Origin of the sequence: Mycolicibacterium hodleri (genome assembly GCF_025822245.1) — a bacterium.
In the GTDB taxonomy this organism is placed as follows: domain Bacteria; phylum Actinomycetota; class Actinomycetes; order Mycobacteriales; family Mycobacteriaceae; genus Mycobacterium; species Mycobacterium hodleri.
This window is the reverse complement of the sequence record NZ_JACKTL010000013.1, coordinates 1-55078: the sequence shown is the minus strand read 5'-3', so window position 1 is coordinate 55078 and position 55078 is coordinate 1. Positions and strand designations below refer to the sequence as shown.

The following is a 55078-nucleotide window of genomic DNA, read 5'->3' as shown; positions in this document are numbered from 1 at the left end:
TCGTGCGGATCGCCGCCGAGGTCGACGGCGACGGGGCCGTGCGGACGTGGCGCCACGACGTCTGGGGCAACGGTCACGTCACCCGGCCGGGCTTCGTCCGGGCCGTCGGTCTGCTCGCGGCGAGTCACCGCGAGGGTGGTGAGCCGATCGGACCGGCCGGCGAGCCGCCGCTGGAGAACGGCGGTGGTGCTGCGCGAAACGCCGTGCCTGGCTACGCCTTTCCTCATCATCGGGTGGTGAATCATTTGCTGTCGGTGATGCCGTTGCGCACCTCGGCGCTGCGCTCGCTGGGGGCGTTCGTCAACGTCTTCGCGATTGAGTCGTTCATGGACGAACTCGCCGTCGCCGCGGGGCGCGATCCGGTCGAGTACCGCCTCGCCCACCTGGCCGACCCACGCGGGCGTGCAGTGGTCGAGGCGGTCGTCCGACGGTCTGGCTGGGCCGAGTGGACGCCCGCGGAATCCCTCGGTCGCGGGATCGCCTATGCCCGGTACAAGAACACCAGCGCCTACTGCGCGGTGGTCGCCGAGGTGGAGGCCACCAGCGAGGTGCGGGTCCGTCGGCTGACTCTCGCGGTGGATGCCGGGCTGGTGGTCAACCCCGACGGGGCGGAGAACCAGATCGAGGGCGGCGCCATCCAGGCGACCAGTTGGGCGCTGCGGGAGCAGGTCCGCTTCGACGACCGGTCCGTCACCAGTGACACGTGGGAGACCTACCCGATCCTGACGTTCTCCGAGGTTCCCGCCGTCGACGTGGAGTTGTTGCCCGACAACGGGAATCCGTCGTTGGGGGTCGGCGAGACCGCGCAGGGTCCCACCGGGGCCGCCATCGCCAACGCCGTCTACGACGCGATCGGCGTGCGGGTGCGCAGCATGCCGTTCACCGCGGAGCACATCGTCGCGGCCATGCCGGACTGACGGCGGTTCACTCGCGGTTTCGCAATCGGTCCAGAAGCTCGCGGGCGTCGTCGACCCGGGGCCGGTCGGCGCCGAGTGCGGCGGCGAGCAACGCGGCCCGCCGGGACCGGATGACGTCGATGTTGCGCTTGGCGAGGGCGGTGACGGCGAGGTTGGCGGTACGGCCGTCGGACGGGTCGTCGCTCCGCTCGACGAACCCCTGCTTCTCCAGGACCCGCAGCGCCGCGCTGAAGTTGCTGCTGCGCATCCGGAGTTCACGAGCCACGTCGCTGGGCCGGCAGCCGGGGTGGCGGTCGACGTACTCGAGCACCGCCGCCTCGACGGTCGACAGCGGCACGACGGTCTCGGCGGACTGATCCCAGGACCGGATCAGTCGGGCCGCGTGCATGACCGCGTCGGCCAGATCGGCCAGGGCCGACTCGTCCTCGGTGACGGGAGCTGGGGCGACGGCGCGGCTCATGCCGTCGACCTTACGCCGAGGAAGTTATGTATGTATAGTTACCTCAACATAGCTACTTCGAGGACGTGACATGACGACGACGGCAGGCAACGCCGAACAGATGGAACGACTGCTCACACCCGAGGAGTCCCGACCGGCGATCACCGGGCCATTGCTGCTCGTGCTGGCGCTGCTGTCCGCGGTGGCGCCCTTCGCGACCGACCTGTATCTCTCGGCGTTCCCGACGATGACGACCGACCTGGGCACCACGGCCACGTCGGTCCAGTTGACCCTGACCGCGTTTCTCGTCGGAATCGCGTTGGGGCAGTTGCTCTTCGGTCCGCTTTCGGACCGGTTCGGCCGGATGACTCCGCTCGTGGTGGGGTCTCTGCTGTGCCTGGTCGCCAGCGCCGCAACGGCGCTCGCGCCCACGGTGGAGGTGTTGGTCGCGGCCAGGTTCGCTCAAGGCGTCACCGGTGCCGCGGGCATGGTGATCGGCCGGGCGATCATCTCCGATCTGGCCGTCGGGGCCGCCGCCGCGCGGGCCTTCAGCCTGATGATGCTCGTCGGCGGCATCGCGCCCGTGGTGGCGCCCGTGCTGGGCAGCGTGCTCGTCGGTCCCCTGGGGTGGCGGGGTGTGCTGTGGGTGGTCTTCGCCATCGTCGCCGCCATGTTCGTCGGCGTCGTCGCCGTGGTCCGCGAAACCCACACCGCCGGACGGCGGGCGAAGGCCCGAGCCGACCGCGACGGGTCGCCGTCGGCACTGCGCGCCCTGGGCTCGCGCGTGTACCTGGGCAATGCACTGGCCTTCGCATTCGCCTTCGCCACCATGATGGCCTACATCTCCGCGTCGCCCTTCGTCTACCAGGTGATGATCGGTTTCAGCGAAGTGCAGTACGGAATCGCGTTCGGAGTCAACGCCCTTGGGCTCGCCGCGGTCAGCGCCGTCTCGGCCCGACTGGCCGGCAGCCGCTCCATCCGAGGGCTGGCCGGAACCGGGCTCGCGGTGTGTCTGGCCGCCGTGGTCGCGATCGTCGTCATCGTGGCGGTCGGGGCGCCCGCGTGGCTGTTGGCGGTCCCGCTGTGGGTCGCCGTGTCGAGTCTCGGGCTGGTGTTCGGCAACGCCACCGCGCTCGCCCTCGGCGGCGTAGCCGGGGTCGCCGGGTCGGCGTCGGCCGTGCTGGGCGCCCTGCAGTTCGGTCTCGGTGCGCTGGTGTCTCCGGTGGTCGGCATGGGCGGCGAGCACACGGCCGTGCCCTTGGCCGTGGTGATGTTCGTGGCCATCTCGATCGCCTGCGCGTCATTCCTGCTGGGACGCGAACGCCGGAGTTAGCTGGCAACGGCCCACGGCCGTAGCGGGCGACGCGTGTCGGTCGATCCGGCGGCGAAGCACTTCCGCGGTGACTAGATTGGGGTGGCGCTACTCACTACCGAGGGAGTTCCCATCATGACCGCGACCGTTTCGACTCAGCCCACCTACCGGGTGGTCAATCCCGCCACCGGCGACGTCGGTGAGTCGTTCGACTTCGCCACCGAGGCCGAGATCGAGTCCGCCCTGGCGGCGTCCGACGCGGCGTTCCGCTCCTGGCGCGACCTGCCGATCGCCGAGCGGGCCCGCATCGTCACCCGGGTGGCCGAACTGTTCAAGGAGAACTCGGCACGCCTCGGCGCCATCGCCACCGAGGAGATGGGCAAGCCACTGCAGGAATCGGTCGACGAGGCCGACTTCTGCGGCGACATCTTCGAGTACTTCGCCTCGGAGGGCCCGAGCCTGGCCGCCGACCAGGAGATCAAGACCTTCGCCAAGGGCAAGGCGTACGTGCAGCGGCTACCCATCGGGCCGCTGCTGGGCATCATGCCCTGGAACTACCCGTTCTATCAGATCGCCCGTTTCGCAGCCCCAAACCTGGTGCTGGGCAACACGATCATCCTCAAGCACGCCGAGTCAGTGCCCAAGTCGGCGCTGGCCGTGCAGGAGCTCATGGATGAAGCAGGCATCCCGAAGGGGGTGTACACCAACATCTTCGCGTCCTACGGCCAGATCGAGAAGATCATCGGCGACCGTCGCGTCGTCGGGGTCTCGCTCACCGGGTCGGAGCGCGCCGGCTCGGTGGTAGCGTCGATCGCCGGCCGCAACCTGAAGAAGTGCGTGCTCGAGCTCGGTGGCTCCGACCCCTACGTCGTGCTCGACTCCGACGACGTCAAGGCGTCGGCAGACCTCGCGTGGGACACCCGGATTGGCAACACCGGTCAGGCCTGCAACTCCAACAAGCGAATGATCGTCACCGAGGACATCTTCGAACCCTTCGTCGAGCGACTCGTCGAGCGGGCGAAGGACCTCAAGCCCGGCGACCCGGCCGAGTCGGCAGACGGCACCTTCGCCCCGCTGTCGTCGCGCAAGGCCGCCGAGATCCTGGACGAGCAGGTGCAGGACGCCGTCTCCAAGGGGGCGACGCTGCATGCCGGCGGCGTGCTCGGCGAGGGCCCCGCGGCCTACTACTCCCCGGCGGTGCTCACCGGCATCACCCCGGAGATGCGCGCCTACCGCGAGGAACTGTTCGGACCCGTCGCGGTGGTGTACGCGGTGTCCAGCGACGACGAGGCCCTGAAGCTGGCCAACGACACCGACTACGGGCTCGGTGGTGCGGTGTTCAGCACCGACACCGAGCGCGCGGAGAAGATCGCCCAGCGCCTCGAGTCGGGCATGGCCAACGTCAACACTCCGGCCAACGAGGGCCAGGAGGTCCCGTTCGGCGGGGTGAAGCGCAGCGGTTTCGGCCGCGAGCTCGGTCCGCTGGGCATGGACGAATTCGTCAACAAGCGGATGTACTTCGTCGCGGAGTGACCTAGGACGGACCGTCCCCTAGTCGTCCGCGGTGCGGCGGGCACGAGCCCGGCGCTTGCCCTCGTGCATCGCCGCCACCCGGGCGACGGGGATGGTCCGACCCTGCTCGACGAGATCGTTCGGCAACCGTTGCGGCGCGGGCATCGAGTCCTGCCACGGGTCACGTCCGTCGAGGACGCCCAGCGCGGTGTGAACGGTGAAGTCGGCGGGGGAGACTCGGTCGAGGTCGGACCAGGCCAGGGGAAACGAGACCGGCGTCCCCGGCCGCAGTCGCGGGCTGTATGCCGCCGCGACGGTCGCCCCGCCGGCGCGCGTCGAGTCCACGAACACCTTCCCCGCGCGGTCCTCCACGATGAACGCCGTGGTCGCCAGGTCGGGGTCGAGTGCCTCGGTGCGCGCGGCCAGTGCGCGCGTCGCGGCGGCGACGTCTTCGACCGGGGCGGCGTCGTCGACCGGCACGAAGACGTGAACGCCCTTGGCGCCGCTGGTCTTCACCGCACCGGCGAGCCCACTGTCGGCGAGCGCCTGGCGTACCAGATGTGCCACCGCGACCACGGCGGCGAAGTCGTCGTCACCGGGCGGGTCGAGGTCGAGGATCAAATGCGTTGGGCGATAGATGTTCTCGGCCAGTCCCAGCGTGGGGTGATACTCCACGGCGCGTTGATTGGCCAGCCACAGCAGCGTTCGGCGGTCGTTGCACAGCGCGTAGTGCACCTCCCGGTGGGATGCCTCCGCCCAGATCGTCGTGGTGCGAACCCAGTCCGGGGTGTACTTGGGCACGTTCTTCTGCATGAACGGCGCCCGGCCGCGTAGTACCCGCAACACCGTGAGCGGCCGGTCGGTCAGCCCGGGCAGCAGCCGGTCGGCGACGGCGTCGAGGTAGTCGACCAGGTCGCGCTTGGTGGCGTCGGCCTCGGGGGTCAACGGCTCGTCGAGGTTGGTCAGGTCCACGCCGTCGCGCTGTTCGCTGGTTGCCACCCCCGCCATGCTGCCCGACGGCTAGCGTCGGTGTCGTGGGGTTCATCGAGAGCGTCGAACTGGTCGGCAAGGTGATCGACGGCGTCGGGGTGGCGATCATCGCGGTCGGCGCCGTCGTGGCGGGAGGCATCGCCGTCGGCCGGCTCGTGCGCAAGTCGCCGGACACCTACCGCTTCTTTCGGGAGACGCTCGGCCGCACGATCCTGCTGGGGCTGGAGTTCCTGGTCGCCGCCGACATCATCCGCACGGTGGCGGTGACGCCGAACGCGCAGAGCGTCGCCGTGCTGGCCGGCATCGTGGCCATCCGGACGTTCCTGAGCTTCTCCCTCGAACTGGAGATCACCGGCCGGTGGCCGTGGCAGAAGAAGCCGCGGCAGACGGGCGCCTAACCAGACGCGGTCGTGGCGATCCCGCCGTCGACGGGGATGACCGTCCCGGTCAGGTAGGACCCGGCCCGGCTGGCCAGGAACACGGCGACGCCGGCCATGTCGTCGGCCCGGCCGATGCGGCGCAACGGGGCCGACGCGGCGATGGCGTCGCCGAACGCGTCGAGCGTTGCCGCCATCATCTTGGACGGAAACGGTCCCGGCGCCACCGCGTTGACGGTGATGTGTTGCGGCCCCAGTTCGCGGGCGAGCACGCGCGTCAACTGGTGCAGCGCGGCCTTGCTGCTGGCGTAGGAGTAGACGGGCAGTTGGCTGACGCGGATGCCGTCGATGCTGCCCACGTTGACGATGCGGGCCGGATCGTCGGCGGTCCCCGCGGCTCGCAGCGCGGGCAGCAGCGCCTGGACGAGCCAGAAGGGGGACTTGAGGTTGAGGTCGAGCACCTTGTCCCAGGCCGAATCCGGGAACGTCTCCAGCGGCTCGCCCCACGTCGCACCCGCGTTGTTGACCAGGATGTCGAGGCCGTCGGACTCCGCGGTGACCAGGCCGGCCAGCCGCCGACATTCGTCGTGCGTGGAGAGGTCGGCGGCAATGGCCGTCACGTCCCCGAACTCCGAGAGCTCCTCGCGCGCCCGCTCGCACGCGTCGGCCTTGCGTGAGCTGACGACGACGCGGGCGCCCGCCTGCAGCAGACCCCGGGCGATCATCAGGCCGATGCCCCTGGTGCCTCCGGTCACCAGCGCACGCTTGCCGGTGAGGTCGAAAAGCTGTGCATGCGTGGTGCTTTGACCGTCGGTCATGGTTCACCTTCCATAGCGGGTGGGCGGAGCGTCGACGCCGTTGACACCGCCGCGAGATCGGTCCAGGCTAAACCAATGGCTGATGCGTTCATCCTCGGTGGCGTGCGGACGCCCTTCGCTCGCTACGGCAGCTCCCTGTCCCACTTTCGCACCGACGACTTGCTCGGAATGACCATGAAGGGCGCCTGCGAGCGGGTGGGGGTCGAACTCGGTGCGGTCGAGGACATCGTCGCCGGCTGCGTGAACCCGGCACACGAGGGGATGGGCGACGTCGGCCGATGGGCGGCGCTGGCGGCCGGCTTTCCCGACAGCGTGGCCGGGGCGACGATCAACCGCTTCTGCGGGTCGTCGCTGAGCGCCACGGTCAACGTCAGCCACGCCATCAAGGCGGGCGATCTCGGCGTCGGCATCGCGTGCGGCGTCGAGTCGATGTCGCGCTCCGGATGGGCGTTGATGAAGGGGGACGCCGCGTTCAGTCCCCGGGGCCCGGTCTTCATGCTGGACACCATGTGGGCCGGTGCGGGTGGGCCACCCAACCCCGCGCTGCTGGCCCGCAACGCCTACATCGCGATGATCGAGACCGCGCAGAACGTCGCCGACCGGTACGGGTTGACCCGCGAGGAGATCGACGCGTTCGCGTTGCGCTCGCAACGAAATGCCAAGGCGGCCCGCGATTCCGGTCGGCTGGCCAAGGAGATCATGCCGGTGACCATCCCGGCGACGCGCAAGACTCCGGAGGTCGTGTTCTCCCACGACGAGTTCATCCGCGACGACACCACCGCCGAGTCGTTGGCCAAGCTCCCGGCTCAGCCGGGCACCACCCAGATGACCGCGGCCAACTCGACGCCGCTGACCGACGGCGCCAGCGCGATCGTCATCGCCTCGGGGGAACGCGCCGCGGAGCTCGGCGTGGAACCCCTTGCGCGCGTGGTGTCCTCAGCCGTGTACGGCATCGATCCGCTCGTCATGGGGCTCGCGCCCGCCTGGGCGATTCCGCTCGCGATCAAGCGGGCCGGGCTGACGCCGGATCAGGTCGACGTGTGGGAGGTGCACGAGGCGTTCAGCGCCCAGGCGCTGGGCGTGGTGCGTGAACTGCCAAATCAATTGGACGGCTTCGTCGTCCCCGACGAGAAGCTGACGCCCAACGGGGGAGCGGTCGCCATCGGGCATCCGTTCGGCGCGACCGGGACGCGTTACGTCCTGACGTTGGCCACCGAACTGCGCGAGCGCAATGCGCGCTACGGGGTCGTCGGCGTCTGCATCGGGTCCGGCCAAGGCGTCGCACTGGTCCTGGAGAACCCGAACGCCACCTAGAGGAAGTCGATCTTCGCGGAGTTCTCGCCCTGCTGGCCCATCAGGGTGGTGTAGGCCTCCATCACGATGTCACCGTCGTCGTGAATACAGGTGTTCTTGCTGACGACGATGTCTGCGCCGAACCGCTCCTGCACGGACACGATGTCGAAGTGGCACCACAGCCGGTCACCCGCCACCACCGGCCGCTTGTAGACGAACTTCTGGTCGACCTGAACGATCTGCATCGATTCGAGGCCGACGTCGACGGTTCTGAAGAAGTCCTTCTGGGCGAGGATCGCGAACAACGTCATGAACGTGGCCGGTGCGACCAGTCCGGGGTAGCCCAGTTCGGCGGCGGCCTTCTCGTCGAGGCTGGCGGGATCGTCGCACTTGATGGCGGCGGCGAACTCGCGGATCTTCTCGCGTCCCACCTCGAAGTAGTCGGGGTATTCGTGATGCATCCCGCGGATGTCGGTCTTCAATGCCATGGGCTGCGAATACGCCTCTCGCGACGGGGTTCTGGGTCGTCCGGGGTGGTCAGTACCTTCCGAAGGCGAGCGCGACGTTGTGTCCGCCGAAACCGAACGAGTTGCTGATGGCGTACTGGTAGTTGCCGGTACGGGGTTCACCCGCGACCACGTCCAGGTCGACCTCGGGATCGAGGTTGGTCAGGTTGAGCGTCGGCGGGACGACGCCGTCGCGCAACGCCAGCACGGTCAGGACCGACTCGACGGCGCCCGCGGCGCCCACCGAGTGACCCAACGCCGACTTGGGTGCGTAGACCGCCGCGGAGTTGCCGATGGCGCGGTTGATGGCCGCAGCCTCGGCCACGTCGCCGACCTTGGTACCGGTGGCGTGGGCGTTGACGTGGTCGATGTCGCCCGGCGTCAGCCCGGCCAGTTGGACCGCGCGGGTCATCGCGTGCCCGGCGCGTTCACCGTTGGGGTCCGGCGCCACGATGTGGAAGCCGTCGGAGGTGATGCTGGCGCCCATCAACCGGCCAATGATGTTCGCGCCGCGGGCCTTCGCGTGCTCCTCGGTCTCGATCACCATCAGGGCCCCGCCCTCGCCGAAGACGAAGCCGTTGCGGTCGACGTCGAATGGGCGGCAGGCGCCCTCCGGGTCGTCGTTGGTGTTGGACAGCACGATGCGCATCTGCGCGAACGCGGCGATCGGCACCGCCTCGATCCGGTTCTCCACGCCACCGCAGACCGCGATGTCGGCCTCGCCGAGGACGATCTGTCGCCACGCCTGGGCGATGCCCTCGGATCCGGACGCGCACGCCGACACCGGCGTGATGACGCCGGCCTTGGCGTGCCGGTCGAGGCCGACGGCGGCCGCTGGCCCGTTGGGCATGTACATCTGGACCGCGAGCGGCGACACCGCGGCCATGCCGCGCTCGCGCATGTCGTCCCATGCGAAGACGAGCGCCTCGGTGGCGCCCATGCCGGTGCCGATGGACACCGCCAGACGGTTGGTGTCCACCTCGGGGTTGCCGGCGTTCTCCCACACCCGTCGGCCCAGCACGGTGGACATCCTCTGCACGTAGCCCAGGCGCCGCTTCTCGATGCGGGTCAGATCGGCCTCGAAGTCCTCGTGCAGGTGACCGCCGATGCGGACCGGCAGGTTGAACTCCTCGACGTACGGATCGTCGAGCAGGCGGATGCCGCTCTGCCCGTCGAGCAAGGCCTTCCAGGTGTCGTCGGCGCCGGCGGCGACCGACGTCGTCATGGCGACGCCGGTGATGACGACGTTCGGAAGACCGTTTCCGGTGCTCAGACCGGCGACCTGGGACGAGTTGACTGATGTCGGCACGAGAGAGACCCCCACGATGAAGTGCACGAGTGGTTGGCCCTCTGCTGGACCTGCGGAGTGCTCCGCGGCACGCGGGACTGGCGTCGAACTGGCAGCGCCACGCGGCTCTTAGGAATCTTATACAACTCGCCTTGTCAGCGCACCTGGGCTGTGTGACCTGGGCGAACCTACGCACCCGGCGTACTCTCGAAGTGTGCTCGGTGCGTTGCGGTACGGCGTGTGGACGGCCTTTGCTGTGGCCGGTGCGCTCGTCTGTGCGCCGGCCGCAGCGGCCGATCCGTCGTCGCTCGCGGGCCAGTCCGCGGATGCCGCCGTCGCCGACTTGCAGGCTCAGGGATACAACGTCCAAATCAACTGGGTCACCGGTTACGACACCAAGCCGCTGTCGGACTGCTGGGTGACGAGTGTCAACGACCCCGGCCACCTCGCGCCGACCGACGGCACGTTCACGACCGTCTACGTCGACGTCGCCTGCCCGAACGGGGACGACGGCGGATTCCGTTTCGGGGGCGGGATCGGGATCGGTTAGCCGCTAGCGCGGGAGCTTGGCCACGATCGCGTCGGCCACGGCCGAGGCGGCGGTGACGGTGCCCAGATCACGCTTGCACGCCTGGACGTCGACGATCACGTTGTCGTCGACGGCAAGTACGCGTTGGCAGGAGGCGACCCCGTTGGCGTCACCCCGGGTGAACGGGATGGCCAGTTTGTCGTCAGTCGTGGAGAGCGCGCCGCTGCGCCACTTGGGCAGTGGTTGGTCGTTGAGGGTGATGTTGACGTTGTGGTTGGTGCACTTCGACCAGCGGTCCGCCGACTGGGTGAAGAAGGCGCGGGCGGCGTCGGTCGACGGGTAGTTGACGACGGATTGCACGACCAGGGTGTTCCAGGCGTCGGTGTCCGGCGATCGCAACAGCTCCTGGCGCAGGGCGATCCAGCCGTCCTTGCCGTAGACGCCGGCCTCGTTGACCTGCCAGATGCCAAGGCAATTCAGGTTGGGCAGCAGATTGCGGTGATCGCTCATCACCTCGACGCGCGGGTGCGCGGTCATCCCGGTGGTGCCCACCGCGGAGTTCACCTGATCGGCGCTCAGTAGAACCCCGTCAAGGGCGTTGGCGGGGACCAGTTCCGGCGGCCCGGGCGGTGGCGTGGCCTCGGTCGAACACGAGGAGAGCACCAGCATCGACGCGGCCGCAATGGCGAAAAGGCTTGCAGTAAAACGCATTACCGGTCGTCAGGCATGCGTGCCCGCCGCAGCGCAGGCCTGCTGCGCGTTGGTGGCGTCGTTGTTCATCTCGGTCGCCGTCGAGTTCAGGCTGTCGCCGGGGATGCGCAGTGCCATCTTCAGGAGGAGCTTGGTGGCGTCGGCCGACCACGCCCTCATCGGATCGGCCACGCTCGGGTCGAGTCCCGGGGTGTTCGCCGAGTCCATCGCCACGCCCGCGGCTTGGCGCAGGGCGGTCCGGCCGACCTGGTTGCTGCTCTGCACGGCAGGGTCGTTGTAGTCCGAGCCCTCGAACGAGTCGGAGAACTCTCCGTAGTAGGTCGCCGCACCGTCGAGTGCTTGAGCGAAGTTGCCGCACGCCACGACGGCGGCGGGGGCGGCGCCGTCGGACATCGGCACGGCGTCGACGGCCACCCCGGGATCCTGAGGGGGGTCTTCGTCGGCGAAGGCCGTTGGCACGAAGGCCAATCCCATGCCCAGAGAGATCGCGGACACCGCTGCTGCTCGCTTCCACACGCCGGATGACGTCAAGACTTCCTCCATGGTGTTCGATTAGCGGCCCACAACCGCGCCGACGGTCCCGTCTCCCGGGTGTCGTCGGTCATCACGGTCGGACAGGCACGTGTCCAAATGGTGAACGGACGGCCAATTGCCGGCATCCAACACCGATCCATCGGACGAACCGACCCTGTGAGCTCGTTGGCAGGGCAATTCTCCTGCAATTCAACGCCTTCCGTGCTCGTCAACCAACGCACGCTGGACGGAAATGGAATGGCAACCGTTGGCCTTCCGTTCACCGCACGGCAACCCGGCCATTGGATGCTTCGCCGCGACAGATCCGTTATGTGCTTGAGATTTCGACCACGAGAGGCGCCGATTCACTCATGTTGAACCGTTTTGCGACGCTGGCAGCTGTTTGCATTGCCATCCCGGTCGGGACGGCGCCCATTGCGCTAGCCGATCCGCCGGCACCGGACCCGGCCGTGCAGCCCGTCGGCGCGCCCGTTCCCCCGCCGGACACCGGAGCCGTTCCCTCGGCCGCCCCCGGCATCCTGAACACCCCCGACGGATGGACGCTTACGGTCGTCGGTAGCAACGAGACTCAGCTGCCGGTGGCACCGCTGACCACGGCCATCTCGTCACGCGAGTACCTCATCTCGGGCACGTTCACCGGCACGATCACCGGCGGCGGCAAGACGAAGCTGGCCGGCGGAAGCATGGAGGCCGGTGAGCAGATCGGCTGCGGCATCATCTCCGACGAGACGGAGATCAACCCCGGTGCGAGCATCACGCCCGGATTGGGAGCATTGGGCGCCCCCTCGTTCAGCGCGGGAATCAGCCTCCAGGGCAAGGTGTACCTGAAGCCGGGCACGGTCACCACCGTCGCGCTCGACAAGAAGTCCTTCAAGGGAACCTCGACCCGCATCACCCTCACCGGGGTGCGCGTCAAGACCGACCAGTGCGCGGGACAGTCGTTCATTCGCTCCTACGCCACGTTGACCAGCTCGACTGACAACACCGACGACGTCATCACCTACCTCGGCGTCACCAAGTCCGTCTAGTAGCCGGCCGCCCACTCCGAAACTCGAAAGGCTTATCCATGTTCAATCGTGTTCCCCTGCTGGCTACGGCTTGCATGCTGTTCTCGATGGGCGCCGCGCCGGTCGCGCTGGCCGACCCGCCGCCGCCGGACCCAGCCGTCGCACCGATCGGTGACCCCGGCCCGCCGCCGGACAACGGAATCGTCGGCTCGTCCGAACCGGGCGTCGTCACCACCCCGGACGGGTGGACGCTGACCGTCGCGGCATCCAACGAGACCGAACTTCCCATCGCACCGCTGACCACGGCGCTGTCGTCCCGCGAATACCTGGTGGGTGGCACCTTCACGGGCACGGTGACGGGCAAGGGCAAGACCACGCTGAACGGTGGCACGCTCGAGGCCGGCTACCAGATCGGCTGCGGCATCGAGCTCGGCCAGGTCCGCCTCATCGGACAGGCCGGCGTCACCGTCAACGCGGGAATCGGTGTCACCGGCGGCAGCCTCACCGGTCTCGGCATCGGCGGCGTCTCGTTCCCGCTGTCCGGCACCATCGAGATTCACCCCAAGCCGGGCACGGTCTCCACGGTCACCGTGGACAAGAAGAGCTTCAAGGCCGCCCCGGTGCGCGTGACGCTCAAGGACACCCACGTCAAGGTCGACGGCTGCGTCGGACAGTCCTTCCTGCGGTCCTACGCCACGCTGACCAGCTCGACGACGGACACCGACGACGTGGTGGCCTACTACGGCATCACGAAGTCCGTCTGACGCAACACCTTCCGGGCCACACATCGAAGAACGAGGCACATGGCAATGATTGACCGACATCGCATCATCGCCGCCGCGTGTGGCCTGGCTGCCGTCGGAGCGGCGGTCGCCTTCCCGGCGACCGCCGTGGCCGACGACCTTCCCCCCGGCCCGCTGCCGGTCCCGGCCGACCCGGCGCTGCCGCCGCCTCCTCCGGCCCCTCCGGTCGGACCCGCGGTGCCGATGCTGGGGAACCTGGGCCCGGCCGGTCTCGACGTGCTCGCGCAGAACAACGCGCCCGCGGTGCCCGGTGCGCTAGGGGCACCGGCGGTGGTGGGTCTCGACCAGAACAGCCTGCTGGGCCAGAACCCGGTTCCCGAGGCACCCAACGGCGGCACCGGTACCGTTCCCAATCTCAACGTGTTCAACAACGCTTACGGCGCTCAGCAGCTCAACGACGTGCCGTCGGCGCCTGGGCAGGGGACGCAGTTCGGCGTTGCCCCCGGTGACGAGAACGCCGACGTTCGCAAGGGCATCTGGTTCGGGCGCTGGATCGACCTGCAGCGCGACGGCAGGACCTACGGCGGCCTCGGTCAGGCGCCTCAGCAGCAACTCGGTGAGCCGTTGCCGGGCACCGCGCCGCCGCCCGGGACCGTCATCCCGCCGGGATTGGTGCAGTTCCTGCCGGATCCCGCCGACGGCCCGACGCCGCCGCCCGGTCTCATCCTGCCGCCGCCTCCTCCGCCGCCCGCAGGCTAGGGCAGCGGCTCGGGGACGGGCAGGTCGATCAGACCGTTGAGGTCGGCGTCGGCTTGCTCGTCGGGGAGGGCGCGTGCCGGGAGCACGATCAGCGGCCGCTCGTCGGGGTCGGCGTCGGCCCGCATCGGTGCGGCGCAACCCATTCCGAACTTGGTGGGTGCGGGTACGCCCGCGTTCTGGACGCAACACGCGCTGATCACGGCGTCGGCGTCCTGATCGGGAGCGGGCACGGTGGTCGAGGTGCACTGGGTGTAGGCGTCGACGTCGAAGACCGGCGCGGCCCGTGCGACGCCGATCGGGCCGAGCGCGCACGTTGCGGCAGCGGCGAACACGGGCAGGACGAGCCGACGACGTGCGACTCTGCTGCCCGTGACCATCTCTGCTTTCTATCAGAGGGCGGCGTGGTCCGGTGCCGGAACCTCTCACGACCATCGCGTCCACAGGGGTGTCAGGGCGTCGACGAGTGGCCGGGCGTAGTCGGCGTGGTCGTCGGGGTCGGCGGCCTCGAATTCGGCGATCTCGACGCCGACGACCTCGTTGCGGCCCAGTCGACGCGCGACGTGCGCCAGGTCGTCGAGGCCAAGCCCACCGGGTACCCGATAGTCGGTGGGGACCGTGCCTGGCTCGAGGACGTCGCAGTCCAGGTGAACGTAGACGGGTGAGTCGCCCACGTAGCCGTCGAGCTGGTCCATCAGGTGCGGGCCCGCGGCGAGCTTGATGGTTCCCTCGTCGACCAACGCTTGTTCGGGTGGGTCCAGATCGCGGCTTCCGCCCAGCACGATGCGCTCGGGTGCGAGCCCCGATCCGAGACCGGAATCCCACCAGCCGACGGCCGCACTGAGGACGAGACCGCCGAGGTAACCCGTCGTCGAGTCGTCCGGTGTGTTGAGATCGGCGTGCGCGTCGAACCACACCACGACGGCGTCTGGCCGCAGCTCCGCGACGTTCGGCAACGTCGCCAGGGACGCGGCGCATCGCGACGCCGCCAGGACTGGTATGTGGCCCTGAGTCAGTATGCCGCCGTGGATGTCTCGTAACTCTGTGAGTCCGGGCAGGGCGTCAGGAAGCGCGCACTCCCACGGTGCCGACGTCGCGGGTCGGGGGTCGCCGACCGTGGTGGGCTCCAGCCCAAGCCGCCGGCTCAGCTCCCGGCCGACGATCGGCGCGCCCGCCATGCCACGCTCGTTGTGGTCACCGGTGGGTCCGACGAACACGATGAGCTCGAGGTCTTCGGCAGCCATGCCGGGAATGCTAGTGATGGCGTCGGCCGGGACGCCACGCAATTACGTCGCCTCGATTTATGGACTTGCGGGTCCATTTCCTACGGCGCACGCTGACGTCATGGCACTCGATCAGTATTACCTCCTCGGCACCTCGGGCCTGCGTGTCAGTCGGCTTGCCCTGGGCACCATGAACTTCGGCACGGGCGGCTATCACGCCGCCTACGGCAAGACTCTCGACGAGAGCCGGCCGATCTTCCGCCGCTACCTCGACGACGGCGGCAACTTCGTCGACACCGCGGACTTCTACACCGCCGGCGAGAGCGAGACGATCGTCGGCAGGCTGGTCGCCGAGGCGAAGGCGCGCGACCGGGTGGTGCTGACCACCAAGTTCACCAACAGCGTGGCGCCCGGCGATCCGAACGCAGGCGGAAACGGCAGGAAGCACATGATCCGTGCACTCGAGGACTCGCTACACCGGTTGGGTACCGACTACGTCGACCTCTTCCTGCTGCACACCTGGGATCGGCTGACGCCGGTCGACGAAGTGCTGCGCACGTTCGACGACCTGGTTCGGGCGGGCAAGGTCCGCTACGCCGGGTTGTCCGACGTGCCGAGTTGGTATGCCGCGCAAGCGCAAACGTTGGCACGAACCCAGTCGCTGACGCCGATGATCAACCTGCAGTTGCCCTACTCGCTGGTCGAACGACAGCTCGAGGTCGAGCACCTGCCGATGGCGCAGACACTCGGCTACGGGATCACGGCGTGGAGCCCCCTCGGCGGTGGCTTCCTCAGCGGAAAGTACCGACACGACGCCGCACGGGGACTTGCGGGCGACGGGCGGCTGAGCACCCCCGGCGGGTCGGGACTTCCCCTGACGGAACGGGACTGGCGTCTGCTCGAGCCGCTGGAGTCGGTCGCCAATCAACTGGGCGTGACGATGGCGCAGGTGGCCGTCAACTGGGTGGCCACTCAGCCCGGCATCTCCTCGGCGATCGTCGGGGCGAGCAGCGCGGACCAGCTCGGGTCCACGATGGCGGCCCTGGACTTCGAGCTGCCCGCCGAGCTGCGGAAGATCCTGGACGAGGCCAGCGCCGTGGCCCCCGAGTCGGTGTACCGGATGTTCACCCCCGGGTACCAGAGCCAGCTGGTCAACGCGGGGGTCAAGGTCGGCGACGAGCCCGACGGCTACCGAGCCGTCGTCCGAAATTGGTTGCCGCAGAACGCATGACGAAAGCCCCGCGGTCCGGGTGGGACCGCGGGGCTTTGCGACGTACGTGGGATCAGCTGATGCCGACGACTTCCTGGGCGATGGCGGCGATGCGGGTCTGCGCCGCCGACACCACGCCCTGACGCGCCTTGTGCGCCTCTTCGTAGGCGAGGATCGTGCGGACGTCGGCCGGGCTGCTGAGTGCCTTGATGGCGCTCACGGCCTCGGACACGTTCAGCTCGTCGTACCCGTCGACCGGCAGCTCGTCGGCGTCGAGGGCGCCGGTGGCGCTGCGAGCGGAGTGCAGGACGTCGGCGGCACGCTCCGCGCCGCCGTCGCGGATGACGGCCTCCGCGGTCTCCAGTGCGGCGTCACGCGACGCCGTCACGGTCTTGCTCGCGACGTCGCCGACGCGCTTGCCGCGGCTGATCAGTTCACTCACGGCCAGCGGCGTGGCGCGCACGGTGTCGACGGCCTTGTCCAGGCTGCGGACCGACCAGTTGACCGGCACGTTGACCAGCTGGATGGCGGTTCCGGCAGCGGCCTGCAGCGGCGTGCGGCGCAGGGCGGCGGGCCCGCCGAGGGCGTCCTCGGCGAGGACGGTGGTCAGCCAGTCCACGGTGGCGGAGTGCGCGGTGATGAGTCGCGAGGCGAGGGCCTCGACGTCGGACTCCTGCGCGGCAACGGCGAGCGCCTTCACGTAGCGCGCCCGGTCGAAGAGCTGGTGCTCCAGTGCGAGATCGCCCAGCAGCGCCTCGTCGAACGGCTGCGCCTGCTCGGTCAGGGCCTTGACGGCGGCGGCGGCGCGTCCCAGGAACGGGCCGATCACGTCGGGGCGGCCGCCCAGCTGGCGGATCGCCTTTTCGATGGCCTCGGCGCGGTCCCGTCCGTTGTCGGCGTTCTGCGTCAGCTCCCGTCGGACGGCCTCGGTACGGGCCTGGGCAACGCGTGTTTCGGCGACCTGAATCTCGGTGTTGGTCAGGTCGAGAAGCGCGCGCAATTGTGCGATCAGGGTATTCGTGGTGGTACTCATGGGGTTCGCCCCTTCGGCGTTGATGGGTCTCGGCGCGGGGTGCACCTTCCCAAGTTGCGTACCCGTCGCGCCATCTGATAACCGCCTCGACGCCGCATTGTGGTCCAGGTCTCAGGGGGTGGAGCGGCGCCGCTTGCGGTGGCTCGTGTCGCACAGCGGGTAGGTCTTGCTGCGTCGACAGGTGCAGATCGCCACCATGAACCTGTCGGATTCGACGGTCGAGCCGTCGGGCGTCTCGACGCGCACGGGACCCTGAACCATCATCGGACCGCCCGCCGTCAGGCGGACGAGCCTGACGTCGTCGTCGGTGGTCGTGGGTTCCTCGTCGATGGGCACTGCTGGCGGGTGCCCCGGGGTCACCCACCCGAAACTGCCGGGCAGGTTTCGAACAGACGTGCGACGGATATTCGGTGCCTGGAGGTGATGTCAGTGAGCGACGATGCGCAGCAGGCGCCGAGCGAAACAGCTGAGAAGGATACGTCGGAATGGGTTACCGGTGACGAGCCGATGACCGGTCCGCAACGCAGTTATCTGCACACGTTGGCCCAGGAAGCCGGGCGGGAGGTGCCCGACGACCTGACGAAGGCGGCGGCGTCGGATCTGATCGACGAACTGCAGCAGCAGACCGGTCGGGGCGCCAACGGCTAGTGACACGATGGGCAACGTGTCCGAGTCGTTGCCCGAGGGATTCGCCGTCACGGCACCTGCGGTGCCGCGGCCGGTGTTCACCCGCCAATTCTGGGGTGATCTGACCTTCGTGCACTGGCCGGTGGACCCGGGCGCCGTCGCGCACATGTTTCCCGACGGCGCCCGGCCGGACGTGTTCGGCGCCGGCGTGACGTACGTGGGTCTGGTGCCGTTCGCGATGAGCCAACTGTCGCTGGGCATTCCGCGCGCGATTCCCTACTTTGGGCGGTTCCTCGAGACCAACGTGCGGCTGTACTCCACCGACGACGACGGCCGCCACGGCGTGCTCTTCCGGTCGTTGGAGACCGCGCGGCTGGCCGTCGTGCCCGTGAGCCGCACGGCACTGGGCACGCCGTACACGTGGGCACGGATGCGGATGACCCGGGAGGGCCGACGCATCACCTACGACAGCGTGCGACGACTTCCGCACCGCGGACTCCGCAGCAGGGTCGGCGTCGAGGTGGGCCCGCTCGTCGACCCCACTCCCCTCGAGACCTGGCTCACCGCGCGATGGGGCGCACACACCCGCAAGGCCGGCCGCACGTGGTGGGTGCCCAACGCGCACGTACCCTTCCCCCTCCACTCGGCCAGGATCGTCGAACTTGCCGACGATCTGGTCGCGGCCAGTGGCGTGGAACCGGTGGGCGAACCACTCCGCGGGCTGTACTCGCCAGGAGTGTGGGCCAGCTTCGGCAGACCTACCCCGCTATGACCTAGGACGCGAGCGCGGCGACGGCCGGGCCGTACATCGTGGCCTTGATGGCTCCCAGCGTCCCGGGGTCCTTCCCGCCGAGAGGCGAAAGCAGGGCGACCGCGTCGCCCACGACGGAGTCATCGGCGGCGGTCGCGTCGACGATGCGGACGGTCAGTGCGTCGCCGCCGCCGAAACGCCGTCCGGTGGTCATTGACGCCACGGCGGCCGCCGGGGTCAGCTTGGCCTGGATCAGCGCGGCCATGCCCGGGGTGAACGGGATGCGGATGTCCACCTCGGGGAAGCAGAAGAAGCCTCGATCGCTACGCATGACGCGGTAGTCGTGGGCCACCGCGAGCATCGCGCCCGCACCGAAGGCGTGCCCGTTGAGTGCGGCGGCGGTCGGCATCGGACACGTCAGCACGCGGGAGAACAGGGCGTGGACGCGTCCGACGTAGGACTGCATCTGGTCGCCGTGCGCCAACAGCCAGTCGAGGTCCAGACCGTTGGAGTAGAACTTCCCCGTCCCGGTGGTGACCAGCCCGCCGGCCCCCGCCGAGACGACCTCGGCGATCCGACCCTCGAGTTCGTCGAGGAAGTCCAGCGAGAATCGGTTCTCGTCGTCGCCAAGGTCGAGGACGGCGATCGTGTCGGTGTGGGTCACGGTGATGGGCATGGATTCACTCCTCGATGGTGGGGGACGGCGGGCCGTCGGCGAGCACTGCCTTGGCAAAGAACACGCGGTGATAGCCGTCTTGGACGCCGCGACTGGTCTCGCGGAAGCCCTGTCGGGGATAGAACTCGAGGTTCTCCGTCATCGCCTGGTTGGTGCACAGCCGAATTTCCTTCAGGTCCTGTTCCCGTGCGTCTTGGTCGGCCCTCGACAGCAGGACCCGCCCGTGGCCGCCACCCTGGGCCGTCGGCGCGACGGCGACGACGTCGAGCAGCAGGTGGTTGGGCTGGGCCTGCGTGACGAGGACGCCGACGATCTCGTCGCGGTGGTCGACCACCCAGACCCTGGACGTCTCAAGCAGTTCCGCGTAGTCGGCGGACATCGGCGCCGGTGGCCTGCCGATCCGGTCGACGTACTTGCCGAAGGCGGCCGCGACGAGTCGTCGAATGCCCTCGACGTCGTCGTGGGTGGCCCTCCTCGGATGCGACTCGCTCATCCCGGGGACACTAGTCCGATGAGCATCCGCTTCGTCCGTCGTGGCGACGGCGTGGCCTACGAGTTCAGGCGAGAGCGCGAGTCGCCCGAGGACGAGTTGGTCTACCGTCGGGTCGACCTGGAGTTGTTCTGTCGGCGTCTACCCGACTTCGGTTGGTGCGTAGTCGATCCGACGGGACAGGTGTTGAGCCGCCCCTTCGACGGCGCCGGAACCGGCGCGCTGCCACCGGTGGGCGCATGGGTGAGCCGCAAAGGTGATGCGGCCTACGTGTACGACCTGCGCATGGAGACCGGCGAAGGTTAGGCGGCGACACCCATGTGGGGGAGCCGCCGCCGGCTCGCTCTCGGAGTCTGTCTACGGGCAGGTGAACTCGAGTTCGAAGGGCTTCTTCGCGGGCTGCAGCGGGTTGGCCATGTCGATGCCGAAGGCGTTGCCAGTGATCGTGTAGGTGTTGCCGACCTTGGTTGCCGTGGCGTCACCCTGGCCGCCACCCATCGCGAGGGTGATGCCGTCGACGTTGCCCAGGCCCACGGACGTGACCGTCGGCGGGTCGGATTCGCTGATGACGGCGGCGATCCCGGTCATGGACTCGCCGATGGCGACGTTGAGGTTGCCGCCCATGGAGGCGCACACGACCTTGCCGCCGACGTCCTTGGGCTTGCCGTCGATGGTGACCTTGGTGGCCGCAGCGGCTTCGGCGGTCGTCGAGGCCGCACTCGAACTGCTCGACGAGGACGAACTCGAACTGGAGCTCGAGCTCGAACTCGAGGACCCCGTCGACGACTTGTCCCCCGACGAACAGCCCGCGAGGCCGGCGACGACGATGGCGGCGCCCCCCACGACCATCAGCACTTGCTTCACGTGTGTTCTCCTCGTCGTCGATGCAATCCATCAAGATCAACGGACCGTCCCACGAATTATGGTGTGAGACGGCACGGCGGACACGGGATTGCCCGAATTGCCCGACGCCGACGCGCCCACGGCGGCATCCGGGGAACGGGCGGCGTAGGTTCGCGAAGGTGAAGTCGCTGCGCACTCCGGACGACCGCTTTGCCGCCCTGTCGGACTTTCCATACCCGCCGCGGTACTGCGACGTCGACGACACCGACGGCGGACGCCTCCGCGTCGCCTGGGTCGAGGACGGTCCCGCCGACGCCGACCCGGTACTGCTGTTGCACGGCGAACCGTCCTGGTCCTACCTCTACCGTCGGATGATCCCGATTCTGGTGGCGGCCGGTCACCGCGTCGTCTGTCCCGACCTGGTGGGATTCGGTCGGTCGGACAAGCCCACCGAGATCGGTGACCACAGCTATGCCAGGCACGTCGAGTGGATGCGGGCGGCGCTCTTCGACGAACTGGACCTGCAGCGCGTCACGGTCGTCGGCCAGGATTGGGGTGGGCTCATCGGCCTGCGGCTGGCCGCCGAACACCCCGAACGCGTCGCGCGGATCGTGGTCGCCAACACGGGGTTGCCCACCGGCGACCTGCCGATGCCCGACATCTGGTGGCAGTTCCGCAAGGCGATTCAGGGGATGCCCGAGATCGAGGTCGGTCGATTCGTCCAGTCCGGCTGCCTGCGTCCCATGGCCGACGAGGTCCGTGCGGCCTACGACGCGCCGTTCCCCGACGATTCGTACTGTGCGGGGCCGCGGGCGATGCCCGGTCTGGTGCCCACCTCGCCGGACGACCCCGCGAGCGCGGCCAACCTGAAGGCCTGGGTGACGTTGCGCGACAGCCCAACTCCGATGCTGGTGGCCTTCAGCGACGGCGATCCGATCACCGGAGCCATGGGTCCGATCTTCATCAGCCAGATGCGCGGCGCCCAGGGCGTCGAGCACCCCGTGATCCACGGTGCCGGGCACTTCCTCCAGGAGGATGCCGGCGAAGAGCTCGCCGATGCGATCGTGCGCTTCCTGGCCTAGGGGCGCGAGGCACTCGCGATGTGAGAACGTACAGCGGTGAGCACCCCGCCGTACTTCGAGGTCAAGGCCCAACTGCCAGGAAGGTCCGGCCGGGTCGGCGTCATCCACACCCCGCACGGCGACGTGCACACGCCGGCGTTCATTGCGGTCGGAACGGCGGCGACCGTGAAGGCCGTGCTGCCCGAATCCATGAGTGACGTTGGCGCCCAAGCTATTCTGTCCAACGCCTATCACCTCTACCTGCAACCGGGTCCCGACGTGGTCGACGAGGCCGGCGGTCTCGGCGCCTTCATGAACTGGCCGGGGCCGACGTTCACCGACAGCGGCGGCTTTCAGGTGCTCTCGCTTGGCGTCGGCTTCAAGAAGGTCCTCTCGATGGACGCCGGACGCGTTCAGGCCGACGACGTGATCGCCGAGGGCAAGGAGCGTCTGGCGCACGTCGACGACGACGGCGTGACGTTCCGCTCGCACAAGGACGGGTCGATCCACCGGTTCACCCCGGAAGTGTCCATCGGCATCCAACATCAGCTCGGCGCCGACATCATCTTCGCCTTCGACGAGCTGACCACCCTGATGAATACCCGTGGCTACCAGGAGGGTTCGGTGCAGCGGACTCATGACTGGGCGGTGCGCTGCCTCACCGAGCACCGCCGCCTCAGCCGAGAGCGGTCACACAAGCCGGCCCAAGCGCTGTTCGGGGTCGTGCAGGGCGCACAGTACGAGGACTTGCGCAGGCAAGCGGCCAAGGGCCTTGCCGACATCGTCGACGACGAGGGGCGGGGCTTCGACGGCTACGGCATCGGTGGGGCGTTGGAGAAGCAGAATCTGGCCACGATCGTCGGCTGGGTCACCGACGAGCTGCCCGACGACAAACCACGCCACCTGCTGGGCATAAGCGAGCCCGACGACCTGTTCGCCGCGGTGGCCGCGGGCGCGGACACGTTCGACTGCGTGTCGCCGTCGCGAGTGGCGCGCAACGCCGCGGTGTATTCGGCGACGGGCCGCTACAACATCACCGGAGCGCGGTACAAGCGCGACTTCACCCCCATCGACGCCGAGTGCGACTGCTACACCTGCGCCAACTACACCCGGGCGTACATCCACCACCTGTTCAAGGCCAAGGAGATGCTGTCCTCCACGCTGTGCACCATCCACAACGAGCGGTTCGTCATCCGCATGGTGGACCAGATCAGGGCGGCGATCTCGGCGGGGGAGTTCGACGAGCTGCGCGACCACGTCTTGGGGCGCTACTACGCGCGCACAATGGGACGATGACGACCACCGCCGAGCCGCAGGGGCTGCTGATGCAGCTGCTGGACCCACAGAATCGCGCCGACCCGTACCCGGTGTACCGCCGCATCCTCGACGGCGGTCCGATCCTGATGCCGGAGAGCAATCTGGTCGTGTTCTCGTCGTTCCAGGACTGCGGCGACGTGCTGCGGCACCCGTCGTCGGCGAGTGACCGGCTGAAGTCCACGGTCGCCCAGCGTGAGATCGCCAAGGGCGCCGTGCCGCGACCGTTCGGTCAGCCGGGCTTCCTCTTCCTCGACCCGCCCGACCACACCCGGCTGCGCAGGCTTGCCCAGCAGGCGTTCGCGCCGAAGCGCGTCAGGGCGCTCGAGGCCGACGTGGTGGCGATGGTCGACGGTCTGCTCGACCGGGTGAGCGGCGACCTGGACGCCATCGCCGATCTCGCGTACCCGTTGCCGGTCGCCGTGATCTGCCGGATGCTCGGCGTACCGATCGAGGACGAGCCGCAGTTCAGTCGCGCCTCGGCGTTGCTGGCGCAGGGTCTCGACCCGTTCGTCACGTTCACCGGCGAACTCCCGGACGACGTCGACGACCGGATGAACGCCGGCCACTGGCTGCGCGGCTACATCGCCGGCCTCGTCGAGGAACGCCGGTCCGACCCCCGGGAGGACCTGATCTCGGCGCTGATCGCGGCCGAGCAGGACGGCGACCAGCTGACCACCGAGGAGATCGTCGCGACGTGCAACCTGCTGCTGATCGCGGGTCACGAGACGACCGTGAACCTGATCGCCAACGCGATCCTGGCGATGCAGCGCGAGCCACGGCACTGGGCTGCGCTGGCCGGCAATCCCGACCACGCCGCCACGATCATCGAGGAGACCCTGCGGTACGACCCTCCGGTTCAGCTGGCCGGGCGGACGGCGGCCGAGGACATGACCATCGGTGACGTGACGGTGCCCAAGGGTGACACGATGATGCTGCTGCTGGCCGCCGCGCAACGCGACCCGGCCGCGTTCGACCGACCCGACGCGTTCGAACCGGACCGAGACGACCTGCGACACTTGGCATTTGGCCACGGCGTGCACTTCTGCCTCGGCGCACCCCTGGCCCGGCTCGAGGCCAGGGTAGCGCTGACGGCGTTGACCAGGCGGTTCCCGAACGCCGCCCTCGCCGGCGAGCCGGTGTACAAACCGAACGTCACGCTGCGGGGCATGGCCTCGTTGCCGCTCGGCATCGCTAGGTGAGGGAGTCGACGACCGCCAACGCCGCGCGCTCGCCCGCCTCGACGGCCCCCTCCATGTAGGCGCTCCAGTGGGTGGCCGTGTCGGTGGACGCCCAGTGGATCACGCCGATCGGTGCCGCGAGCGCTTCACCGTAGGTGGTCCACACGTGCGGGCCGTGGTTGGCGTTGTAGCAGCCGCGGGTCCACTGCCGATCCGACCATTCGCCGTCGACGTAGCACTCCGGTGTCGCGGCCTTGGCGCCGAAGTGGCGCACCAACTCCGCGGTCAGCGCGGAGCGTCGTTCGTCGGCGGGAAGACGCCCGAAGGTGCGCGCCTGATCACCTTCCAGGAACAGCAGGATCACCCCGTGGTCGTCACCGGGAAGGCAGCTGTCGTTGGACATTCGCGCCGGGCCGACGTCGGAGATGAGCTGCCCGTTGAATCCGTCTGCGCGCCAGAAGGGTTCGTCGTAGACGAAGAACGCCTTCATCGCCGAGCCGTTGGGCAGCCGCTGAGTCAGCTGATCGCGGATCCCGGACAGCGGCGGGTCGTAGAGAATCCGGCCGGCCAACGTCGGTGAGATGGCGACGATGACGCGGCGGCCGCGGGCCACCAGTCCGCCGCGGCAGTGCACGGTGACGCCGTCCTTCGCGTGCTCGATGGTCTGCACCGGGGCGTGGAGCACGATGTGGTCGGCGATGAGTGCCGCGAGCCGCCGGGGGATCTCACCCGTGCCGCCGACGAACCGGGTGGTCTGGGCGCCGCCCTCGGATTCGGCGAAAAGTTCGGCGGTCACGCCGCAGGTCTGAATGGTGAACAGCAAGTGCAGGAACGACACCTCGACGGTCGGCACCGCGAGAATCCCGACGGTGCAAATCTCCAGCAGGGTCCGCGCGACCGGCGACAGGCCCTGGTCGTCGTACCAGGTGCCCGCGCTGATGACGTCCCACTCGTCGGCCCGCGGCGCCAACCACGGAGCCTCGACCGGCACGTCGGCGGCGAGCTCGTCCAGACGGCGCAGGACGCGCTCCAACTCGGCCAGCTCGTCGGCGAATCGGGAGTGAAAGTCATTCTCCCGCAACACCCCGGAGCCGCCGAGGTCGTAGGACGTCTCACCCTCGTCGTACTGCGGGAAGGTCTCGACGCCGAGCTCGTCGGCCAGCCGGAACATCCGCTCGTGTGTGTCGCCGATCCACTGTGCGCCGAGCTCGACGCTCACCCCCGGCAGCACGTCCTCGGTGAGGATGCGTCCGCCGACGCGGTCGTCGGCCTCGAGGACGACGGGCGTCAAGCCCGCGGCGAGCACCGTCCGGGCGGCGACCATTCCCGAGAGCCCGGCTCCGACGATGACGACGTCGGCGTCGACGGACGTGCGAGGTGACATGGACGTCACTCTCCCAGATCACCCCGCTCGACCAGGCGTAGGTTGGCGAGATGGTCGTCGGACGAGGGCGATACGTGGTCGTCGGGGGCGGGCTGGCCGGCCTGGCCTCGGCGGTTTGGCTGGCCGAGGCGGGCATGGACGTCACGTTGCTGGAGCGGCGTGGGCGGCTCGGTGGCCGGACGCAGGCGATGCGGGCCGATCGGGTCGACGATCTGCCCGACAACGGCCAGCACGTCATCGCCACCGGGTACGAGCACCTCTTCCGGTACCTCACCAGCGTCGGCACCCGTGAGTTCGTCGTCTTTCCCAAGAGGTCTACGCTGCGCTGGCCGGACGGGCGCAAGAAGGTGGTGCAGACGACGGGCTTCGGCGCGGTGCGCACCCTGTTCGGCGTGCATCCCGACGCGACCGCCGCCGACCGGCTGCGCGCCGCCCGTGCCACCCTGCGGCTCGGCTGGCAGGCGCTGCACCCACCAACCGACCTGGCCGACCTGAGCACCGGACAATGGTTCGACCGGCTCGGCATGCCGGCGCCGGCGCGAGAAGCGTTGTGGGACTGGCTCGCGCTGGGAATCGCTGCCGAACCGGTGGAGCGTGGTTCGGCCGCGGTTTTCGCGAAGGTGTTGGCCACCGGCTTCCGGATGGCGGTGCGGCATCGCACGCCGGTGACCATCGGCTATCCCACCGTCGACCTCGACACCCTCTTCGTCACGGGCGCGCTCCGGGTCTTCGAGCAGCGCGGCGTCGACGTCCGCTACCGGGCGGTGGCGCGACGGATCGAGATCGACGACGGCGTGGTCACCGGCGTGCTCCTCGACGACGGATCCAGGGTGCCCGCCGACGGCGTCGTGTGCGCGGTCCCCAACTCCAACGTCGCGGGCTTGCTCGACGACCTGCCGGAGCACGCCGAGATCTATTCCGCCGCAGACAAACTGGGCTACACCCCGATCGTCAGCACCAACCTGTACCTGGACCGGCCGCTGGGCACCGAGTCGGCGTTCGAGGGACTGATCGGCGGAACGGGCGTCGTCGACGAGGTCTTCGACCGGCAGATCATGCACGGCAGGAGCACCGGCCGCGGGTGGCTCTACTGCCTGACGACCAGCGGCGCCTACGAGCAGATCACGAAGGCGGGCGACGACGTCGTGGCCGAACAGATGGCGCTGCTGCGGCGGTACTACCCGGCCGCCGTCGCCGCGGAAGTCGTCGAGGCACAGGTGGTCAAGATGCCCAGGGCGACCTTCTCGCAGGTGGTCGGGTTGGATTCGCTGCGGCCATCGCAACGCACGTCGGTGCCGTCCCTCGTGCTGGCGGGTGACTGGACCGCCACCGACTGGTCGGCGACGATGGAGAGCGCCGCCCAAAGTGCCGCCCTCGCAGTCGAATTGCTGCTCGCGCACGCTCGCGGAAGGGGGGAGCCCTAGAGCGGGTTCAGGATGCGGTCGAGGAACTGTCGGGTGCGGTCTTCCTTCGGATGGCCGATGACCTCGTCGGGGGTGCCCTGCTCCAAGATGACGCCCTGATCGGTGAACAGCACCTGGTTGGATACCTGGCGGGCGAACTGGATCTCGTGGGTGACGATCACCAACGTCCACCCCTCCACCGCGAGATCCTTGATCACCGACAGCACCTCGCCGACCAGCTCGGGATCGAGCGCGGAGGTGGGCTCGTCGAACAGCACCAGCTTGGGCTTGAGGGCCAGCGCACGGGCGATGCCGACGCGTTGCTGCTGACCGCCCGACAGCTGGAACGGGTACTGGTCCTTCTTGTCGGCCAGTCCGACCTGGTCGAGCAGCACGAGCGCATCGGCGACGGCCTCGTCCTTGGGACGCTTCTGCACGATGACGGGCCCCTCGATGACGTTCTGCAGCACCGTCTTGTGCGGAAACAGGTTGTGGCTCTGGAACACGAAGCCGCTGCGCGACTGGAAGCGACGAATGTCGGGTTTCGGTGTCGGAGTGGCGAAGTCGATCTCGACGTCGTCCACCCGGATCACCCCGGCGTCGGCCCGGTCGAGCGCGTTGAGCGTGCGCAGCAGCGTCGTCTTGCCCGACCCCGACGGGCCGATGATGGCGGTTGCGGTGCCGCGCTCGACCTTGAACGAGACGCCCTTGAGCACCTTGTTGTCGCCGAAGGCCTTCTCGACGCCCTCGGCGACGACGCGGTAGTCGGTCGCCGTTTCCTCGGTGCTGTCGCTCATCGCGCCACGTACCTCTCCAGTCGGTGTTCCAGGCGGCCCTGGCCGAACGACAGCACCAGGCAGATCACCCAGTAATACGCTGCCGCTGTGCCGTACAGGGCGAAGAACTCGAACGTCGGCGCCGCGACGATCTGGGCCTGCCGCAACAGTTCGGTGACCAGGATCGTCGACGCCAGCGACGTGTCCTTCACCAGCGAGATCAACGTGTTGGACAGCGGCGGCACCGCCACGCGGGCGGCCTGCGGCAGGATGATGCGCTTCAGTGCGCCAACGTAGTTGAAGCCGATCGTCTCGGCGGCCTCCCACTGGCCCTTCGGGATGCTTTGGATCGCCGAGCGGATGATCTCCGCCCCGTAACCGCCGACGTTGAGGCTGAACGCGATCACCGCCGCCGGGAACGGGTCGATCTTCACCCCGAGCTGAGGCAGCGCGTAGAACACGATGAACAACTGCACCAGCAGGGGAGTGCCGCGGATGATCGAGATGTAGAACCGCGCGACGTTGGTCACGACGACGTTCGGCGACAACCGGGCCAGCGCCACCGCAAGGGCGATCACCAGACCGAGGGCGAAGCTGATGATCGTCAGCGGGATGGTCGCGGTGATCGCGGCCTTGGCCAGCGGCCACAGGTTGTCCAGGATCAGCTGCCACGCCGAGCGCACCGGCGGCGCGTTCTGCTGCGCACCACCGGTCTGCGGCGCCTGCCCCGCCTGCCCGGCGCCGGTGGCGTCGGCCTTGAGGTACTTCTGCGAGATCTGGGCGAGCTTGCCCGACGCGCGAAGCTGGTCGATGGCGCCGTTGAGTTCGGGGAGGTAACCGCTGTCCTTGCGGGCGGCGATCGCCTGTTCGCTCTTCTCGTCGGTCTTCGCCGCGATCTTGATGGACTTGTCGCCCGTCTCGGCGAGGTAGGCGTACACCGCGATGCTGTCGTTCACGGTGGCGTCGACGCGGCCCTGGTTCAGCAGAGTGATCGCCTGCGAGAAGCCCTCCACCGACTCGACGTTGGCACCGGCGTCGCGGGCGACCTGCGCCCAGTTGCTGGTGATCGACTGCGCCGTCGTCTTGCCCTTCAGGTCGGCCAGACTCTTGATCGAGTCGTCGTCGGCCTTGGTGACGATGACGCCCTCGCCCACCGAGTACGGCTCTGACAGGTCGTACTTGGCCTGGCGCTCGGGCGTGAGGGTGACCTCGTTGGCCACCACGTCGAACCGGTTGGCCTCCAGCGCGGCGAAGATGGAATCCCACGGCGTCTCGACGAATTCGACCTTGACGCCCAGGTTCTCGGCAACCGCCTTCGCCACGTCGACGTCGTAGCCGGCGAGCTGGCCGGTCGCCGGGTCGTGGTAACTGAACGGCGAATACGTGCCCTCGGTGCCGACGCGCAGCACACCCGACGACCTGATCGGCGTCGACGGCGGTGTTCCCGTCGCATCGGCCTTGAGGTACTTCTGCGAGATCGTGGAAAGCGTTCCGTCGGCCCGTAACTCGCCGAGCGCCTTGTCGAGCTCGGGAAGCATGCCGCTGTTCTTCCGGGCGGCGAGGGCCTGCTCGCTCTTCTCGCCGACGGTGCCCGCGATCTTCACCGACTTGTCGCCGGTCTCGGCGAGGTAGGCGTAGACGGCGATGCTGTCGTTGACGACGACGTCGACGCGGCCCTGGTTGAGCAGCGTGATGGCCTGGCTGAAGCCGTCGACCGACTCGACCTTGGCGCCGGCCTTGCGGGCGACCTCCGACCAGTTGCTGGTGGCGTTCTCCGCCGCGGTCTTGCCCTTCAGGTCGGCGAGCGACGTGATCGAGTCGTCGTCGGCACGCGTGACGATGACGCCCTCGCCGACGGTGTAGGGCTGTGACAGGTCGTACTTGGCTTGGCGTTCCGGGTTGACGGTCACCTGGTTGGCGACGACGTCGAAGCGGTCCGCTTCCAGCGCGGCGAACATCGAATCCCACGGTGTTTCGACGAATTCGACCTTCACGCCCAGCTTCTGACCGACGGCCTTGGCGACGTCGACGTCGTAGCCGACGAGTTCGCCGGTGGCGGGATCGTGAAAGCTGAACGGCGAGTAGACGCCTTCAGTGCCGACGCGCAGCACCCCAGCCGACTTGATGGGGTCGGCGGTCTTGTCCGACGACCCGCAGGCGGCCGAGCCGAGGATCACCGCAGCGACGACGAGGACGGCGAGCATTGCCCGCCGGAAGTATCCGAACACCGGCGGAAGCTACCAACCCGACGCCGACCCGGATAGGGTTTTCCTCACCTGGGCTGGTAAATCCAAGGTTCTCGTGGCAGCCGGCTCGGGTCGAACTCGGCCAGCATGTCGGCGACCGTCGTGGCCGTGTACCCGAGCGACTCGGCGATCTGGCCGAGGGCGCGCCCCGCCCCGACCTCGGCGAGGGTGACGGCGCCGTCGCGCTTGGCCAGGCGCTTGCCCTCGGCGTTGAGCACCAATGGGACGTGGGCGTAGGTCGGCGTCACGTGGCCGAGCAGCGCGCCGAGGTAGGCCTGCCGCGGCGAGGACGGCAGCAGGTCGTCGCCGCGCACCACCTGGTCGACGTCCTGCGCGGCGTCGTCGACGACGGCGGCGAGGTTGTAGGCGGGGACGCCGTCACCGCGGCGCAGCACGAAGTCGTCGACCACCCCGGTGTAGCTGCCGTGCAGCAGGTCGGTGACGGTGAACCGAGTGACCTCCGACCGCAGCCGCACCGCGGGTGGTCGGCCGGTGGCCGCGCGTTCGGCGCGTTCGGCGTCGCTCAAGTCGCGGCAGGTTCCCGGGTACGCCCCCTCCGGCGCATGAGGTGCGCGCGGCGCCGCTAGGATGTCCCTTCTGCTGCAATGGCATTCGTAGGTCATCCCCCGTCCGGCGAGCTCGTCGACGACCGCGTCGTAGCGCGCCTGGTGGTCGGATTGACGCTCGGGCGGTGCGTCCCACGTGAGGCCGATCGCGGCCAGGTCCTCGAGCTGCCGCCGCGCAACGTCGTCCCTGGCGCGGTCGTCGAGGTCCTCCACGCGCACCAGGAAGCGCCGTCCCGTCGAGCGGGCGAACAGCCATGCCAGGACCGCCGTGCGCAGGTTGCCGACGTGCAGATCGGCCGACGGGCTCGGGGCGAACCGTCCTGCGGGGCTCATGCCCGCCAATCTAGCGACCTCGTTCAGCTGTGCAGCGCCACCGTCGCCGCGGCGACGGGTGACTGGACGCCGATGCCGCGACCCTGCACGGTGACGCCCAACCGAGTGCGGTCGCCGCGGAACAGGTCGCGGGAGAACTCGCACGGCGAATCGTTCTGGTCGTAGGTGACGCGGGTGATCAGCAGCAGGGCCGACCGGGCCTTGATCGCCAGCAGCGACGCCTCGTCGGGCGTGGCGTTGACGGCCTCGATGCGCTCGTCGGCACGGGAGGTGACCAGGCCGTAGTCGTTCTCCAGGATCTCGTAAATCGAACCGCCGAGCTGCTTTTCGAGCAGCCCGGGAAACGACTCGGCGGGGAACTGCGCCAACTCCAACGAGATGGGGGAGCCGTCGGCGAGGCGGACCCGCTGGATCTCCACGACGAAGTCCGAGGCGCCGATCTGCAGCGCCGACTGGGTGGTGCGGTCCGGTGCGGTGATCTTGGTCGAGAGCACCCGGGTGCCGGCGACGTACCCCTGGCTGGCCAGGAAGGCGGGCACTCCCACGACGTTGGCCAGGCTGCGTTGCACCTGGGCGTGGCTGATGAAGATGCCGCCCGCGCGGCCGATCACGCGGTGGACGAGGCCGGCCTCCTCCAGCGCCGCGAGCATCTGGCGCAGGCTGGAGCGGCTGGTCGAATAGCGCTCGGCGAGGTCGCGTTCGCTGCCGAGCTTCGCGCCGGGTGCGCCGGCGTTGATGTCGGCGACGATGCGACGCCGCAGTTCCTCGGTCGACTTGGTCAACGCTGGCCCCCTCTCGGCATTCGGGTAGACCAATTCTAGGGCGCGGTGGAGCTACTGTTCGGCGATCGCCGCCTGGGACTCGGGCAGGATCTGGCCGCCGTCGACGACGAGCGACTGCCCGGTGACGTACCCGGCCTCCTCGGTGGCGAAGAACAGCGCGGCGTTGCCGATGTCGGCCACGGTGCCGAGCCGCCCGGCGGGCACGGCGGCGGCCATTTGTTTCATGTAGTCCTCGCCCATGTCGACGAGGCCCTCGGTGACGATGTTGCCGGGGAGCACGGCGTTGATCGTGATGTTCTTGGGCGCCAACTCCATTGCCGCGGTGCGGATGAAGCCGAGTTGGGCGGCCTTGCTGGCGCCGTAGTGCGACCATCCCGGATACCCGGTGTAGGGACCCGTGATCGACGACGTGACGACGACGCGACCGTGGCCGCTGTCGGCCAGCGCGGACAGTGCCGCCTGGATGATGTACACCGTGCCCTTGAAGTTGACCCCGAGCACCTCCTCGAGGTCCTCGGGGGTCATGTCCTCGAGCCGGGCGGACGGGAAGATGCCCGCATTCGCGCACACGATGTCCAACCCGCCGTGGCGTTCCACCGCGGTGGCGACCACCTTCTTGCAGTCCTCCGGGCTGGTGACGTCGGCGGCCACCCCCGTCACGGTGCCGGGCGCATCGGCCAAGGAGGTGACGGCGGCGTCGACGTCGACCTGGCTGCGGCCGGTGATAACGACGTTGACCCCCGCGGCGGCGAAGGTCTCGGCGATGCCGCGGCCGATGCCGCGACTTCCGCCGGTGACGATCGCCGTGCGGCCCTGCAATGACTGGAACATGGGTTGCCTTTCAGAGCTCTTCGCGGGCTATCACTGGGTGGGACTCAGGCCAGCCGTCGGCCGTCGGAGCCGAGATACCGTTCGGCGAGTTCACAACTGCCCTTGGCGTAGGTGATCGACATCGCCTGCGATTCCCGGGAATGGCTGTGCGAGCCCATCCATGCCAAGAGCAACAATCTGCGCAACAACACGAACGACGGCAACATCGCCTCGTCGGAAGCCGCCATCGGGCGCCGGGTCCGATATCCGGCCACCCACGCGTCTTGCCATTCGGGTACCGCCGGGTCGTCCTCGAAGAAGGACACCGCGGTCCCGAAATCGTAGAAGTGCCAACCGAACCCGCAGTCGTCGAAGTCGATGACGGTGATCTTGGAGCCGTCGACGAGCAGGTTGGCCAGCCGCAGGTCGGCGTGCACCAGACCGAAGACCTCGGGTCCGGTGCCGTATTCCTCTAGCCGACGCCGAAGGAGGTCGCGGGCCGGGTCGAGCACCCGTCGCTCCGGTTCGCCCACCCCGGTCGCGTCCTCCCAGCGGCCCCAGCGCGGCCGGTCACCAAGGCTGTGCTGCCAGTCCCACGAGAACCGGTGGAACCCCTGCGGGCGCGTCCACGTCGTCGAATGATCGTGCAGGGCAGCGGTTATTCGGCCCAGGGTGTGGAAGTCGGAGGTGGTGAGCGCCTTTTCGTCGGGCTCGGTGCCCGCCACCATCTCGAAGTGCACGACGTGACGGGCGGTCCCGTCCTGATCCACCGTCACCACCCGGCGACCGTCGCGGGCCGGGCGCACGACGGGGACCGTGACGTCGCCGTCGCGCCGCAGCGCGGCGAGCCAGTCGAGCTCGGATTCGATTTCGGCGCGGCTGTGATAGCCCTTGCGGTGCACGCGGAGGATCGACCGCACCCCGGTGTGGTCGTCGACGACTTCGTAGGTGGCGTTCTCCGACAGGTTCAGCAGGCGCAGGGTGGCGCGGGCGGGATGGGCGTACTCGGAGAGCGCGGTTCGTGCGACGTCGACGTCGTCGGCGACGAACCCCTCATCGCCCATGCCTACCCCGCCTTCGCTGCCAGGGCAGCCTTGCCCACTGCCACGTTCAAGCGTTCTAGCACGTCGTCGCACAGCTCGCGACTCAGCAGCAACCCCGGCTTGAATTGGAGGACAGAGGGATCCAACGTGGAGAAGATGGCCCAGACGCCGTTCTCGTACAGTTCGCGCATCACGTACTTCGCGCCGTCGGGGTGGTTGAACTCGAGGCCGATGACCACCCCGTTCTGCCGGATGCCGACGAACCAGTCCGCGTGGTCCGCCTTGATCCTGGCCAGCCCCGCGGCGAAGACGTCGGTGATCTCGTGCACCGAGGACCGGACCTCCGGGCGGCTGGTGATCTCCAGGGTCTTGATGGCGGCGACGCAGCCGAGTTCGGCGCCGCCGAAGGTCGAGATGTGGGCGAAGCCGTCCTGGTCGAGCCACTGGGCGGCGCGGTCGCCGAGCATGGCGGCGGTGATCGGGTAGATGCCGCCGGAGAGCCCCTTGCCGGCGACCATGATGTCGGGTTCGATGCCGTGCTTGGTGATGCCCCACATCTCTCCGGTGCGCATCAGGCCCGTCTGCACCTCGTCGGCGATGTAGAGGGTGTCGTGGCGTTCGGTGAGTTCCTTGACCGCTTCGAGGTATCCGGCTGGCGGAAGGGGGAACCCGTAGGTCGCGGGAATGGTCTCCATGATCACGGCCGCGACGTCTCCCGCGGAGAGCGCCTGTTCCATCGCGTCGACGTCACCGAAGGGCACCTGGACGAACTCGTCGGGCCGGTCGGAGAGGAACAGCTTGGAGAAGCGGTCGTCGCCGGTGGCCACGGCCAAGCCGGTGTGGCCGTGATAGGCCTTGATGATCGAGACGATCTTGCGGCGTTGGGTGGCGTGCCGGGCGCTCTTGAGCGCGATGTCGATGGCCTCGCCGCCGCCGGATCCGAAGGCCACCTTGGTGATCGACGCGGGTGCCGACTCGACCAGTCGCTGCGCCAGTGCGGTGCGCGCGACCGACGGGAAGTGGTGGTTGCCGATGTCGAAGTGCTGCAGTCCCTCGACGACTGCGGCCATGATCTCGGCGTTGCGGTGGCCGAGGTTGTAGGTGCCGCCGTTGAGGTGCATGTCGATCAACCGGCGACCGTCCATGTCCCACAGGAAGTATTCCTCGCGGCGGTCGATCACCAGGTCGACCCCGGCGTCGGTCCAGAATTGGGTCTTGTCCGGATTCCAGTACTTCTTCGCCTGCTCGAGCACCTGAGCCTTGGACTCGAACGAGAACGTGCCGTAGTCGAACAACTGGACTCCCTGCCTGAGGTGTCTCGAGCTCACGCTGGCGTCGAGGCACCCACCCTAAAAAGGTTGGACCATTTCTGTCAATGGACTACCGGAACGGTTGCACGATCCATTTGGTGATGCCAATATACGGAAGTTCGACTGTGGGCCACAGCACACTGGGTCACCGCCGGACCCCCGTCGTTCGCCTGGAAGGTGACCACCGATGACCGATCAAGCAGTATCCCGCGATGAGAACACCGGTGACGTCCAACGGCTGAAACGCAATGCCGTCGGCACGGTCGGTGTCATCTTCATGGCGGTGGCCACGGCCGCGCCGATCACCGCAATGGTGGGCAACGTGCCGATCGCCGTCGGCTTCGGCAACGGGTCGCATGCGCCCGCCGGCTACATCGTCGCCACCGTCGTGCTCGGCCTGTTCGCCATCGGGTACGCCACGATGGCCAAGCACATCACCGCCACCGGCGCGTTCTACGGCTACATCTCCCACGGGCTCGGCCGGATCATGGGCATGGCCAGCGGACTCCTGATCACCATGGCCTACATCGTGTTCGAGGCCTCGCTGATCGGCATCTTCTCGTTCTTCTTCCAAAACCTCTTCAAGTCCCAGTTCGACGTCACCGTGCCATGGCTGGTGCCCGCGATCCTGATGCTGGTGCTCAACTGCATCCTCACCTACTTCGACGTCAACCTGACCGCCAAGGTGCTCGGGGTGTTCCTGGTCACCGAGATCGTGATGCTGTCCCTCGGCGCCCTGGCGGTGCTGTTCAAGGGCGGCGGCCCCGACGGATTCGCCGTCGCCGAGACGCTCAACCCCATCGGTGCGTTCACCCCCGCGGCGGTCGCGGGCGCCAGCGCCGGCCTCGGCTTGTTCTTCGCGTTCTGGTCGTGGGTCGGCTTCGAGTCCACCGCGATGTACGGCGAAGAATCCAAGGACCCCAAGCGAATCATCCCGCGCGCCACCATGATCAGCGTGCTGGGTGTCGGCATCTTCTACGTCTTCGTGTCGTGGATGGCCATCGCGGGCACCGGCCCCGCGAAGTCGGTGGAGTTGGCCCAGAGCGCGGACACGTCCTCGGAGATCTTCTTCGGCAACGTGCGCGGCACCTACGGCGAGTGGGCCATCACCTTGTTCAACATCCTGCTGGTGACGGGCTCCTTCGCCTGCGGCATGGCGTTCCACAACTGCGCGTCGCGCTACCTGTACGCCCTTGGCCGCGAAGGCCTGTCGAAGGGGCTGCAGAAGTCGATCGGCGCCACGCATCCCACCCACGGCTCGCCGCACATCGCGTCCTTCGTGCAGACCGGCATCACGCTGGTGCTCATCCTGGCCTTCTACTTCGCCGGCATGGACCCCTATATCCACATGTACACGCTGCTGGCGATCCTCGGAACGATGGCGATCCTGGTGGTGCAGGCGTTGTGCGCCTTCGCGGTGATCGCCTACTTCCACTTCCACAAGAACCACCCGTCGAGCGCACACTGGTTCAAGACGTTCCTGGCACCGCTGCTGGGAGGCATCGGCATGCTGTACGTCGTGTACCTGCTGTGGGAGCACAAGGACGCGGCGGCCGGCGCGGCGTCCGGAACCCTGCTGTTCAAGCTGACGCCGTGGATCGTGGTCGGTCTGTTCGTCTTCGGTGCGGGCATGGCGCTGTACTTCAAGCTGCGCGACCCGCGACGCTACGATCTGATCGGGCGAATCGTCTACGAGGACAACGTCGTCCGGGACTAGGCCGTAACACCCGTCCACGGTTTGCCAGCGATCCAGCAGAGGAGGGCCAGCCCCGTGGACGACACCCCCGACCGCACGGCCGATCTCGACCAGGGCCGGATGCGCATCCTCGACGCAAAACCGGTGAACCTGGACGGTTTCAGCGTCGCCAACCCCGACCTCGGGCTGGTCGCCATGGCCAGCCCGTTCGACCCCGAGCCGTCGCTAGTGGTGGTCGACGGGGTGGTCGTCGAACTGGACGGCAAGTCGGTCGACGAGTTCGACGTGATCGACGAGTTCGTCGCCCTGTACGGGCTCGACCTCGACGTGGCCGAGGAGGCCATGGCGATGGACGACCAAGCGCTGGCCCGCATGACGGTGGACTTCAACGTGCCGCGCGCCGAGGTGGTGCGCCTCGTCGCCGGCCTGACCCCCGCCAAGCTGGCCCGCGTCGTCGCGCTGCTCTCCCCGGTGGAGATGCAGATGGCGATGACCCGGATGCGCGCCAGGAGGACGCCGAGCAATCAGGCGCACGTGACCAACCAGCTCGACGATCCGCTGCTGATCGCGGCCGACGCGGCGAGCGCGGTGGCCTACGGGTTCCGCGAGGTCGAGACCACGGTGCCGGTGCTGGGCGACGCACCGTCCAACGCGGTCGCGCTGTTGATCGGCAGCCAGGTCGGCATTCCGGGCGCGATGGCCCAGTGCTCGATCGAGGAGGCGTTGGAGCTGCGGCTCGGCCTGCGCGGGCTGACGAGCTACGCCGAGACGATCTCGCTCTACGGCACCGAGCAGGTGTTCGTCGACGGTGACGACACCCCCTTCTCGAAGGCCATCCTCACCTCCGCCTACGCCTCCCGTGGGCTCAAGATGCGGGTGACCAGCGGTGGAGGCGCCGAGGTGCTGATGGGTGCGGCCGAGAAGTGCTCCATCCTGTACCTCGAGTCGCGCTGTGTCTCGCTGGCCAGGGCGTTGGGATCCCAAGGCGTGCAAAACGGCGGCATCGACGGCGTCGGCGTGGTGGCCTCGGTGCCCGACGGCATGAAGGAACTACTCGCCGAGAACCTGATGGTCATGCTCCGCGACCTGGAATCGTGCGCGGGCAACGACAACCTGATCTCCGAATCCGACGTCCGGCGCAGCGCGCACACCCTGCCCGTGCTGCTGGCCGGGGCAGACTTCATCTTCTCCGGATTCGGCTCGATTCCGCGCTACGACAACGCCTTTGCGCTGTCGAACTTCAACTCCGACGACATGGACGACTTCCTCGTGCTGCAACGCGACTGGGGCGTCGACGGCGGGCTGCGCACCGTCCCGGTCGAGCACCTGGCCCGGGTCCGCCGGCGCGCCGCGACCGCCGTCCAGGCGGTCTACCGCGATCTGGGCCTGGCCGACTACGACGACGAGCGCGTCGACGCGGTGGTGGTGGCCAACGGTTCTCGCGACCTGTCGCCGGGTGACCCCAAGGCCGTCGCCGAGGCCGCCACCGCGATCGAGGCCAAGCAGTTGACGGTGTTCGACGTCATCGCCTCGCTCAAGCGCACCGGCTACGACGAGGAAGCCGACGCCATCATGGCCCTCACCCGGGAACGGCTCCGCGGAGACCAGCTGCAGACCTCGGCGATCTTCGACGGCGACTTCCGGGTGCTGTCCAAGATCACCGATCCCAACGACTATCGCGGGCCCGGAACCGGTTACGCGTTGACCGCGGAGCGCCGCGCCGAGATCGACGCCATCCGACAGGCGCGGACGGCCGACGAGTTGACCGCCGACCAGGCCGAGCACACCGGCCACGTCACGTTCACCGACGTCGAAACCGCCCGGCAGGGCAGCGATCCCCGCGAGGTGTGCATCGGGCTCTCGCCTGCGCTCGGCCGCTCGGTGTGGCTGTCGCTGTGCGGCCTGACCGTCGGCGAGGTGCTGCGCCAGATCTCGGCGGGGCTGGAGGAGGAGGGTTGCGTGCCCCGATTGGTCCGGATCCGTTCGACCATCGACGTCGGCATGATCGGGCTGACCGCCGCCCGGCTGTCGGGCTCCGGGATTGGAATTGGCTTGCAGGGCAAGGGAACCGCGCTGATCCATCGCCGCGACCTTTCGCCGCTGGCGAACCTGGAGCTGTTCAGCGTCGCGCCACTGCTGACCGACCGGATGTACCGGGAGCTGGGCAAGAACGCCGCGCGGCACGCGAAGGGGATGGCACCGATACCGATCTTCACCGGCGGCACCGACGAGTCCATCTCCGCGCGCTACCACGCGCGTGCGGTGGCGCTGGTCGCGCTGGAACGCGAGGCGAGTGAACCGGGGGAGCCACCGATGACCGTACGGATGGACCGATGAGGCCCGAGGACTTCACAGTCGACGCGGCGGTCAACGGCAACCTGAGCCTGGCCGACCTCCGGATGGATCCGGCGACCCTGGCCCATCAGGCCGTCGTCGCCGAAGAGGGGGGCAACCCGCAGCTGGCCGAGAACTTCTTGCGCGCTGCGGAACTCGCGCTCATCGACGACGAAGACGTCATGGGCCTTTACGAGGCGCTTCGCCCGCACCGCTCCACGGCCGAGGAGCTGGAGGCACTGCGCACCTCGCTCGAGACACGCGGAGCCTCGCGGTGCGCCGAACTGGTGCGGCAGGCCGCCGCCGTCTACGCCCGACGGGGCCTGTTGCGGTGACGGTCGTGGTGGCCGGTGTGGACGTCGGCAACCACACCACCGAGATCGTCGTCGCGCGAGTGCGGGGCGGTGCGGTCGAGCAGGTGGTCCACGGGCAGCAGCCCACCCGCGGACGCAAGGGGTCGGCGGAGTCGTTGGAGGGCGCGGCGGCACTGCTGCACAAGATGGAGGTGGTGGCGGGCGTCGAGGTCGACGAAGTCCTGCTGGCCGCACTGCGACCGGTGGACACGGCAACCGCGCCGCTCCCGCCGCCGTCGTCGCCGAGGTCGCCGGTGCGGAGCCTGCGCGCGGTCGACGCGAGCACGCCCGCGGGTACCGGGTTCGGAGTGGGGCGGCACCGTCCGCTGAGCAGCCTGGCCGGAGACGTCGTCGACGGTCCCGCCGTCGTCTCCGTCGACGCGTCGACCGACTTCGAGGTGGCGGCCGAGGCCATCTCGGCGGCGGTGGCCCGGGGCTGGGACGTGGTCGGGGTGATCGCCGCCCAGGACGACGCGGTGCTGATTCGCAACCGCATCTCGGTCGACGTGCCCGTGGTCGACGAGGTGGTGCTCGACGGCGTCGCACCGGGGGCCTTGATCGCCGTCGAGGTGGTCGCCGAGGGCCGCGCCTACCGCGCCATGGCCGATCCGATCGCGCTGTGCGTGGCACTCGAACTCGGGACGGACCAGATGGGGGACGTGGCGGAGTTCACCAGGGAACTGGCCGACTCCCCGGCCATTGCGGTCACCCCACGCACCGGTCCGCCCGATCCGCCCTCGGTCGACGACGACTACGTCGACTGCACCGTCGGCGACGAGGTGGTGCGGTACTCGCCCGCTCAAGCACACGTCGTGCTGCGGCTCGCGCCGCCGGGCAACGTCGTGGAGGTGCGACTGAAGTCCGTCCGGTCGGCCCGGGACGGGCTGGCGGTGGACGACGCGTTCTTCACCGATCTGTCGTCGATCGACAACGGGGCGTGGTTGCGGCGCGGCGTGGCCGACACCCGCGGCACCGTCGTTGCACTGCTGGCTGCCGACCTGGTCGCCGACGCGGCGGAGACCCTGCAGCGGCTCACCGGACGTCCCACCCGCACCGTCGCCGGCGAGCCGGCGGCCGCGGCGGTGGGCGCCCGCACCACCCCGGGATTGCCACCGGGAACGGTCGTGTGCGACATCGGCGGCGGCACGATCGATCTCATCGGCGACGACCGGGAGGTGACGGCCGCCGGCGCGGGTGAGGCGATCACCACGGCCGTCGCCCGGGTGCTAGGCATTCCCCGCGCCCTGGCCGAACGGGTCAAGCGGACCCCGGCGCTGCGGGTGGAGGGGCCGCACGTCGCGCACGAGGAGGACGGTCGTCGGCTGTTCCTCGACAGCCCGGCGCCCGCCGACGCGATCGGCCGGTTGTGCACTCGGGGAAGCGCGGGCCTGGTGCCGTTCTCGCACAAGTTGGCCGCCGAGGAATGGCGCAGTCTGCGGCTGGCCGTCAAGCAGGAAACGGTGGCGGCCAACATCGTTCGCTGCCTGCGGGCCTTCGAGGAGCCGCCGCCCGCGCTGGTGCTGGCCGGGGGCGGGGCGCTCGACGACGAACTGCTGCGCACCGTCTCCGAAGCCCTGCGAGCTTCGTCGACGGTGGTGGGACGCGCGAACGTCGACGCGCAGCACGGGCCGCGCTTCGCGGTGGCGTCGGGCCTGGTGCACCTCTACGCGAGGACTTAGTTCCCCCGGTAGCCCGAGCCGAGGTCGACGATGTTGCAGTAGGCGCCGGTGCCCGCGGCCTTCGGCGCGTTGTTGGTGTGGGAGACGATCGTCTTGCCGCCGATGGACACCTTGCACGTCACCGAGCCGGGGTCGCCGCCCGGGTGGATGCCGGTGAAGGTCAGCGAGCGGGCGCTGCCGTTGTAATCGTAGGCGGCCGACCACGGGAGCCCCGCGATCGCGACGATTGGCTCGTCGTTGGCGCCGAAGTAGGACACCTGCACCCCGTCGGCGAACGTGCCCGTCAACTCGAAGACCACGGGCACCGCGGCCGACGCCGTACCCGGAGTCGACAGGAGCAATCCGGCGCCGAGCGTGACCGCTGCTGCCAAGGACGTGATTCGCATTCGTCGATCATCCCACCGATTTCGGGCGTCGTCGGCGGCAATTCTCGTTAGCTGCCAAGCCCCGGGATGATGTCGCGGAGGTCGAAGGTCACCGGTACCTCGAGTTGGGCGTAGGTACACGACCGCGGGTCGCGATCGGGCCGCCACCGGTTGAACTGAGGGAGATGGCGAAACCGGTCGCCCTCCATGTGGTCGTAGCGCACCTCGACCACCCGTTCCGGTCGCAACGGCACGAAGGACAGGCTCTTGCCGGCGTTCCAGCGAGAGCCGGCGCCCCGCACCGACGCGGGCTGCGCCTCTGCCTGGCCACCCCAGTTCCACGGGTGGCCGTCGAAAGTGGTTCTCAGTGGCTGCAATTCGTCGAACAGCTGGCGTCGCGTCGCCATCGGGAAGGCGCCGATGACCCCGACCGAGGCCAGCGCGCCGTCGTCGCGGTACAGCCCCAGCATCAGCGAGCCGACCGCGTCGTCCCCCGACTTGTGCAGGCGGTACCCGGCGACGACGCAGTCGGCCGTGCGCTGGTGTTTAACCTTGAACATCACGCGCTTGTCCGGCTGATAGGTCCCGTCGAGCGGTTTGGCGACGACGCCGTCCAAGCCGGCGCCCTCGAACTCGTCGAACCAGCGCCGGGCGACGTCGACGTCGGTGGTTGCGGGCGTCAGGTGGATCGGCGGGCGGCAGTCGGCCAACGCGTCGACCAGCGCCGCCCGACGTTCGGTGAACGCCCGCCCCGTGTAGTCGTCGTCGCCGAGGGCGAGCAGGTCGAACGCGATGAAGGAAGCGGGGGTCTGCTCGGCCAGCAGCCGCACCCGGGAGGCGGCCGGATGCATGCGCAGCTGCAGCGCGTCGAAGTCCAGGCCGTCGCCGGTCGCGACCACGATCTCGCCGTCGACCACGCATCGTTCGGGAAGCTCGGCGATCGCGGCCTGGACCAGCTCGGGGAAGTAGCGGGTCAGCGGTCGCTCGTTGCGGCTGCCGAACTGCACGTCGTCGCCGTCCTTGAACCAGATGGAGCGAAAGCCGTCCCACTTCGGCTCGTAGGACCCGCCGGCGGGAATGCCGGTCACCGCCTTGGAGAGCATCGGCCGGACCGGCGGCAGGACGGGCAGCTTCACGCCGTCATTCTCGCACCGGGGTTTTCGCGGTCCAGCGCAATCCGTCCACCGTCTCCGTCACCACCCAGTCGGCGACCGACCGCGGGTCGTGGCGGACGAGGTAGTCGTCCTCTTGGGCGGCCCACCGATCCCAGTGGGGGCGGTAGGTGTCACCGTCGCGCAGCAGTGCGCGCCGCTTGCGTTCGGCGTCGGGGGTGTCGACCCAGATGCCCAGGTCGGCAAGGGCACGACTGGGGGCGTTCAGCGCGCCGACGCCCTCGACGATCAACCGCTGCGTGGGATCGACGGTGTGCCACCGGCCCGGGGCGTCGCGCACCCAACTCCAGCTGCGCCACCGACCGGGACACCCCTTGCGGCGGGGAGCCAGCAGCTCGGTCCTGACGTGGTCGACGGCCCAGGCCAGTCCGTCCCATCCGGGGTAGACGTCGTCGAGCCGCAGAATCTGGCTGTCGTCCCACAGGTGCCGGAGTCGTTTGGCCAGCGTCGACTTGCCCGAACCGGACCGGCCGTCGATCAGGACCGTGCGTGCACCGGTCTCGGACAGCTCGTGGGCGACGTCATCGAGTCGCAATGAGGTTCCAATGTCCGGTGCCGACCGACGTCGCGACCGCCACCGCGACGATGACGAACGCCGCACCGATCAACGCGACTTCGCGCCGGCCGAACGGTGACGGTCGGGCCCAGGTGCGGGTCGGGTGAGCCCCGAAGCCGCGTGCCTCCATCGCGGTGGCCAACGTCGACCCGCGTCGGATCGCGGACACCAGTAGTGCGAACGCTTGTCCGGCAGCACGTTTGACGCGACCCTGATCGGCGACACCGCGCGCCCGGCGGGCGTATCCGAGGTAGCGCCAGTCCTGCCCGAGCAGTCCGACCAGGCGGACGCCGGCCAGGGCGCCGAGCACGAACCGCGCGGGTAGCCGCAACACCTGTCCCAGGCCGTCGGCCAGCTCGGTGGGCTCGGTGTCGACGAACAGCAACACCGAGGGCAGGGCGATCGCGAGCACGCGCAGAAAGGTGGCCACTGCCAACGTGATCGAGCCGTCGCTGACGGTGACGAGCAGGAAGTGCCAATGCACCACGCCGCGGGACTCGCCGTAGAGCAGGATGGTCAGTGCGGTGAGGGCGGCGGCAAACGTCACCATCGCCGCGCGGGAGAGCATGACGCGCAACGGAACTCGCAGCGCAACCAGGAGTGCGAATTCGAGAACCAGCGCGGTCAGCGCCGACACCCAGTCGACGCTCATGACCAATCCGACCGCGATCACCAGGGCGGCCGCGAGCTTCGCCACCGGGTTGACCCCCGTCAGCCGCGTCGTCGCCGTGACGGCAGGGGCGCTCACCACGGGGCCTCCGCGGCGGTCTCGGCGTGCCAGGCGCCCAGTTCGACCCGCTGATCGGCCAGCAGCCCGGCGAAGTCGAGGTCGTGGGTGATGGCCACGACCGCGGCACCGTCGTCGGCGATCTCGGCGAGCAGGCGCACCAGTTCTTCCCAGGTGTTGCGGTCTTGGCCGAAGGTCGGCTCGTCGAGGATGATCAGCCCCGGTGCGGTGGCGAGGACCGTGGCCACCGAGAGCCGGCGCTGCTCGCCACCGGAGAGGGTGTACGGGTTGACCTCGGCGAGGTGCGCGAGCCGCAACCGGTCCAGCAGCGCGTCGCACGTGTCGGCGACCGTGGCGTCGTCCTTCCTCAGCGCGCGCGGGCCGAGGGCCAGCTCGTCTCGGACGGTGGCGGTGAGGAATTGGTGTTCGGGGTTCTGGAACACGCTGCCGATGCGGGTGAGCAGTTCCTTCGACTTCCACTCGACGGGTGCCCGGCGACGCGGTGCCGGCGCGAATGCCTCGTCGGCGGCGAGCGTCCCGCCGCGCGGTGGCAGCAGTCCACCGAGGGTCAGCGCCAACGCCGACTTGCCGGTTCCGTTCGGGCCGGTGACGACGGTGATCGTGCCGCGGTCGATCTCGAAGGTGAGGTCGTGAGAGCCGTCGCCGGCGCGGTAGCCCACCGAGAGGTTGGCGGCCTCGAGCAGCGGTGCGCCCGGCGCGTGGCGGCGCGTGATCGCTGGCAGCTCGGTTCCGGGTACCCAGACGCCGGCCCGTCGCAGCATCTCGCCCTGCCGTGCGAGGGTGTACTCCGGCGGACCGTCGGCCACGACCCGGCCGTCGTCGCCGAGGACGATCACGCGGTCGACCACGGGGAGCCACACCGCCGTGCGGTGTTCGACGACGACGAGCGTCGCACCGGTCGACGCTGCGGCGGCCGCCACCGCGTCTCGGACCTCGACGACGCCCGCCGGGTCGAGGTTGGCGGTGGGTTCGTCGAGCAGGATCAGACCGGGGTTCATCGCGAGAACGCCGGCCAGTGCCAGCCGTTGCTGCTGACCACCGGACAGCGCCGACGTCTCCCTGGACAGCGGAAGGTCCAAGCCGACGGCGGCCAGCGCCCGGCGCACCCGTGGCCAGATGGCAGCACGCTCGACGTTGAAGTTCTCCATGCCGAACGCCACGTCGTCACCGACGCGCGACAGGATGACCTGGGAGTCGGGGTTCTGCAACACCATGCCGATGCGACTCCGGCGCGAGGCCGGGGACGCTCCGTCGACGAGGAGTCGACCGGCCTCGTCACCGTCCTCGTTGCTGTCGAGCAGCCCCGCAAGTCCTTGCAGCAGAGTCGATTTGCCCGAGCCGCTGGCGCCGAGAAGCAGTACCCGCTCGCCGGGTTCGATCGTCAGGTCGAGCCCTCGCAGCGCCCACTGCGCGCGACCGGCGTGCCGCCAATGCCAGCCCTGCGCGGACACGGCGACGCCGCCGCCCGGGGACGGCGGGACGCTCATCGCGAGAGGTTGGGCTGCGACCCCACTCTGCCGGACGGGAAGCGGGACAGCGCACCGGTCTTCGCGAGGCCGCGGACGACGAACCAGGACAGGGCACCCGCGATGAGTGCGCCCGAGACGATCGCCGACACGACGTAGATCGCCGAAAACGCCGTCGCCGAACCGGGATACCAGAGAATCAAGTCGTTGATCGCGAGGCCCAGGCCCGCCGCCGCGCCGGCCAGCACGGCCACCGGCAGGTTCCATGCGCGGTAGAGGAACACCGCGAACACCAGCTCGGCGGCCAGGCCCTGCACCAACCCCGACTCCAAGGTCAGCACGCCCCATTGGTTGCCGACGAGCGCGGAGACGGTGGCGGCGACCAACTCCCCGTAGAGCGCGGCGCCCGGTTTGCGGATGACCAGTGCGGTGAGGACGCCGGCGAACAGCCAGCCCCCGCCCAGCAGTGCCTGAAGGCCGGGCAGCGCGGCGCCGAGGGGAGCGCCGATCGGGTTGGAGGCGATGTTCCACAGGACGAACACCAGTCCGGCCGCGACGGCCAGCACGCTGGCGACGACGATGTCGACCACGCGCCAGCGGTAGCTCCGCGGACTGCTGGTGGGTCGATCGGAAACGATGTCGGTACTCATCTAAGTCACTCCCTACGCCGGCATGATCCGGTCAGGTTCGTACGGTCGACGGCGCCAGCCGTCCTCTCAGCGCACTTGGCGTGCACTCCCGTGTGGGTCATCTTCAATGTAACCCCAGCACCGCCACTAGGGGAATTCGCCATGGCGATGACATTGATCGGCGATAGCGGTCTACGTGAGTATGGGAACCATGGACCTCCCCGTGATGCCGCCTGTCGAGCCGATGTTGGCGAAGACGGCCACCACCGTGCCCGACGACGCCGGGGTCTGGTCCTACGAGCCCAAGTGGGACGGCTTCCGGGCGCTGGCGTTCCGCGACGGCGACGAGGTGGTGCTGCAATCGCGCAGCGGCAAGGAACTCGGTCGGTACTTCCCCGAGCTCGTCGAGTCGCTACGCGACGAGCTGGCACCCCGTTGCGTCCTCGACGGCGAGGTCGTCGTGCCCCGGGAGATCGACGGCCGCGTCCGGCTGGACTGGGAGTCGTTGAGCCAGCGGATCCATCCCGCCGAGAGTCGGGTGGCGATGCTGGCCGAGCAAACTCCCGCGCACTTCATCGGGTTCGACGCACTTGCCACCGGGAATGCCTCCTTGATGGGAGAACCATTTCGCGTCCGGCGGGAGGCGCTGCTGGAGCTCGTGTCGGAGAAGACGTGGTGCCACGTCACCCGCACCACCGAGGACCCCGAGCTCGGCACGCAGTGGTTGACCACCTTCGAGGGCGCCGGTCTCGACGGGGTGATCGCCAAGCGACTCGACGGACGCTACCTGGCGGGCAAGCGCGAGATGGTCAAGGTCAAGCACAAGCGGGACGCCGACTGCGTCGCCATCGGGTACCGCGTGCACAAGAGCGGGGAGGGCGTCGGGTCGATTTTGCTGGGCCTCTACCGCGAGGACGGCGAACTGCAAATGATCGGTGGCGCAGCGTCGTTCACGGTCAAGGACCGCATCAAACTGCTCGCCGAGTTGGAGCCATTGCGCGACGGCGACGCACGGGACGGCGACCCCAGCCGGTGGAACTCCGCGGCCGACAAGCGGTGGATCCCGGTGCGCCCGGAGAAGGTGGCCGAGGTGGCCTACGACCAGATGGAGGGCAACGGTCAGAGCGATCGGCGCTTCCGGCACGCGGTGAAGTTCGTTCGCTGGCGGCCCGACCGGGATCCGTCGAGCTGCACCTTCGCCCAGCTCGACGTCCCCCTGAACTACGACCTGTCCGACGTATTGGAGAACTGAATGGCCAGTCCCGCAACCGAAGTCGACGTCGACGGCGTGGCCGTCAGGTTGACCAGTCCGGACAAGGTGTACTTCCCCAAACTCGGCGCAGGCGGCACGAAGCGGGTCCTCTTCGACTACTACCGGGCCGTCGCGGAGCCGATGGTCGCGGCGTTGCGGGACCGGCCCACGCATCTGCAGCGCTTTCCCGACGGGATCGACGGCGAGGAGATCTACCAGAAACGCGTTCCCGCAAAGCATCCCGACTATCTGGAAACCTGTCAGGTGACGTTCCCGTCGGGCCGGACCGCCGACGCGTTGAAGGTGACGCATCCGTCGGCAATCGCCTGGGCCGCTCAGATGGGCACCGTTACCTTCCACCCGTGGCAGGTCCGTTGTCCCGACGCCGAACATCCCGACGAGCTTCGCGTCGACCTCGATCCCCAACCGGGCACCGACTTCGACGACGCGGCCGAGATCGCCGTCGAGGTGCTCAAGCCCCTCCTCGACGAACTCGGCATCGTCGGCTACCCGAAGACGTCCGGCGGCCGTGGCGTGCACGTCTTCATCCGGATCAAGCCGGACTGGGACTTCATCGCCGTACGCCGGGCGGGCATCGCGCTGGCCCGCGAGGTCGAACGGCGGGCGCCCGACCGGGTGACGACGTCGTGGTGGAAGGAGGAGCGGGGCGAGCGGCTGTTCGTGGACTACAACCAGAACGCCAGGGACCGCACCTTCGCGTCGGCCTACTCGGCCCGGCGGACCCAGATCGCCACGGTGTCGACCCCGCTGTCGTGGGCGGACCTGGCCACGGCCGACCCCGACGACTACACCATCGCCACCGTGCCGAAACTCGTTGCCAGTCGCAAGGATCCGTGGGCGGACATCGAGAAGGTGGCGCACTCCATCGAACCGCTGCTGGAGATGGTGGCCGCCGACGAGGAGCGTGGCCTGGCGGATCTGCCGTACCCGCCGAGCTATCCCAAGATGCCAGGCGAGCCCCCGCGCGTGCAGCCGAGCAAGAAGGTGGCCGAGCATTGGGACGCGGACGGCAACCCCGTGACCTGACCTATGACGCAGCGGTCACTGCAGCATGAATTCCCGGGCGGGTAATGCGATCCTCATCGTCGCGGCGCACCCGTACTCTGCCTGGTCATCAGGCTGGTCGGGAGGATCACCTTCTGCGGGGTGTCGGACTGGTCGATCAGTAGTTGTGAGGCGATGGTTCCCTTCTCGACGAAGTCCTGGTGGATGGTGGTGATACCGGCGGCGGCGGCCGCAGGAACATCGTCGAAGCCGACCACGGAGAGCTGCCGTGGCACCGCGATTTCGCGTCGTTGGCAGACCCGGAGCGCGGCGAGTGCGAGTTCGTCGTTGACGGCCAGGATGGCGGTGAGGTCTGGCCGGTCGTGGAGGAGCTTCTCCGCGCCGGCGTCGAAGTGCGGCATGGTGTGGGCGGCCTCCAATCACGACCTGCCGCGGGCGGCGACCCGGTGGGCGATGGGTGATCCCCGACGCACCAGGCTGATTCAGACAGTGCTGGCCACTCTGCCCGGGACCTATCGTCCTGTATTACGGTGACGAGCTGGGCATGACCGACAGCGACATTCCCGATCACCTCCATCGGGATCCGCTCACCGCCGGGCGTCTCAGCGGTCAATGGCCGAGGGACAATGCGCGGGCACCGATGCGGTGGGACGCGAGCCCTGCTGGCGGATTCACGGCGGGCGAACCGTGGCTACCCGTTCACCCGGTCCACGAGCACAACGTCGCCGACCAAACCGTCGACCCCACTTCGATGCTGGCGCTGGTGCGTTCGCTGATCTCGTTGCGTCGGCGGAATCTGTCGGATCCGGCCTCGACTTACCGGGCGGTCCACGTCGACGCGCACCGGCGGGTGTTCGACAGTGGCCCGCTGCGAGTGAGCGGGAACTTCACCGACTACGACGTGCCGTTCGAGGCGGGCGGCGAATCGCTGCTGTCGAGTCTCGGGCCAACCCCGGGCGCATCCGATTCGTTGCGTGCCTGGGAGGCGGTCGTCAGCCGGCGCGACGGCGATGCGGTGTGAGGACTGGTCGGCTTCAGCCAACCGCAACGGCGCAGGCCTGCGTCGATCAACGGCTGGATGCGGGCGGACAGCACCTAGGGGGCAGGGCTCGTCGACGATCGTTGGTCATCGCCGCGATTTAGGGTGTGGTCATGATTCCTGATGCATACCGCGAGTTCTTCGTTGCCTCGGCCGGTGTCACAGGGGCACTCATCGGGCTGCTGTTCGTCGCTGTTTCGGTATCTACCGAAAGGTCGGAGGACGCCGCTACACGCGTCGAGTTCCAATCCCGCTCAGCGGCAGCGTTGTTGGTGTTCACCAACGCGCTGCTGATCTCGATGGCCGCCCTCGTCCCGGGGGTGAGCCTGGGTTGGTGGGCGATCGCGTCCGGCGCCGTCGTCCTGACGTTCGCCATCGCCACCATCCGTTCCACCGTGACTGTGGTTCGTCCGTTGCGGGCAAATGTGGGCTGGGTGTGGTTGGTCGTCGGATTGTTCGTGATCGCCGGTTGCGAGTTGTACGTGGGGGTACAGCTCGTCCGAGCGTTTCACCCGGATGCGGTACGTACCCTGAGTTACGTCGTCATCGGCGACCTTGCCTTCGGTATTGCGCGGGCATGGCAACTTGTCGGCCTGCGCGACACCGGTGTCGTGACGTCGCTACGCATTCTCCTTGGCCGCGAGGCACATTCGTCGCCACACGTGGACGGGGAGCGGCCCGCTACTTGACCGCGAGTGGGGCGACAACTGGGAGGGCCGAGCGGTCAGCCCGCCAACCACTTCACCACGCCGCCGTTCTCCGCACACGTCGCCCGGTAGTTCGGTTGCTGAGTGAAGTCCAGCGCACCGTCTTGGCACTGGGCCACCGTCACGCCCGGCGGTGGCGGGACCGGGTCGGGCGGCTTCTCCCACCCACACCGGTTGATGACCGGGGGATCGGTCACCGGGCAGCCGGGTTCCGGCTGCGACGGAGCGGCGGTGGCGGACCACGGGCTCACCGCCGTCGCAACGGCAGCCAGCGCGCATGCCGCGAGCAATCGGAGAGTCATCGTCGTCAATCCTACGAGCTCACGACGTGAGCGTCGCCTTGCCGGTGAGCTGCTGGCCCGCCCGGTCGATCCAGGTCAGGTCGACGACGTCGCCGGGGTAGTGCCGGTCGAGGACGTTGGTCAACGACGTGGCCGAGTTCAGCTGCTCCCCGTCGATGCTGAGCAGGACGTCTCCGTCGTGCAGACCCGCCTGTTCCGCCGGTCCGCCGCGCAGCACCTCGAACAGGACGACGCCGGGCAGGTTCTCCGGCTGGTTGCGCGAGTTGACCCCGACTCCGAGCAGTGTCGGTGGCCCGATGTGCACCGTGCTCGACGGCGATCCCGACCGAATCTGATTCGCCGTCGCGAGAGCGTCGTTGATGGGGATGGCGAAACCGGAGCCGCCGGGATCCATCCGGAAGTTGACCGTGGCTGCGGTCGTGACGCCCATGACCTGGCCTGCCGCGTTGACCATCGGGCCGCCGGAATCACCGGCGCGCACCGGTGCCGCGAACTCGATCAACCCGGTCGCCTGGTTCGAACTGCCCGTCAGCTCGTCCTTGGCGTTGATGGTGCGTCCGAAGCCGACGACCTCGCCCGCCTCCTGCGTCAAGGGGCTTCCCGAGCCCCTGGCGTTGCCGAGCGCGACGACGGGATCACCCACCGCGAGCTGTGAGGAATCTCCGAGCACCGCCACCGGCAGGCCACCCGCGCCGCGCAGCTGCAGGACGGCGATGTCCCGGTCGCGGTCGTAGCCGACGAGATCGGCGGGGTACGACCGCCCGGCGACGGTTGCGGTGATGCTGTCGGCGCCTTGCACGACGTGGAAGTTCGTCAGCAGGGTGCCGCTCGGGTCCAAGACGATGCCCGTACCCGCGCCGATCGCGTGCTGGTAGTTGATCGTCGTGTCGATGCGCGCCACTGCCGGCTCCACCTGGGCGGCGACGTTCGCCAAGTCGGCGGGCGCGGCGAACGCCGGTGCAGGTGCCACGACGGTGGCCGCAGAGGCGGCCGTGGCCACGACCGCGACCACGTAACGCCATCTGGGGTGGGACCTGCGCATGGGGCACCTTCCGCCGTGTGTAGCTGGTGTTCTACCCACAATTCTGACGACGACACCGTGGGCTGTCGACGCAACCGGGCCCGGACGTCAGTCTTCGAGGGCCACTCCGCGGCGCGAGCGCCCGAACAGCCGCGAGTTCGACTTGCCGCTCGGACGTCGGTTGCGCAACTTGCTATCGGACTCATCGGCGGTGGGCTCGTCGGCGTTACCGACTGGTTCGTCATCAGCGGCCTCGGAAGCCGCCTCAGGAGTGGCCTCGGCGGGTTTCTCGCTGGTCACGGGGGTCTCCGGAACCTCGGCGGCAGGCTCTGTGGCAGGTTCGGGAGCGTCCTCGACCTCGGCGTCCGTCGGCTCCGGCTCGTCGGCGACCTCGTCCGTCGGCTCCGGCTCTTCGGCGACCTGGTCCTCGTCCCCGGCGTCCCTGCCGCGGCGCCGGGTCTGACCCTTCGGGCGCAGCGGCTTCGGCGGGGGAGGAGGCAGTTCGGCGGCGTAGGCAAGGTAGAAGCTGAGCGCGCCGAGGACGGCGATGGCCGCCGCGGCCCCGTAGATGGCGAACAACGTCTGACCGGCGGCGTCCAGGCTGACCCAGATCTCGCTGACGGCGGCGCCGATGATGAGGGCGCCGGCGAGGACGTGCAGGATGATCGACCACAGGCGCAGCGTGAGCGCCAGTTGGGGAGTCCCGAACTCGGCTCGGCGGGACTTCAGGTACGTCAGCACGACGGGGAGGGCCGCGAGGCCGATCAACGCGCCGCAGACGATGCGCATCGCCAGCCCGAGGCCCGTCGGCCACGCGCCGGTCAGTTCGAACCAGCGGGGCAGTACGAAGAAGAAGTAGAGAGCTCCGGCGATGACGAAGAACGATGCGTGCCACAGGACCGCGATCCAGCGCCGCATGCTCCTCCTCGAGTCGGTCGGGCCGTTCAAAAGTCTGGGTACGACCAGGCACTCTGGCCTGGCCGTACCCGGACCAGCGCGGAGGATAGGGGATTTGAACCCCTGAGGGCTATTAACCCAACCCGCGTTCCAGGCGAGCGCCATAGGCCACTAGGCGAATCCTCCGCGGGCCATGGTAGCCGACCGAGCTACCCGTCCTTCACGAGCGGCGTGCGCCGCCGCCGAATCGCTTCCCACGTCGCTCCGCTCCCGGCCGCCGACGCCGGGGTATTACACTCGTCTCGGACCCCGCGCGGCGTCCATCCTGTGAACTCCCCCAGGGCCGGAAGGCAGCAAGGGTCAATGGGCTCTGGCGGGTGCGCGGGGTCCCCTTTCATTCACGGCCCAGCGGAAGGCCTGCCTTGTCGTTTCTGTCCCTTGGTCGTGACGAGCTGGAGGCGCAGCACGAGCTGCAGCGCCGCAACTACGCCGACCTGCAGGCCAAGAAGCTCAGCCTCGACCTCACCAGGGGCAAGCCGTCGCCAGAGCAACTCGACATCTCCAACGGCCTGTTGGCGCTGCCCGGCACCGAGTACCGCGACGGTGAGGGCACCGACACGCGCAACTACGGCGGTCTGCACGGGTTGCCGGAACTGCGCGCCATCTTCGGGGAACTGCTCGGCATCCCGGTCCAGAACCTGATCGCCGGCAACAACGCGAGCCTCGAGTTCATGCACGACCTGGTGGTGTACTCGCTGTTGCACGGCGGCGTCGACTCGACGCGGCCATGGAGTCGGGAGCCGGTGGTCAAGTTCCTCTGCCCCTCGCCTGGCTACGACCGTCACTTCGCCATTACCGAGACCTTCGGCATCGAGATGATTCCCGTGCCGATGCTCGAGGACGGCCCCGACGTCGACCTGATCGAGGAACTCGTCGCCGGCGATCCCGCCATCAAGGGCATGTGGTGCGTCCCGGTGTTCTCCAACCCCACGGGCACTACCTACTCGTGGGAGAACGTTCGCCGGTTGGTTCAAATGCGCACAGCCGCAAACGATTTCCGGTTGTTCTGGGACAACGCCTACGTGGTGCACACCCTCACCCACGACTTCGTGCGGCAGGTCGACGTGCTGGGGCTGGCCGCCAAGGCGGGCAACCCGAACCGGCCCTACGTGTTCGCCTCGACCTCGAAGATCACCTTCGCCGGGGCGGGTGTCAGCTTCTTCGGTGGGTCGCTGGGCAACATCGCCTGGTACCTGCAGCACGCCGGCAAGAAGTCGATCGGACCCGACAAGGTCAACCAGCTGCGTCATCTGCGGTTCTTCGGCGACGCCGACGGGGTGCGGCTGCAGATGCAGAAGCACCAGCAGCTGCTGGCGCCCAAGTTCGCGCTCGTCGGCCAGATCCTCGAGGACCGTCTCGGCGAGTCCAAGATCGCCTCGTGGACCGATCCGAAGGGCGGCTACTTCGTCAGCCTCGACGTGTGGCCTGGCACGGCCCGTCGGACGATCTCCCTTGCCAAGGACGCCGGCATTGCGGTGACCGAGGCCGGTGCGGCCTTCCCCTATCGAAAAGACCCGGAGGACAAGAACGTTCGCATCGCGCCGTCCTTTCCGTCGGTACCGGACCTGGACGCGGCGGTCGACGGATTGGCGACCTGCGCGCTGCTGGCGGCAACCGAGTCCCTGCTCGCCGGTGACTAGGGCGCCGCTCGTCGGAGAGCCTAGGTAGCCTGCTTCCGTGGCTCTCTACCGCAAGTACCGACCAGCGTCCTTCGCCGAGGTGGTCGGTCAAGAGCACGTCACCGAGCCGCTGTCGACCGCACTGACGTCGGGGCGCATCAACCACGCCTATCTGTTCTCCGGTCCGCGCGGGTGCGGCAAGACGTCGTCGGCCCGCATCATGGCCAGATCGCTGAACTGCGAACAGGGGCCCACCCCGACTCCGTGCGGCGTCTGCGACTCCTGCGTCGCACTGGCACCCAACGGACCCGGCAGCGTCGACGTCGTCGAACTCGACGCGGCGAGTCACGGCGGCGTCGACGACACGCGCGAGCTGCGAGACCGCGCCTTCTACGCCCCCGCCCAGTCGCGCTACCGCATCTTCATCATCGACGAGGCGCACATGGTCACCACGGCGGGCTTCAATGCCCTGCTGAAGATCGTCGAGGAGCCGCCGGACCACCTGATCTTCGTGTTCGCGACCACCGAACCCGAGAAGGTGCTGCCCACGATCCGGTCGCGCACCCATCACTACCCGTTCCGCCTGCTGGCGCCCAAGACCATGCGCGGCCTGCTGGAGCGCATCTGCACCCAGGAGAGCGTCGGCGTCGACGACGCGGTCTACCCGCTGGTGATCCGCGCGGGCGGCGGCTCGCCCCGCGACACCCTGTCGGTGCTGGATCAGCTGCTGGCCGGCTCCGACGGCAAGCAGGTGGCCTACTCGCGGGCGTTGGCCCTGCTGGGTGCCACCGACCTGGCGCTCATCGACGCCTCGGTCGACGCGCTCGCCGCAGGCGACGCCGCCGCACTGTTCGGCGCCGTCGAGGCGCTCATCGACGCCGGCCACGACCCTCGTCGGTTCGCGACCGATCTGCTGGAGCGCTTCCGGGACCTCATCGTCCTCCAGGCCGTGCCCGACGCCGCGGCGCGTGGCGTCGTCGACGCACCGGACGACGTCGTCGAGCGGATGCGGGAGCAGGCCGCGACGCTGGGCACCGCGACCCTGACCCGGTACGCCGAGGTGGTCCACGCGGGGCTGGGCGAGATGCGCGGCGCCACCGCGCCACGGTTGCTGCTCGAGGTGGTCTGCGCCCGCCTGCTGCTGCCGTCGGCGAGCGACACCGAAGCTGCTCTGCTGCAACGCATCGAGCGGCTGGAAACCCGGATGAACGTGTCCATCCCGGCGGGCGAGGCGGCCCACGCCGCCGCGGCCGAGGCGGCACCGGTCAAACAGTTCGTGCGGCGGAGCAACGCCGCCCCCGAGGCGTCGGCTCCGCCCCCGGTGGAGGAGCGGCCCGTGGCGCCGCCAGCCCCGCCACCGGCC

The 55078-nt window shown here is 68.8% G+C and carries 59 protein-coding genes, 1 tRNA gene, 1 other RNA gene and 1 riboswitch (1 of these 62 cut by a window edge); of the genes, 28 read left to right on the top strand and 33 right to left on the bottom strand.

The window, feature by feature from the left end:
• Positions 1-917: the final stretch of a xanthine dehydrogenase family protein molybdopterin-binding subunit gene (locus H7J06_RS03355; protein ID WP_264036983.1), read on the top strand. Its footprint begins 1228 nt before the window's first position; 917 of the gene's 2145 nt are visible here — the last part of the coding sequence; its start codon lies off the left edge, out of view; the stop codon is at positions 915-917.
• A gap of 7 nt (positions 918-924) precedes the next feature.
• Here the strand turns inward: H7J06_RS03355 and H7J06_RS03350 are convergent, their stop codons facing one another.
• Positions 925-1377 carry a MarR family winged helix-turn-helix transcriptional regulator gene (locus H7J06_RS03350; protein WP_264036981.1) on the bottom strand — a complete coding sequence of 151 codons (453 nt, stop codon included), beginning with the start codon at positions 1375-1377 and terminating at the stop codon, positions 925-927.
• 70 nt (positions 1378-1447) lie between these two features.
• Between H7J06_RS03350 and H7J06_RS03345 the strand changes: the two genes are divergently transcribed.
• Positions 1448-2689 (top strand): multidrug effflux MFS transporter, encoded by a 1242-nt coding sequence (locus tag H7J06_RS03345; RefSeq protein WP_308205688.1) that lies wholly within the window; start codon positions 1448-1450, stop codon positions 2687-2689.
• A gap of 114 nt (positions 2690-2803) precedes the next feature.
• On the top strand, positions 2804-4201 hold the full coding sequence (locus H7J06_RS03340; protein WP_264036979.1) for an NAD-dependent succinate-semialdehyde dehydrogenase: 1398 nt from the start codon (positions 2804-2806) through the stop codon (positions 4199-4201).
• 18 nt (positions 4202-4219) lie between these two features.
• On the opposite strand, the gene H7J06_RS03335 is transcribed toward H7J06_RS03340, so the two are convergent.
• Positions 4220-5179, bottom strand: a complete 960-nt coding sequence (locus tag H7J06_RS03335; RefSeq protein WP_264036977.1) for a DNA polymerase domain-containing protein — start codon at positions 5177-5179, stop codon at positions 4220-4222.
• 35 nt (positions 5180-5214) lie between these two features.
• Here H7J06_RS03335 and H7J06_RS03330 point away from each other — a divergent pair, with 35 nt between their 5' ends.
• Positions 5215-5568: a DUF1622 domain-containing protein gene (locus tag H7J06_RS03330; protein ID WP_264036975.1), complete on the top strand. Its 354-nt coding sequence runs from the start codon at positions 5215-5217 to the stop codon at positions 5566-5568.
• On the opposite strand, the gene H7J06_RS03325 is transcribed toward H7J06_RS03330, so the two are convergent.
• Entirely contained in the window at positions 5565-6365 is an 801-nt protein-coding gene (locus H7J06_RS03325; protein WP_264036973.1) for an SDR family oxidoreductase, read from the bottom strand. The genes H7J06_RS03330 and H7J06_RS03325 overlap by 4 nt on opposite strands.
• Before the next feature lie 75 nt (positions 6366-6440).
• Here H7J06_RS03325 and H7J06_RS03320 point away from each other — a divergent pair, with 75 nt between their 5' ends.
• Positions 6441-7679 carry a thiolase family protein gene (locus tag H7J06_RS03320; protein ID WP_264036971.1) on the top strand — a complete coding sequence of 413 codons (1239 nt, stop codon included), beginning with the start codon at positions 6441-6443 and terminating at the stop codon, positions 7677-7679.
• On the opposite strand, the gene hadC is transcribed toward H7J06_RS03320, so the two are convergent.
• Both hadC and kasB read right to left on the bottom strand, forming a co-directional pair.
• Positions 7676-8146 carry a (3R)-hydroxyacyl-ACP dehydratase subunit HadC gene (gene hadC, locus H7J06_RS03315; protein WP_264036970.1) on the bottom strand — a complete coding sequence of 157 codons (471 nt, stop codon included), beginning with the start codon at positions 8144-8146 and terminating at the stop codon, positions 7676-7678. The two genes, H7J06_RS03320 and hadC, sit on opposite strands and share 4 nt — an antisense overlap.
• Positions 8147-8195: 49 nt before the next feature.
• A complete protein-coding gene (gene kasB / locus H7J06_RS03310; RefSeq protein WP_308205687.1) occupies positions 8196-9473 on the bottom strand; it encodes a 3-oxoacyl-ACP synthase KasB in 1278 nt (425 codons plus the stop codon).
• A gap of 193 nt (positions 9474-9666) precedes the next feature.
• Here kasB and H7J06_RS03305 point away from each other — a divergent pair, with 193 nt between their 5' ends.
• Positions 9667-10002 carry a hypothetical protein gene (locus H7J06_RS03305; RefSeq protein WP_264036968.1) on the top strand — a complete coding sequence of 112 codons (336 nt, stop codon included), beginning with the start codon at positions 9667-9669 and terminating at the stop codon, positions 10000-10002.
• Positions 10003-10005: 3 nt separating this feature from the next.
• Here H7J06_RS03305 and H7J06_RS03300 read toward each other — a convergent pair whose 3' ends face one another.
• A complete protein-coding gene (locus H7J06_RS03300; protein ID WP_264036966.1) occupies positions 10006-10692 on the bottom strand; it encodes a sensor domain-containing protein in 687 nt (228 codons plus the stop codon).
• A gap of 9 nt (positions 10693-10701) precedes the next feature.
• Positions 10702-11235, bottom strand: a complete 534-nt coding sequence (locus H7J06_RS03295; protein ID WP_372515224.1) for an Rv2240c family protein — start codon at positions 11233-11235, stop codon at positions 10702-10704.
• A gap of 341 nt (positions 11236-11576) precedes the next feature.
• Here H7J06_RS03295 and H7J06_RS03290 point away from each other — a divergent pair, with 341 nt between their 5' ends.
• From H7J06_RS03290 to H7J06_RS03280, 3 genes are read left to right on the top strand one after another with little or no spacing between them, the layout of a single operon-like run.
• Positions 11577-12254, top strand: a complete 678-nt coding sequence (locus H7J06_RS03290) for an MspA family porin (RefSeq protein WP_264036965.1) — start codon at positions 11577-11579, stop codon at positions 12252-12254.
• Positions 12255-12292: 38 nt separating this feature from the next.
• Complete coding sequence (locus H7J06_RS03285) at positions 12293-12997, top strand: MspA family porin (protein WP_264036963.1); 705 nt, start codon at positions 12293-12295, stop codon at positions 12995-12997.
• Between the two features lie 39 nt (positions 12998-13036).
• Entirely contained in the window at positions 13037-13735 is a 699-nt protein-coding gene (locus H7J06_RS03280; protein WP_264036961.1) for a hypothetical protein, read from the top strand.
• Here H7J06_RS03280 and H7J06_RS03275 read toward each other — a convergent pair.
• Positions 13732-14112, bottom strand: coding sequence for a hypothetical protein (locus H7J06_RS03275; protein ID WP_264036959.1), 381 nt, complete (start codon positions 14110-14112; stop codon positions 13732-13734). The two genes, H7J06_RS03280 and H7J06_RS03275, sit on opposite strands and share 4 nt — an antisense overlap.
• A gap of 45 nt (positions 14113-14157) precedes the next feature.
• Positions 14158-14976: an arginase family protein gene (locus H7J06_RS03270; RefSeq protein WP_264036957.1), complete on the bottom strand. Its 819-nt coding sequence runs from the start codon at positions 14974-14976 to the stop codon at positions 14158-14160.
• 100 nt (positions 14977-15076) lie between these two features.
• Between H7J06_RS03270 and H7J06_RS03265 the strand changes: the two genes are divergently transcribed.
• Complete coding sequence (locus tag H7J06_RS03265; RefSeq protein WP_264036955.1) at positions 15077-16186, top strand: aldo/keto reductase; 1110 nt, start codon at positions 15077-15079, stop codon at positions 16184-16186.
• Between the two features lie 52 nt (positions 16187-16238).
• Here H7J06_RS03265 and H7J06_RS03260 read toward each other — a convergent pair whose 3' ends face one another.
• On the bottom strand, positions 16239-17198 hold the full coding sequence (locus H7J06_RS03260; RefSeq protein ID WP_264036953.1) for a ferritin-like domain-containing protein: 960 nt from the start codon (positions 17196-17198) through the stop codon (positions 16239-16241).
• A 111-nt stretch (positions 17199-17309) separates the two neighbouring features.
• Entirely contained in the window at positions 17310-17462 is a 153-nt protein-coding gene (locus H7J06_RS03255) for a CDGSH iron-sulfur domain-containing protein (protein WP_264037011.1), read from the bottom strand.
• 165 nt (positions 17463-17627) lie between these two features.
• Here H7J06_RS03255 and H7J06_RS03250 point away from each other — a divergent pair, with 165 nt between their 5' ends.
• Together H7J06_RS03250 and H7J06_RS03245 are read left to right on the top strand one after the other, a co-directional pair.
• Positions 17628-17846 (top strand): DUF3072 domain-containing protein, encoded by a 219-nt coding sequence (locus H7J06_RS03250; RefSeq protein WP_264036952.1) that lies wholly within the window; start codon positions 17628-17630, stop codon positions 17844-17846.
• Between the two features lie 7 nt (positions 17847-17853).
• Positions 17854-18597, top strand: a complete 744-nt coding sequence (locus H7J06_RS03245) for a YqjF family protein (RefSeq protein WP_372515223.1) — start codon at positions 17854-17856, stop codon at positions 18595-18597.
• 1 nt (position 18598) lies between these two features.
• On the opposite strand, the gene H7J06_RS03240 is transcribed toward H7J06_RS03245, so the two are convergent.
• Together H7J06_RS03240 and H7J06_RS03235 are read right to left on the bottom strand one after the other, a co-directional pair.
• Positions 18599-19252: an enoyl-CoA hydratase-related protein gene (locus H7J06_RS03240; protein ID WP_264036948.1), complete on the bottom strand. Its 654-nt coding sequence runs from the start codon at positions 19250-19252 to the stop codon at positions 18599-18601.
• Between the two features lie 4 nt (positions 19253-19256).
• The gene (locus H7J06_RS03235) at positions 19257-19745 is read right to left on the bottom strand and encodes a GNAT family N-acetyltransferase (protein WP_264036945.1); all 489 of its coding nucleotides are present in this window, start codon (positions 19743-19745) and stop codon (positions 19257-19259) included.
• An 18-nt stretch (positions 19746-19763) separates the two neighbouring features.
• Between H7J06_RS03235 and H7J06_RS03230 the strand changes: the two genes are divergently transcribed.
• Complete coding sequence (locus H7J06_RS03230) at positions 19764-20048, top strand: hypothetical protein (protein WP_264036943.1); 285 nt, start codon at positions 19764-19766, stop codon at positions 20046-20048.
• Between the two features lie 51 nt (positions 20049-20099).
• Here the strand turns inward: H7J06_RS03230 and H7J06_RS03225 are convergent, their stop codons facing one another.
• Positions 20100-20591 (bottom strand): lipoprotein LpqH, encoded by a 492-nt coding sequence (locus tag H7J06_RS03225; protein ID WP_275078922.1) that lies wholly within the window; start codon positions 20589-20591, stop codon positions 20100-20102.
• 173 nt (positions 20592-20764) lie between these two features.
• Between H7J06_RS03225 and H7J06_RS03220 the strand changes: the two genes are divergently transcribed.
• The 3 genes from H7J06_RS03220 to H7J06_RS03210 are packed head-to-tail and all read left to right on the top strand — an operon-like array spanning position 20765 to position 24162.
• Positions 20765-21667, top strand: coding sequence for a haloalkane dehalogenase (locus H7J06_RS03220; protein ID WP_264036939.1), 903 nt, complete (start codon positions 20765-20767; stop codon positions 21665-21667).
• A 36-nt stretch (positions 21668-21703) separates the two neighbouring features.
• Positions 21704-22942: a tRNA guanosine(34) transglycosylase Tgt gene (tgt, locus tag H7J06_RS03215; RefSeq protein ID WP_264036938.1), complete on the top strand. Its 1239-nt coding sequence runs from the start codon at positions 21704-21706 to the stop codon at positions 22940-22942.
• Positions 22939-24162: a cytochrome P450 gene (locus H7J06_RS03210; RefSeq protein ID WP_264036936.1), complete on the top strand. Its 1224-nt coding sequence runs from the start codon at positions 22939-22941 to the stop codon at positions 24160-24162. The genes tgt and H7J06_RS03210 overlap by 4 nt, the downstream gene beginning before the upstream one ends.
• Here H7J06_RS03210 and H7J06_RS03205 read toward each other — a convergent pair.
• The gene (locus H7J06_RS03205) at positions 24155-25525 is read right to left on the bottom strand and encodes a flavin monoamine oxidase family protein (protein ID WP_264036934.1); all 1371 of its coding nucleotides are present in this window, start codon (positions 25523-25525) and stop codon (positions 24155-24157) included. The two genes, H7J06_RS03210 and H7J06_RS03205, sit on opposite strands and share 8 nt — an antisense overlap.
• Positions 25526-25575: 50 nt before the next feature.
• Here H7J06_RS03205 and hpnE point away from each other — a divergent pair, with 50 nt between their 5' ends.
• Positions 25576-26949 (top strand): hydroxysqualene dehydroxylase HpnE, encoded by a 1374-nt coding sequence (gene hpnE, locus H7J06_RS03200; RefSeq protein ID WP_264036932.1) that lies wholly within the window; start codon positions 25576-25578, stop codon positions 26947-26949.
• Here hpnE and H7J06_RS03195 read toward each other — a convergent pair.
• From H7J06_RS03195 to H7J06_RS03165, 7 genes are all read right to left on the bottom strand, one after another.
• Positions 26946-27725 (bottom strand): amino acid ABC transporter ATP-binding protein, encoded by a 780-nt coding sequence (locus H7J06_RS03195; RefSeq protein WP_264036931.1) that lies wholly within the window; start codon positions 27723-27725, stop codon positions 26946-26948. The genes hpnE and H7J06_RS03195 overlap by 4 nt on opposite strands.
• Entirely contained in the window at positions 27722-29908 is a 2187-nt protein-coding gene (locus H7J06_RS03190; protein ID WP_264037009.1) for an ABC transporter permease subunit, read from the bottom strand. Before H7J06_RS03190 ends, H7J06_RS03195 begins: the two co-directional genes overlap by 4 nt.
• A 68-nt stretch (positions 29909-29976) precedes the next feature.
• The gene (gluQRS, locus tag H7J06_RS03185) at positions 29977-30849 is read right to left on the bottom strand and encodes a tRNA glutamyl-Q(34) synthetase GluQRS (RefSeq protein WP_264036929.1); all 873 of its coding nucleotides are present in this window, start codon (positions 30847-30849) and stop codon (positions 29977-29979) included.
• A 23-nt stretch (positions 30850-30872) separates the two neighbouring features.
• A complete protein-coding gene (locus tag H7J06_RS03180; protein WP_264036927.1) occupies positions 30873-31631 on the bottom strand; it encodes a GntR family transcriptional regulator in 759 nt (252 codons plus the stop codon).
• A 51-nt stretch (positions 31632-31682) separates the two neighbouring features.
• A complete protein-coding gene (fabG, locus tag H7J06_RS03175; protein WP_264036924.1) occupies positions 31683-32462 on the bottom strand; it encodes a 3-oxoacyl-ACP reductase FabG in 780 nt (259 codons plus the stop codon).
• A gap of 44 nt (positions 32463-32506) precedes the next feature.
• Positions 32507-33505, bottom strand: a complete 999-nt coding sequence (locus tag H7J06_RS03170; protein WP_264036922.1) for a phosphotransferase enzyme family protein — start codon at positions 33503-33505, stop codon at positions 32507-32509.
• A gap of 2 nt (positions 33506-33507) precedes the next feature.
• Complete coding sequence (locus H7J06_RS03165) at positions 33508-34779, bottom strand: class-III pyridoxal-phosphate-dependent aminotransferase (RefSeq protein WP_264036920.1); 1272 nt, start codon at positions 34777-34779, stop codon at positions 33508-33510.
• 202 nt (positions 34780-34981) lie between these two features.
• Here H7J06_RS03165 and H7J06_RS03160 point away from each other — a divergent pair, with 202 nt between their 5' ends.
• The 4 genes from H7J06_RS03160 (at position 34982) to H7J06_RS03145 (ending at position 40856) form a co-directional block, all read left to right on the top strand.
• The gene (locus tag H7J06_RS03160; protein ID WP_264036918.1) at positions 34982-36511 is read left to right on the top strand and encodes an APC family permease; all 1530 of its coding nucleotides are present in this window, start codon (positions 34982-34984) and stop codon (positions 36509-36511) included.
• Positions 36512-36610: 99 nt separating this feature from the next.
• Positions 36611-38827 carry a propanediol/glycerol family dehydratase large subunit gene (locus H7J06_RS03155; RefSeq protein ID WP_264037008.1) on the top strand — a complete coding sequence of 739 codons (2217 nt, stop codon included), beginning with the start codon at positions 36611-36613 and terminating at the stop codon, positions 38825-38827.
• Entirely contained in the window at positions 38824-39159 is a 336-nt protein-coding gene (locus tag H7J06_RS03150) for a diol dehydratase small subunit (RefSeq protein WP_264036916.1), read from the top strand. Before H7J06_RS03155 ends, H7J06_RS03150 begins: the two co-directional genes overlap by 4 nt.
• Positions 39160-39164: 5 nt before the next feature.
• Positions 39165-40856: a diol dehydratase reactivase ATPase-like domain-containing protein gene (locus H7J06_RS03145; protein WP_264037006.1), complete on the top strand. Its 1692-nt coding sequence runs from the start codon at positions 39165-39167 to the stop codon at positions 40854-40856.
• On the opposite strand, the gene H7J06_RS03140 is transcribed toward H7J06_RS03145, so the two are convergent.
• The 6 genes from H7J06_RS03140 to H7J06_RS03115 all read right to left on the bottom strand — a co-directional run bounded on the left by H7J06_RS03140 (position 40853) and on the right by H7J06_RS03115 (position 45813).
• Positions 40853-41242, bottom strand: a complete 390-nt coding sequence (locus H7J06_RS03140; RefSeq protein ID WP_264036915.1) for a hypothetical protein — start codon at positions 41240-41242, stop codon at positions 40853-40855. The two genes, H7J06_RS03145 and H7J06_RS03140, sit on opposite strands and share 4 nt — an antisense overlap.
• Positions 41243-41289: 47 nt before the next feature.
• Positions 41290-42357, bottom strand: coding sequence for an ATP-dependent DNA ligase (locus H7J06_RS03135; protein WP_264036913.1), 1068 nt, complete (start codon positions 42355-42357; stop codon positions 41290-41292).
• 4 nt (positions 42358-42361) lie between these two features.
• Entirely contained in the window at positions 42362-42928 is a 567-nt protein-coding gene (locus H7J06_RS03130) for a nucleoside/nucleotide kinase family protein (protein WP_264036910.1), read from the bottom strand.
• Positions 42915-43601, bottom strand: coding sequence for an energy-coupling factor transporter transmembrane component T family protein (locus H7J06_RS03125; RefSeq protein WP_372515226.1), 687 nt, complete (start codon positions 43599-43601; stop codon positions 42915-42917). The genes H7J06_RS03130 and H7J06_RS03125 overlap by 14 nt, the downstream gene beginning before the upstream one ends.
• A 92-nt stretch (positions 43602-43693) precedes the next feature.
• Entirely contained in the window at positions 43694-45184 is a 1491-nt protein-coding gene (locus H7J06_RS03120) for an ABC transporter ATP-binding protein (RefSeq protein ID WP_264036906.1), read from the bottom strand.
• Positions 45181-45813: an ECF transporter S component gene (locus tag H7J06_RS03115; RefSeq protein WP_264036903.1), complete on the bottom strand. Its 633-nt coding sequence runs from the start codon at positions 45811-45813 to the stop codon at positions 45181-45183. Before H7J06_RS03115 ends, H7J06_RS03120 begins: the two co-directional genes overlap by 4 nt.
• Positions 45806-45915: riboswitch (TPP riboswitch) on the bottom strand. It overlaps the preceding gene by 8 nt.
• A gap of 79 nt (positions 45916-45994) precedes the next feature.
• On the opposite strand from H7J06_RS03115, the gene H7J06_RS03110 reads away from it, so the two are divergent.
• Together H7J06_RS03110 and ligD are read left to right on the top strand one after the other, a co-directional pair.
• Positions 45995-47044: an ATP-dependent DNA ligase gene (locus H7J06_RS03110; RefSeq protein WP_264036900.1), complete on the top strand. Its 1050-nt coding sequence runs from the start codon at positions 45995-45997 to the stop codon at positions 47042-47044.
• Positions 47045-48091 (top strand): non-homologous end-joining DNA ligase, encoded by a 1047-nt coding sequence (ligD, locus tag H7J06_RS03105; RefSeq protein ID WP_264036898.1) that lies wholly within the window; start codon positions 47045-47047, stop codon positions 48089-48091.
• A gap of 53 nt (positions 48092-48144) precedes the next feature.
• Here the strand turns inward: ligD and H7J06_RS03100 are convergent, their stop codons facing one another.
• On the bottom strand, positions 48145-48471 hold the full coding sequence (locus tag H7J06_RS03100) for a substrate-binding domain-containing protein (RefSeq protein WP_264036896.1): 327 nt from the start codon (positions 48469-48471) through the stop codon (positions 48145-48147).
• A 113-nt stretch (positions 48472-48584) separates the two neighbouring features.
• Between H7J06_RS03100 and H7J06_RS03095 the strand changes: the two genes are divergently transcribed.
• Positions 48585-49091, top strand: coding sequence for an alpha-amylase family glycosyl hydrolase (locus H7J06_RS03095; RefSeq protein WP_443678414.1), 507 nt, complete (start codon positions 48585-48587; stop codon positions 49089-49091).
• A gap of 131 nt (positions 49092-49222) precedes the next feature.
• Entirely contained in the window at positions 49223-49798 is a 576-nt protein-coding gene (locus H7J06_RS03090; RefSeq protein ID WP_264036894.1) for a hypothetical protein, read from the top strand.
• 35 nt (positions 49799-49833) lie between these two features.
• On the opposite strand, the gene H7J06_RS03085 is transcribed toward H7J06_RS03090, so the two are convergent.
• The 4 genes from H7J06_RS03085 to H7J06_RS03070 all read right to left on the bottom strand — a co-directional run bounded on the left by H7J06_RS03085 (position 49834) and on the right by H7J06_RS03070 (position 52222).
• Positions 49834-50118, bottom strand: a complete 285-nt coding sequence (locus H7J06_RS03085; RefSeq protein ID WP_264036892.1) for a hypothetical protein — start codon at positions 50116-50118, stop codon at positions 49834-49836.
• Positions 50119-50137: 19 nt separating this feature from the next.
• On the bottom strand, positions 50138-51160 hold the full coding sequence (locus H7J06_RS03080; protein ID WP_264036891.1) for a S1C family serine protease: 1023 nt from the start codon (positions 51158-51160) through the stop codon (positions 50138-50140).
• Positions 51161-51247: 87 nt separating this feature from the next.
• A complete protein-coding gene (gene lucA / locus H7J06_RS03075) occupies positions 51248-52057 on the bottom strand; it encodes a lipid uptake coordinator LucA (protein ID WP_264036889.1) in 810 nt (269 codons plus the stop codon).
• Positions 52058-52136: 79 nt separating this feature from the next.
• Positions 52137-52222: transfer RNA gene (locus H7J06_RS03070), tRNA-Ser, on the bottom strand.
• A gap of 115 nt (positions 52223-52337) precedes the next feature.
• On the opposite strand from H7J06_RS03070, the gene ffs reads away from it, so the two are divergent.
• From ffs to H7J06_RS03055, 3 genes are all read left to right on the top strand, one after another.
• An RNA gene (ffs, locus tag H7J06_RS03065) (signal recognition particle sRNA small type) lies at positions 52338-52432 on the top strand.
• 26 nt (positions 52433-52458) lie between these two features.
• Positions 52459-53736: an aspartate aminotransferase type Ic gene (locus tag H7J06_RS03060; RefSeq protein WP_264036887.1), complete on the top strand. Its 1278-nt coding sequence runs from the start codon at positions 52459-52461 to the stop codon at positions 53734-53736.
• A gap of 37 nt (positions 53737-53773) precedes the next feature.
• Positions 53774-55078, top strand: a 1305-nt coding sequence (locus H7J06_RS03055) for a DNA polymerase III subunits gamma/tau (protein ID WP_264036885.1), incomplete at its 3' end; no start/stop codon positions are given.

Coding starts and splice junctions, on each gene's coding strand:
- H7J06_RS03350 (WP_264036981.1), bottom strand. CDS start 1,377: ATGAGCCGCGCCGTCGCCCCAGCTCCCGTCACCGAGGACGAGTCGGCC.
- H7J06_RS03345 (WP_308205688.1), top strand. CDS start 1,448: ATGACGACGACGGCAGGCAACGCCGAACAGATGGAACGACTGCTCACA.
- H7J06_RS03340 (WP_264036979.1), top strand. CDS start 2,804: ATGACCGCGACCGTTTCGACTCAGCCCACCTACCGGGTGGTCAATCCC.
- H7J06_RS03325 (WP_264036973.1), bottom strand. CDS start 6,365: ATGACCGACGGTCAAAGCACCACGCATGCACAGCTTTTCGACCTCACC.
- H7J06_RS03320 (WP_264036971.1), top strand. CDS start 6,441: ATGGCTGATGCGTTCATCCTCGGTGGCGTGCGGACGCCCTTCGCTCGC.
- hadC (WP_264036970.1), bottom strand. CDS start 8,146: ATGGCATTGAAGACCGACATCCGCGGGATGCATCACGAATACCCCGAC.
- H7J06_RS03300 (WP_264036966.1), bottom strand. CDS start 10,692: ATGCGTTTTACTGCAAGCCTTTTCGCCATTGCGGCCGCGTCGATGCTG.
- H7J06_RS03295 (WP_372515224.1), bottom strand. CDS start 11,235: ATGGAGGAAGTCTTGACGTCATCCGGCGTGTGGAAGCGAGCAGCAGCG.
- H7J06_RS03290 (WP_264036965.1), top strand. CDS start 11,577: ATGTTGAACCGTTTTGCGACGCTGGCAGCTGTTTGCATTGCCATCCCG.
- H7J06_RS03285 (WP_264036963.1), top strand. CDS start 12,293: ATGTTCAATCGTGTTCCCCTGCTGGCTACGGCTTGCATGCTGTTCTCG.
- H7J06_RS03280 (WP_264036961.1), top strand. CDS start 13,037: ATGGCAATGATTGACCGACATCGCATCATCGCCGCCGCGTGTGGCCTG.
- H7J06_RS03275 (WP_264036959.1), bottom strand. CDS start 14,112: ATGGTCACGGGCAGCAGAGTCGCACGTCGTCGGCTCGTCCTGCCCGTG.
- H7J06_RS03270 (WP_264036957.1), bottom strand. CDS start 14,976: ATGGCTGCCGAAGACCTCGAGCTCATCGTGTTCGTCGGACCCACCGGT.
- H7J06_RS03265 (WP_264036955.1), top strand. CDS start 15,077: ATGGCACTCGATCAGTATTACCTCCTCGGCACCTCGGGCCTGCGTGTC.
- H7J06_RS03260 (WP_264036953.1), bottom strand. CDS start 17,198: ATGAGTACCACCACGAATACCCTGATCGCACAATTGCGCGCGCTTCTC.
- H7J06_RS03255 (WP_264037011.1), bottom strand. CDS start 17,462: ATGATGGTTCAGGGTCCCGTGCGCGTCGAGACGCCCGACGGCTCGACC.
- H7J06_RS03245 (WP_372515223.1), top strand. CDS start 17,854: ATGGGCAACGTGTCCGAGTCGTTGCCCGAGGGATTCGCCGTCACGGCA.
- H7J06_RS03240 (WP_264036948.1), bottom strand. CDS start 19,252: ATGCCCATCACCGTGACCCACACCGACACGATCGCCGTCCTCGACCTT.
- H7J06_RS03235 (WP_264036945.1), bottom strand. CDS start 19,745: ATGAGCGAGTCGCATCCGAGGAGGGCCACCCACGACGACGTCGAGGGC.
- H7J06_RS03230 (WP_264036943.1), top strand. CDS start 19,764: ATGAGCATCCGCTTCGTCCGTCGTGGCGACGGCGTGGCCTACGAGTTC.
- H7J06_RS03225 (WP_275078922.1), bottom strand. CDS start 20,591: ATGGTCGTGGGGGGCGCCGCCATCGTCGTCGCCGGCCTCGCGGGCTGT.
- H7J06_RS03210 (WP_264036936.1), top strand. CDS start 22,939: ATGACGACCACCGCCGAGCCGCAGGGGCTGCTGATGCAGCTGCTGGAC.
- H7J06_RS03205 (WP_264036934.1), bottom strand. CDS start 25,525: ATGTCACCTCGCACGTCCGTCGACGCCGACGTCGTCATCGTCGGAGCC.
- hpnE (WP_264036932.1), top strand. CDS start 25,576: ATGGTCGTCGGACGAGGGCGATACGTGGTCGTCGGGGGCGGGCTGGCC.
- H7J06_RS03195 (WP_264036931.1), bottom strand. CDS start 27,725: ATGAGCGACAGCACCGAGGAAACGGCGACCGACTACCGCGTCGTCGCC.
- H7J06_RS03190 (WP_264037009.1), bottom strand. CDS start 29,908: ATGCTCGCCGTCCTCGTCGTCGCTGCGGTGATCCTCGGCTCGGCCGCC.
- gluQRS (WP_264036929.1), bottom strand. CDS start 30,849: ATGAGCCCCGCAGGACGGTTCGCCCCGAGCCCGTCGGCCGATCTGCAC.
- fabG (WP_264036924.1), bottom strand. CDS start 32,462: ATGTTCCAGTCATTGCAGGGCCGCACGGCGATCGTCACCGGCGGAAGT.
- H7J06_RS03170 (WP_264036922.1), bottom strand. CDS start 33,505: ATGGGCGATGAGGGGTTCGTCGCCGACGACGTCGACGTCGCACGAACC.
- H7J06_RS03160 (WP_264036918.1), top strand. CDS start 34,982: ATGACCGATCAAGCAGTATCCCGCGATGAGAACACCGGTGACGTCCAA.
- H7J06_RS03155 (WP_264037008.1), top strand. CDS start 36,611: ATGCGCATCCTCGACGCAAAACCGGTGAACCTGGACGGTTTCAGCGTC.
- H7J06_RS03150 (WP_264036916.1), top strand. CDS start 38,824: ATGAGGCCCGAGGACTTCACAGTCGACGCGGCGGTCAACGGCAACCTG.
- H7J06_RS03140 (WP_264036915.1), bottom strand. CDS start 41,242: ATGCGAATCACGTCCTTGGCAGCAGCGGTCACGCTCGGCGCCGGATTG.
- H7J06_RS03125 (WP_372515226.1), bottom strand. CDS start 43,601: ATGAGCGTCGACTGGGTGTCGGCGCTGACCGCGCTGGTTCTCGAATTC.
- H7J06_RS03120 (WP_264036906.1), bottom strand. CDS start 45,184: ATGAGCGTCCCGCCGTCCCCGGGCGGCGGCGTCGCCGTGTCCGCGCAG.
- H7J06_RS03115 (WP_264036903.1), bottom strand. CDS start 45,813: ATGAGTACCGACATCGTTTCCGATCGACCCACCAGCAGTCCGCGGAGC.
- H7J06_RS03110 (WP_264036900.1), top strand. CDS start 45,995: ATGGGAACCATGGACCTCCCCGTGATGCCGCCTGTCGAGCCGATGTTG.
- ligD (WP_264036898.1), top strand. CDS start 47,045: ATGGCCAGTCCCGCAACCGAAGTCGACGTCGACGGCGTGGCCGTCAGG.
- H7J06_RS03100 (WP_264036896.1), bottom strand. CDS start 48,471: ATGCCGCACTTCGACGCCGGCGCGGAGAAGCTCCTCCACGACCGGCCA.
- H7J06_RS03090 (WP_264036894.1), top strand. CDS start 49,223: ATGATTCCTGATGCATACCGCGAGTTCTTCGTTGCCTCGGCCGGTGTC.
- H7J06_RS03085 (WP_264036892.1), bottom strand. CDS start 50,118: ATGACTCTCCGATTGCTCGCGGCATGCGCGCTGGCTGCCGTTGCGACG.
- H7J06_RS03080 (WP_264036891.1), bottom strand. CDS start 51,160: ATGCGCAGGTCCCACCCCAGATGGCGTTACGTGGTCGCGGTCGTGGCC.
- lucA (WP_264036889.1), bottom strand. CDS start 52,057: ATGCGGCGCTGGATCGCGGTCCTGTGGCACGCATCGTTCTTCGTCATC.